Raw genomic sequence first — 55,055 nt, forward strand, 5'->3', positions numbered from 1 at the left:
CGGAGGCCGACGTCGGCCTTGACGATGCCCCAGTGGTCGAGCACGACCACCCCGGTGATCACGGTGTCGGGCGCGCCCTCGGCCCGGGTGGTGCGGGCCTGTCCCATGGATTCGCGGATCACCTTGCCGCCGCCGAAGACGGCCTCGTCGCCGGCCCGTCCGGGGCCGCCGCTGAGGTCCTGCTCGATCTCGACGAAGAGGTCGGTGTCGGCCAGCCGGATCCGGTCACCCGTCGTCGGCCCGAAAAGGTCGGCGTACACCTGGCGGGAGAGCTCAGCCATCGAGCGGCCCTCCGGTCTCCCCGCGCAGTCCCGGTACGGTGCGCGAGCCCGCGAGCGGTACGAGTTCCACCGCGACCGGGATGCCCGGCTCGAAGCGCACGGCGGTGCCGGCGGCGATGTTGAGCCGCAGTCCGCGGGCGGCGCGGCGGTCGAAGTCGAGGCCGGGGTTGGCCTCGGCGAAGTGGTAGTGGGAGCCGACCTGGACGGGCCGGTCGGCGGCGTTGAGCACGGTGAGGCGGGTGACGGGGCGGCCCTCGTTGAGGAGCACCGGGCCGTCCCCGTAGGCGATTTCGCCGGGGATCATGCGGGCACTCCCCTTCAGACGATCGGGTCGTGGACGGTGACGAGTTTGGTGCCGTCCGGGAAGGTGGCCTCGACCTGGACGTCGTGGATCATCTCGGGGATCCCCTCCATGACGTCCTCGCGGCCGAGCACGGTGCGGCCGGAGGCCATGAGCTCGGCCACGGTCCGCCCGTCGCGGGCGCCTTCGAGGATGTGCGAGGTGATCAGGGCGATCGCCTCGGGGTGGTTGAGGCGCACCCCTCGCGCTTTCCGCTTCTCGGCCACGTCGGCCGCCACGTGGATGAGCAGTCTCTCCTGCTCATGCGGTGTCAGTTGCACAGGTATCACCAAGCTTCCGGGACAAGATCAACAGCGCGCCGGGGCGACCCTACTGGCCGTCAACACTTTGTTGACCTGCGCATATCCGAGCCAAGCGTGTCTTGCCCAACACAGGGAAAGGCTTTCCGTCCCGACCACCGCAGCTTTACCGGATCATGGGCGGTGATTGGCGGACGAACGTGGCGCCACGCTAGGCGCCGCGCTTTTCCGTTGCGTTAACCCACGTTTCGGGAAGGCACCCGGTTCATCCCACGGGCCCCCGGATCCTGATTCCGTATACGGCTGCGACTGCGACTGCGGCTGCGGTCGCGGAACTCAGCAGCCCGTGACACTCCTGGCCGGGGCCCCGGCCGTCCAGGGCAGCGCGATCCAGACCGTCTTGCCCCCGTCCTCGGTGGGGGTGACCGAGAGCCGGCCGCCCGCTTCCGCGGTGAGCCAGCGGATGATGACCATGCCCCGGCCGTTGTCCTGCTGGACCGCCGCCGGGAGCCGCTTGGGCCAGCGCGGGTGGCTGTCGGTCACGCCGACGCGCAGCCATTCCTCGCGCTCCAGCCGGACGTCGACGGTGAAGGTGGGCGACTGGCCGAACGTGTGCTGCACGGCGTTGGTGGCGAGCTCCGAGACGATCAGCCGGACGCTGTCCGCGGTCTCGGTGTCGTCGGGCAGTCCCCATTCGCCCAGCACCTCCGCGACGTAGCGGCGGGCGGTGGCGACCGAGGCGGGATCGCTCGGCAGAGTGACGGATGCTTCCTGGTGGTCTGCCATGGCGACGGTCCCTTTCCCACCGGGGTCGAGCCGCCCCGGATCTGCGCTGGACGCCAGAGTGCCACCCATCGTGCCGCCGTTTGCGCCGATCCCCCAAGATATGCATATATCTGTCGCTCAATGCGGTGAACTCTGCTACGGAAGAGCGTATTTGGACGGCAGACTGGTGCGAGCTGTGCCGGTGGAAGGAGGCGGGTATGCAGCATGGTCCCGCGGTGCGTCGGCGCAAGCTCGGCGAGGAACTGCGCGCCCTGCGCGACCGGACCGGTCTCACCAGCGGTGAGGCCGCCCGGATCGTGGGATGGCACCAGTCGAAGATCAGCCGCATCGAGACGGGGCGCAGCGGGGTCAAGCCGGAGGACATCCGCCTGCTCCTCGACGCCTACGGGGAGCTCGTGAGCCCGGAGCAGCGCGCGCTGCTGGAGGCACTGTCGGCCTCGGCGGCCGGCCCGGGCCCCGGGGCCGACACCGGGCGGGGCCGACAGTGGTGGCACGACTACCGGGGGCTGCTGCCGCAGGAGTACCGGGACTTCATCAGCCTGGAGGCGGGCGCCCGGGCGGCGCGCACGGTGGAACTGTCCGTGGTTCCCGGGCTGTTGCAGACACCGGAGTACGCGCGGGCGGTCACGCGGGCCGCGCTGGGCGGGCTGCCGGAGCCGAAGGTGGACGCGCTGGTCGACGTACGGCTGGCACGGCAGGCGGTGCTGCGGGCCGATCCGCCGCTGGAGCTGAGCGCCGTACTGGACGAGGCGGTGCTGCGTCGGCAGATCGGCGGACCCGGGGTGATGGCGGAGCAGCTGAGACACCTGGTGCAGGTGGGGCGGCTGCCTCAAGTTCGGCTACAGGTGCTGCCGTTCAGCGTGGGGGGTCATCTCGGCCTCACCGGACCGTTCGTCATCTTCTCATTTCCGAACATCGCCGATCTGGATGTGGTGGTACTCGACCATTTGACGAGTAGCCTCTATCTGGAGCGGAAGGAAGACCTTGAGGCGTACAGCGCCGCGTTCCGTGCCATTCAGGCGCACGCCCTCCCGCCCCAGGACTCGTCGGATCTCATCAGCTCACTTGCTGACGACGCGTAAGGAGGCACCCCGTGTCCGCAACCCCCTTATCCACCAGCGGACTTCTGATCAGCGCGCGATGGCGGCGGAGCAGCCGCAGTACCGGAATGAACAACTGCGTGGAAGCGGCCGTCCTCGGTGGCGGCCTGCTGGCCGTCCGCGACTCCAAGCGGACGGACGGCCCGGCCGTGCTCTTCACCGGGCCGGCCTGGGACGGTTTCCTCGCCAAGGTCCGGGCGGACCTGCTCCCGTAACGCCGCCTACCGGTCCGTGGCTCCGGCGGGTGCGGTCGCAAGGATCGTCCCCACAGCCCGGTCGATCTCGTCCCCCGTGAGATCGGCCCGTGCGGTCAGCCGCAGCCGGGAGATACCGTCCGGCACGGACGGCGGCCGGAAGCACCCCACGGACAGACCCGCCTCGCGGCAGTCGGCGGCCCAGCGCAGTGCCGCCGAAGCCGACGGGGCCCGTACCGACACCACGGCCGCGTCCGGCCGGGCCGCGGTCAGGCCGGACGCGGTGAGCCGCTCGTACAGCTGGGCGGCCACCTCGCGGGCGCGGGCGGCTCGTTCCGGTTCCCGCTGGAGCAGGCGCAGGCTCGCCAGGGCCGCGCCCGCGGCGGCCGGGGCCAGCCCGGTGTCGAAGATGAAGGTCCGCGCCGTGTTGATCAGGTGCCGGATCACCTTGGCCGGGCCGAGTACGGCCCCGCCCTGGCTGCCCATCGACTTCGAGAGGGTGAGGGTGGCGACCACACCGGGCGCGCCCGCGAGTCCGGCGGCGTGCAGCGCGCCGCGGCCGCCCTCCCCCAGCACGCCCAGGCCGTGCGCGTCGTCCACGACCAGGGCCGCGCCCTCCTCCCGGCAGGCGGCTGCGTACCCGGCCAGCGGTGCGGCGTCCCCGTCCACGGAGAACACCGAGTCGGTGACCAGCAGCGCCCGGCCCTCGTGCGCGGCGAGCGTCTTGCGCGCGGAGTCCGGGTCGGAGTGCGGGATCACGGCGATCTCGGCGCGCGAGAGACGGCAGCCGTCCACGATCGAGGCGTGGTTCCCCGCGTCGGAGGCGACCAGCGTGCCCCGGTCGCTGAGCGCGGTGACCGCGGCGAGGTTGGCCGCGTACCCGGAGGAGAGGACGAGCGCGGCCTCGAATCCGCAGAAGGCGGCGAGCTCCCGCTCGAGCTCCGCATGAAGCTCGGTCGTGCCCGTCACGAGGCGGGAACCGGTGGCTCCGCCTCCCCATCGCCCAGCCGCGTCCCGTGCGCCCCGGACGGTCTCGGGGTGCCGGGTCAGACCGAGGTAGTCGTTGCTCGCGAGGTCCAGCAGCGGCGACGACTCCGGTCGCGGGCGCAGCGTACGGACCAGTCCGGCCTGTTCACGGGCGCTCTCCGCGGCATCGATCCAGGAGAAGACATCCACGGGATCGGGAGTGTGCTGGGGCATCGGCAGGTCCTCGTGTTTTGTCGGCAGTCCACAGACCTGCCCGACCCTAGCTGCCGTGACTCCTGTGTCAGGTGTGGTGATACACACACACCCATCCGGCCATGTTGTGCGATCTCTCCTTGGCCGGGAGTGGTCGTGTGGGACAGGATCGGATTCATGGACCTGCTGAACACCCTGGTGGACAAGGGGCTGCGGCGCGAGCTGCCGACCCGCGAAGAAGCGCTCGCCGTACTGGCGACTTCCGACGACGAACTGCTCGACGTGGTGGCCGCTGCCGGCAAGGTGCGCCGCCAGTGGTTCGGGCGTCGGGTGAAGCTGAACTACCTGGTCAATCTGAAGTCGGGCCTGTGCCCGGAGGACTGCTCCTACTGTTCCCAGCGCCTGGGCTCCAAGGCCGAGATCCTCAAGTACACGTGGCTGAAGCCGGAGGAGGCCTCCCAGGCCGCGGCCGCCGGTGTCGCGGGCGGGGCGAAGCGGGTCTGCCTGGTCGCGAGCGGCCGCGGGCCGACGGACCGGGACGTGGACCGCGTCGGCAAGACGATCGCCGCGATCAAGGAGCAGAACGAGGGCATCGAGGTCTGCGCCTGCCTGGGCCTGCTCTCCGACGGCCAGGCCGAGCGGCTGCGCGACGCGGGCGCGGACGCCTACAACCACAACCTCAACACCTCCGAGGCCACGTACGGGCAGATCACCAAGACCCACACCTACGCGGACCGGGTCGACACGGTGCAAAAGGCGCACGCCGCCGGCCTGTCGGCCTGCTCCGGTCTGATCGCGGGCATGGGCGAGAGCGACGAGGACCTCGTCGACGTCGTCTACTCGCTGCGCGAGCTGGACTCGGATTCGGTGCCGGTCAACTTCCTGATCCCGTTCGAGGGCACCCCGCTCGCCAAGGAGTGGAACCTCACCCCGCAGCGCGCCCTGCGGATCCTCGCGATGGTCCGGTTCGTCTGCCCCGACGTCGAGGTCCGCCTCGCGGGCGGCCGCGAGGTGCACCTGCGCTCGATGCAGCCGCTGGCCCTGCACATCGTCAACTCGATCTTCCTCGGCGACTACCTCACCAGTGAGGGCCAGGCCGGCCAGGTCGACCTCGACATGATCGCGGACGCCGGTTTCGAGGTGGAGGGCGCCGGTACGTCGACCCTGCCCGCGCACCGCTCCGACGTGGCGGCCGCGGCCACCGGCGGAGGCTGCGGTTCGCACTCCAGTGCCGCCTCGGTCTGCGGCTCGGCCGGTTCCGCCGACCCCGCCGGGGACGCCGGCTGCGGCTCGGCCTGCGGCGGTTGCTCCGGTCACGCGCACGCGGCGCCCGTGGCGGCGCAGGCGGATGCCGGTGAGGTCCGCTCGGACCTGGTGGCGGTGCGCCGCCGCGGAGCGGGGACGGACATCGCCCCCAATGCCTGATCAGATCCGGCCTCCGTCGTCCGGCGCGGAACTGCTCGCGCTGGACCGGCAGCACGTCTGGCACCCGTACGGCCCGATGCCCGGCCGACAGGAGCCGCTGGTCATCGCCTCCGCCTCGGGGGTACGGCTGCGGCTCGCCGACCCGTCCCAGGGACAGGGCCACGACGAGCTGGTCGACGGCATGTCCTCCTGGTGGTCGGCGATCCACGGCTACAACCACCCGGTGCTGAACGAGGCCGCGACCGCGCAGCTGGGCCTCATGTCACACGTGATGTTCGGGGGGCTCACCCATGAGCCCGCCGTCCGGCTCGCCGCGAAGCTCGTCGAGATCACCCCGCCGGGACTGGAGCACGTCTTCCTCTGCGACTCGGGCTCGGTGTCCGTCGAGGTCGCGGTCAAGATGTGCCTGCAGTACTGGCGTTCACTCGGGCGGACGGGCAAGACCCGGCTGCTGACCTGGCGCGGCGGCTACCACGGGGACACCTGGCAGCCGATGGCAGTCTGCGACCCCCAGGGCGGCATGCACGAGCTGTGGCAGGGTCACCTGCCGCGGCAGGTCTTCGCGGACGCGCCGCCCGACGGCTTCGACGCCCCGGTGGACCCGGCGTACGCCGACCACCTGCGCTCCCTGATCGCCGCGCACGCCGACGAGCTGGCCGCCGTCATCGTGGAGCCGGTGGTGCAGGGAGCGGGCGGCATGCGCTTCCACAACCCGGGCTACCTGCGGGTGCTGCGCGAGTTGTGCGACGAGTACGGCGTGCTCCTCATCCTCGACGAGATCGCGACGGGCTTCGGCCGCACCGGAGCGCTCTTCGCCGCGGACCACGCGGGGATCACCCCGGACGTGATGTGCCTGGGCAAGTCGCTGACGGGCGGTTACCTCACGCTGGCGGCGACCCTGTGCACGGCCCGGGTCGCCGACGGCATCTCCCAGGGCGAGGTGCCGGTGCTGGCGCACGGGCCGACCTTCATGGGCAACCCCCTGGCGACGGCCGTGGCGCTGGCCTCGGTCGAGCTGCTGCTCGGCCAGGACTGGGCGACCGAGGTCAAGCGGATCGAGGCGGGCCTGCGCGAAGGCCTGGCGGCCGCGGCCGGGCAGCCCGGCGTACGGGACGTACGGGTCCTCGGCGCGATCGGCGTGGTGCAGCTGGACCACGAGGTCGACGTGGAGGCCGCCACCAGGGCGGCGGTGCGCGAGGGCGTGTGGGTGCGGCCCTTCCGGGACCTGATCTACGTGATGCCGCCGTTCGTCACGGGCGACACCGATGTGGCCCGGATCTGCCGCGCTGTGGTCGCGGCGGCGCAGGAAGGCTGAGAAGACCGACATGTCCGTAGTGATCGTGTCCGGCACGGGCACGGAGATCGGCAAGACCGTCGTCACGGCGGCGATCGCGGCCGCCGCGGTGGCGGCCGGCCGCTCGGTGGCGGTGCTCAAGCCCGCCCAGACGGGCGTGGGCCCGGCCGAACCGGGGGACGCCGCGGAGGTGGTCCGGCTGGCCGGCTCCTCCGTCACGGCGGTGGAACTGGCACGCTATCCGGAGCCGTTGGCCCCGGACACGGCAGCGCGTCGCGCGGGCCTGCCCACGGTCTCCCCGGCCGCTGTCGCGGAGGCGGCGAACCGGCTCGCCCTCTCCCACGACCTGGTCCTGGTGGAGGGCGCGGGCGGGCTGCTCGTCCGCTTCGACGAGGAGGGCCACACCCTGGCCGACGCGGCAGGTCTGCTCGGCGCCCCGACCCTGCTCGTCGCCCCGGCGGGACTGGGCACCCTCAACTCCACCACCCTGTCGGCGGAAGCCCTGCGGGCCCGGGGCCTGACCGCGCTGGGCGTGGTGGTCGGCAGCTGGCCGGCCGCCCCGGACCTGGCCTCCCGCTGCAATCTGGCGGACCTCCCGAAGTCCTCGGGCCTCCCCCTGCTGGGCGCGGTCCCGGCAGGCTCGGGCGCCCTCCCCCCACCCCGGTTCCGCACCGCGGCTCCGACCTGGCTCTCCCCCACCCTCGCGGGCACGTGGTCCCCGGAACCCTTCCTGGCCACCTGGGCCCCGTCGGCCTTCGCCCCGACCGCGCCAGCCGGCCCAGCCGGCGATTGAGAGGGGTGTCCCCCGGACGGGGTCCGGGGGACACCCCTCCACACCTGAAGGGTGAGCGCGAGCGAACGGGGCACGCTGGGAGTACGGCTACGTACGCCACCCCCGCGCCGGAGGTCCGCCATGCTGCCGCGCCGCCGCACCGCTCCGCCCCACGACCCCGTCCACCACCCGCTCTTCGCCCGCGTCTACGCCCGCGCCAGCGAAGCCGCCGAGACCCGCGGCATCGCCGCCCTGCGCACCGAACTCCTCCACGGGGTGACCGGCCGCGTCATCGAGATCGGTGCCGGGAACGGCCTGAACTTCGCGCACTACCCGCGCGCCGTCTCCGAGGTCGTCGCCGTCGAACCGGAGCGCACCCTGCGCCGCCGCGCGGCCACGGCCGCCCTGCGCGCCGAGGTCCCCGTGGACATCGTGCCCGGCGCCGCGGAGGCCCTCCCGGTCAAGAGCGAGGCCTTCGACGCAGCCGTCGCCTCATTGGTGCTGTGCACCGTCCGGGACCTGCCCCGCTCCCTCGCCGAGCTGCACCGCGTGCTCCGCCCCGACGCCGAGCTGCGCTTCTTCGAGCACGGCCTCGCCCCCGGCCCCGGCATGGCCGCCGTCCAGCGCGCATTGGACCGTACCGTCTGGCCCTTCCTGTTCGGCGGCTGCCACACGGCCCGCGACCCGCTCGCCGCGGTCGAGGCGGCCGGTTTCCGGATCGTCTCGCAGCGCAGCTTCCGGCTGCCCGAGCGCGGCCCGGCCTTCCCCACCTCCTACTGCGTCATCGGATCGGCCCGCCGAGTGGCGTGACCCGGCGCGCCGGCCGTTCCCGGGTCGCTCGCGCGGAAGCGCTCGACCCCCGCGGGATCGTCGCCGATACTCGTTCCCTCCGCGGCGGTCTTCCAGAACCGCCATCCGGCCCCGCTCCGCCAAAAGAATGATCCGTTCTCTTTGCTCATCCTTTACCATGTGGGCAAAGAGTCCTCCTGATTGAAAGGTGTGAGCGTCCGCCCATGGGCGAGCCTCCCGGTCCACGACAATCCCGCTGCCCCCGCTCGCGACACCGCGCGATGCCCCGCGTCCTGGCCGATCCTGGGACGGAGGTGATCGACCGATGACCGAGGTGCTCCTGCTCGTCGTGGCGCTGCTGCTCTGCATTGTCTGCGGGGTCTTCGTCGCGGCCGAGTTCTCGTTGACCACCGTCGAGCGCAGCGAGCTCGAACGGGCCGTCGACCGTGGCGAACCCGGGGCCGAGAGTGCCCTGGCGGCCGTCCGGACCCTCACGTTCCAGCTTTCCGGCGCCCAGCTCGGCATCACCGCGACCGGCCTGGTCATCGGCATGATCTCGAAGCCGTCGATCGCCGCCCTGCTACAGGGACCGTTCGAAGCCATGGGGCTGTCGGCCGCCGCCGCTTCCTCCACCGCGCTGATCCTCGGCACCGCCGTGTCGACCGTCGTGCTGATGGTCGTCGGCGAGCTGGTGCCCAAGAACTGGGCGATCTCCTCCCCGCTGGCCATCGCCAAGCGCGTGGCGACGACGCAGCGGGTCTTCAGCCGGGCCTTCAGGCCTCTGATCAGCCATCTCAACACCACCGCGAACCACATGGTCCGCCGCTTCGGCATGGAGCCGACAGAGGAGCTGGCCTCCGCGCGCACGCCGCAGGAGCTGGTCGCTCTCGCGCGGCACTCGGCGAAGGCGGGCGCGCTGGAGAAGGACACCGCCGAGCTGTTCGTGCGGACCCTGAACCTCGCCGACCTGACCGCGGAGAACGTCATGACCCCGCGCGTCCAGGTCACCGCGCTCGACGTGCAGACGACCGCCGAGGACGTGGCGAACGCGACGCTGGCCACCGGCCTGTCCCGCTTCCCGATCTACCGGGGCAGCCTCGACTCCGTCGTCGGCACCGTCCACATCAAGGACGTACTGGCCCTGTCCGCCGAGGTCCGGCGCCGGACCCCGGTGTCGCAGCTGCTGCGCGCCCCCCTCCTCGTGCCGGAGTCCCTGACCGTGGACCGGCTCCTGGACCGGCTGTCCGGGAAGCAGACGATGGCCGTGGTCATCGACGAGTACGGCGGTACGGCCGGTGTGGCCACGCTGGAGGACATCGTCGAGGAGGTCGTCGGCGAGGTCCGCGACGAGCACGACCCGCACGAGACCCCCGACCTGGCCCCGGCCGGTACGGACGATGCCGGACTGCGCCTCTACGCGGCCGACGGCGCCGCGCGCACCGACCAGCTCCAGCGGATCGGACTGCGCGTGCCGGAAGGCCCGTACGAGACCCTGGCCGGCCTGATAGCGACCGAACTGGGCCGGATCCCGGCCGTCGGCGACAGCCTTGAGCTGGACGGCTGGCTGCTGGAGGTGGTGGACGCCGGCGGTCGGCGAGCCGCGCGCGTGCTGCTGCACATGCCGGCCGAGCCGGTCGACGACGGCGCGGACACCCACTGGGACAAGCCCAAGGACAAGGGCAGGCCCAAGGGCAGGCACAGGGACAAGCACAAGCGCAGGGACGGGGATGAGGACCGATGACCGCCGTCCAATTGCTGATCGGCCTGGCGACCCTGGTCGTCAACGCCTTCTTCGTCGGCGCGGAGTTCGCTCTGATCTCGGTCCGCCGCAGCCAGATCGAGCCGTACGCCGAGCAGGGCGACCGGCGGGGCCGGGCGGTCCTGTGGGGACTGGAGCACGTATCGGCCCTGATGGCGGCGGCCCAGCTCGGCATCACGCTGTGCACCCTGGTGCTGGGCGTGGTGGCCGAACCGGCGATCGCCCACCTGCTGACCCCCCTGTTCGACCTCATCGGGGTGCCTGCCGCGCTGACGCACGCGATCTCCTTCGTGGTGGCGCTGGCGCTGGCGACGTACCTGCACATGCTCTTCGGTGAGATGGTGCCGAAGAACGTGGCACTGTCCGAGCCGGTGCGCACCGCGCTGCTGCTGGGGCCCCCGCTGGTGACCGTGACGCGGGCGCTCCGTCCGGTGATCTTCGCGATCAACGCCTTCGCCAACGCCCTGCTGCGCCTGCTGCGGGTGGAGGTGAAGGACGAGGTCGCGGCGACCTTCTCGGACGACGAGCTGGCGCGCATGGTCAAGGACTCCAGCGAGGCCGGGCTCCTCGACGACCGGGCGCGCGAGCGGCTGCACGACGCCCTGGAGCTGGGTCGCCGGCCGGTCACCGATGTGGTGCTGCCGGCGGGCCAGGTGGTCTCGGCCCGGGAGGGGATCACTCCGGCCGGGCTGGAGCGCCTCTCGGCCGAAACCGGGTACTCCCGGTTCCCGGTGGTCGACGGCCAGCACCGGATCCTGGGCTACCTGCACGTCAAGGACGCCCTGGACGCCGAGGCGCGGAACGAGCCGTTCCCGGTGTCGGCGCTGCGGCTGATCGCCCAGGTACGGGCGGAGACCCCGCTGGACGACGTGCTGACCGCCATGCGGCGCAGCCGTACGCACCTGGCCGCGGTGCTGGGGCCGGACGGCGCCATGACGGGCCTGGTGACGATGGAGGACGTGCTGCGCGAGCTGTTCGACCGGCCGGCCTCCGCGTAGCCCGTCGTACGGAACCGTGTCGGTCCCCGGCCCTGCGGGGCCGGGGTACCACGCGGTAACATCACTCCCGCCATGGAGATGAATGCGCGCTACACCAGTTTCGTCGCGGTCGGCGACTCCTTCACGGAGGGCATGTCCGACCTGCTCCCGGACGGCTCCTACCGGGGCTGGGCCGACCTGCTGGCCGCCCGCCTCGCGGCGCGCGAGCCGAGCCTTCGCTACGCGAACCTCGCGGTCCGCGGGAAGCTCATCGGGCAGATCGTCGAGGAGCAGGTTCCGGCGGCCGCGGCCATGGGCGCCGACGTGGTGACCCTGGTCGGGGGGCTGAACGACGCGCTGCGCCCCAAGGTGGACATGGGCCGGGTACGGGGTCACCTGGAGGCGGCCGTGGAGCTCCTCGCCCCCTCCTGCAAGCACCTGGTCCTGATGCGGTCTCCGGGGCGCAACGGGCCGGTGATGGATCGTTTCCGGCCCCGGATGGAAGAGCTCTTCGGCATCATCGAGGAACTCTCCGCACGGCACGGAGCCCTGGTGGTGGACCTGTACGGGGCGCCGGTGCTCGCCGACCCCCGCATGTGGGACGTGGACCGCCTGCACCTCACGGCCGAAGGCCACCGCCGGGTGGCGGAGGCCGTCTGGCAGACCCTGGGCCTGCCCGCCGAGCAGGACTGGCACACCGAACTGCCCGCCGCCGTCCCCCCGGGCTGGGCGGTACGCCGGTCCCAGGACCTGAACTTCGCCCGCCGGCACCTGCTCCCCTGGGTCGGCCGCCGCTTGACGGGCCGCTCCTCCGGGGACGGCCGCCCGGCCAAGCGCCCGGAGCTGCTCCCGTACGAGCCGGCCGCGGGCGATCTGCTCTCGTAGCAAGACACAATCGGGACCGGGGTCCCTACCTGCGTAAACGCACAGCCGCAGCCCAAGTAGAATCCCTACACGTGACTGCCAAGCCCCGCATCCCCAATGTCCTGGCCGGCCGCTACGCCTCCGCGGAGCTCGCCGTCCTGTGGTCCCCCGAGTACAAGGTGACGCTGGAGCGGCGGCTGTGGCTCGCCGTGCTGCGCGCCCAGAAGGACCTCGGTATCGAGGTCCCCGACGCGGCCCTCGCCGATTACGAGCGCGTCCTCGAAACGGTCGACCTCGCCTCCATCGCGGAGCGCGAGAAGGTTACCCGGCACGACGTGAAGGCCCGTATCGAGGAGTTCAACGCCCTCGCCGGTCACGAGCACGTCCACAAGGGCATGACTTCGCGCGACCTCACCGAGAACGTCGAGCAGCTGCAGATCCGGCTCTCGCTGGAACTGGCCCGTGACCGCACGGTCGCCGTCCTGGCGCGCCTCGGCAAGCTGGCGGGCGAGCACGCCGAGCTGGTCATGGCCGGCCGCTCCCACAACGTCGCCGCGCAGGCGACCACGCTGGGCAAGCGCTTCGCGACCGCGGCCGACGAACTGCTCGTCGCCTACGACCGCCTCGAGGACCTGCTGGGCCGCTACCCGCTGCGCGGCATCAAGGGCCCGGTCGGCACCGCCCAGGACATGCTCGACCTGCTCGGCGGCGACGCGGCCAAGCTCGCCGAGCTGGAGCAGCGCATCGCCGCCCACCTCGGCTTCGCCCAGGCCTTCACCTCGGTCGGCCAGGTCTACCCGCGCTCGCTCGACTACGACGTGGTCACCGCCCTGGTGCAGCTGGCCGCCGCCCCGTCCTCGATCGCCAAGACGATCCGGCTGATGGCCGGCCACGAGCTGGTCACCGAGGGCTTCAAGCCCGGCCAGGTCGGCTCCTCCGCGATGCCGCACAAGATGAACACCCGCTCCTGCGAGCGCGTGAACGGCCTGATGGTCATCCTGCGCGGCTACGCCTCGATGACCGGCGAGCTGGCCGGCGACCAGTGGAACGAGGGCGACGTCTCCTGCTCCGTGGTCCGCCGCGTGGCCCTTCCGGACGCCTTCTTCGCCTTCGACGGCCTCCTGGAGACCTTCCTGACGGTCATGGACGAATTCGGCGCCTTCCCGGCCGTCGTCGCCCGCGAGCTGGACCGCTACCTTCCGTTCCTCGCGACCACCAAGGTCCTGATGGGCGCGGTACGGGCCGGGGTGGGCCGCGAAGCGGCCCACGAGGTCATCAAGGAGCACGCGGTGGCCTGCGCGCTCGCCATGCGCGAGCAGGGCGCCGAGCGCAATGAGCTGCTGGACAAGCTGGCCGCCGACGAGCGGATGCCGCTGGACCGCTCCCAGCTCGACGCCCTGATGGCCGACAAGCTGTCCTTCACCGGCGCCGCGGGTGACCAGGTCGCGGCGGTGGTCTCGCGTATCGAGGCGATCGCCAAGCAGCACCCGGAGGCCGCCGGGTACGCGCCGGGGTCGATCCTCTGACGCCCGACGAGCTGAGCGCCGCCCGCGACCGCGTCCTCCCGGACGTGGTCGCGGGCGGTCTGCGTGTGCTCTTCTGCGGCATCAACCCAGGTCTCCTCTCCGCCGCCACGGGCCACCACTTCGCCCGCCCCGGCAACCGTTTCTGGCCCGTCCTGCACCTGTCGGGCTTCACTCCGCGGCGCCTGGCCCCCGCGGAGCAGGAAGAGCTGCTGACCTACCGTCTCGGCATCACCAATGTCGTGGCCCGCGCCACGGCCCGCGCCGACGAGCTGAGCGCCGAGGAGTTCCGCGAGGGCGGCCGAATTCTGACGGCCAAGGTGGAACTGCTGCGCCCCCAGTGGCTGGCGGTCGTCGGCGTGACCGCCTACCGCACCGCCTTCGGCGAGCGCAAGGCTCAGATCGGCCCCCAGGACCGGACCATCGGCTCGACCCGCGTCTGGGCCCTCCCCAACCCCAGCGGCCTCAACGCCCACTGGACCGCCGAGTCCATGGCCCAGGAGTACGCCCGCCTCCGCGCGGTGGCCGAGTCTTCCGACGGACCCTAAGCGGCCTCGGCCCGCCTCACGGCGGGTCGATCACCGTGACCCCTGCCATCAGCAGGTAGGGGTCCTCGCTGTCCCACTGCGCCACGTAGGCCACCAGCCACCGCTCCTCGGCCCGCCACAAGTGCACGTGGTCGGTGGTGCTGCTCACCTCGTCCCACGGCTCCGGTATCTCCTCCCCGTCGAACCCCCGGTCCAGCAGCGACCCGACGCTGAAGACCTGCTGCTCCCCCCACCGGTCGGCCAGGGCCTGGGTGAGCGCTCCGTACTCGGCTGCGATCTGGCCGGCCGCCTCGGCCCGGCCCGATCCGTCGTCGTCCCAGAAATCCCGCGTCCGGCTCAGCTGGACGAGGTGGTAACCCGGGCCGCTGCCCTGCCCGCCGGACCGGACCGGCTCGGGCGGGAACTCCTTCGCCCTGAGCCGGTCGATCGTGTCGAGATGCTCTGCCGTGGTCATACCGTCAGTATCCCGACCCCCACTGACAACTGGCCCGGCGTCACGCGTCCCGTCGCCGCATCGCGATCCACCCGGCGACCAGCGTGACCACCGCCCAGAGCGCCATCACGCCCAGACCGGTCCACGGCCCGAGGTCACCGTGCGCCTCCGTCCGCAGCACCATCTGCCCGGCGCGGTCCGGCATGTACTGCCCGATTCCGCTCGCCGCACCGGAGACGACGAAGGAGACCAGCAGGACGAACGGTATGAGGATGCTCAGCACAGCCGTCCCGCTGCGCAGCACCGCCGTCAGGCCGGCGGCGAACAGCGTCATCAGGGTCAGGTAGAGGCCACAGCCGACGACCGCCCGTACGGTGCCCGGGGCGCCCGGTTCGAGGGCGTACGGGCCCATGAACGCCTGGCCGCCCAGGAAGGTCAGGAGACCGGTGATCTGACCCATGACGAGGGCGAGTCCGCCGACGATCGAGATCTTCGACAGATAGAACCGGGTGCGGTCGGGTACGGCGGCGAGGCTCGTGCGCAGGCCTCCGTTGTGGAACTCGGCGGAGAAGGCGCTCGCGCCGAAGGCGATGGCCGCTATCTGCCCGAAGTTGAGTCCGTAGAAGGCGGCGAGCAGCGGATCGTCTCCCATGCTGCCTTCCTCGGCCGTTCCTATCAGCGCGGCCGTGAGCGTCTGTATCCCCGCAGTGGCGACGAGGACGGATATGAACGACCCGAGGGTGCCCCGAAGGGACCGGATCTTGATCCATTCCGAGTGCAGGACGGGGATCGTGGGCAGAGCGGCGCGCATGGCGGTGCCTCCTTGAAAGTGGGGACGGTCAGTGGGTCGCGGCGAACTGGGCATGGCCGGCGGTGAGATCGAGATACGCCTGCTCCAGCGAGGCGCGCTCGTCGGAGAGCTCCAGCACGGGAACGCCCTCCCGGGCGGCCATGGCGCCGACCTGCTCCGCCTGTATGCCCTCGACGGTCCAGCGCCCGCCGTCGGCGCTCACCAGCTCGAAGCCCTCCCGGGCGAGGGCGGCCCGCAGCCGTGCCGGGTCCGAGGTGCGCACCCGTACCCGGGGGGTGCTGCGGGCGGCGATGAACTCCTCCATCGCGGTGTCGGCCAGCAGCTTGCCCCGGCCCAGCACGACGAGGTGGTCGGCCAGAGCAGCGGTCTCGGACATGAGGTGGCTGGAGACCAGGACGGTCCGTCCCTCGGCGGCGAGTGAGCGCATCAGCTCGCGGATCCAGATGATGCCTTCGGGGTCCAGCCCGTTGGTCGGCTCGTCCAGCAGCACGACTCCGGGATCGCCCAGCAGCGCCGCGGCGATCCCGAGCCGCTGGCGCATGCCCAGCGAGAACTTCTTGACCCGGCGCCTGGCCGCCGAGGCTATCCCGGCCTGTTCCAGCACCTCTTCCACCCGGCGCATCGGGATCCGGTTGGTGGCCGCGAGGAAACGCAAGTGGTCCCGGGCGGTGCGCCCGCCGTGGATCGACTGCGGGTCCAGGAGTGCGCCCACCCGGTGCAACGGGTCGGTGAAGCCGGTGTACCGCCGCCCTCCGATGGTGGCCGTCCCGGAGGTCGGCCGGTCCAGCCCCAGCAGCAGACGCATCGTCGTGGACTTGCCGGCGCCGTTGGGTCCCAGGAATCCGGTTACCCGGCCGGGCAGAACATCGAACGTGAGGTGGTCCACGGCACGGATGCCGTCGTATTCCCTGGTCAGTTCCCGGATCTCGATGCTGTTCATGACTCAAGACTCGCCGCCGGGCCCACCCCCTTCCCTCCCCCACGTGGGGGGTTCGTCTCCCCCGCACGGGGGAGACGGTGGCCGTGGTCCGACTGCCAGGATGAGGACATGTACCGATTGCTTCGTGCGCCCCTCCGCGGGATCACGTACACCCGCTGGCTGCATCTGCTGGTCCCGATCCTGATCGTGTCCATCTGGCTCTACATAAAGCCCACATGGCCTTGGATGCCCGCTCTGATCGTCGCGCCGTTCGGGCTCATCCCGTGGGTGCGGCTGGCCGAGGGGTTGCAGGCGCAGTTCCTGCTGACCCCGCACGAGCGCGGCGACCGCGACGGATCCATCAGCGTCATGCCGTCGGCCCGATGGGGGGACCGCTGGCGGACGGTCGCCTGGCTGGAGATACGGCTCCTGCTCGCGGGGGTGGCGATGCTGGCCACCGTGTGGCTCCCGGTCATGACGCTGGAGCTCGTCCTCACCGGGGCGGGGAAGTCCCTTGGCGGGGATGGTGCGATGCTGCCCTTCGTCCCGCCGCGCTGGGCCGCTCTGCTGCTCGTTCCCGTACCGCTGCTCCTGCTGCTGGCCGTGGTGGTCCTGCTCGGCGAAGCCGTCACGGCGGTCGCAACCAGACTGCTGGGGCCTTCGGCGGCGGAACGGCTGACGGCGCTGGAGGCGCGTACCGAGCAGCTGCTGGAACGGACGCGGATCGCGAGGGAGTTGCACGACTCCATCGGGCACGCGCTCACCGTCGCGGTGATCCAGGCGGGGGCGGCCAGGGCGGCGGGGAACCCGGAGTTCACCGACCGCGCTCTCAGCGCGATCGAGGAGACCGGCCGGGCCGCGCTGGAGGATCTCGAACGGGTACTGCTGGTGCTCCGGGAGTCCGCACAGCCACCCTCGCAGCGGCCCACCCTGGCCGACGCGGACCGGTTGTTGAACTCGGCGCGGGCCTCCGGATCCTCGGTCGACGCCGAACTGTCGGGTCCACTGGAGCAGTTGCCCGGCCCCGTCACGCGCGAGGGGTACCGGATCCTGCAGGAGGCTCTGACCAATGTGCTGCGGCACTGCGGCCCGGTGCCGGTCCGGGTGCGGATCGAGGCGGCCGTGGGGCGGCTGGATCTGGAGGTGGTCAATCCGCTGCCTGACGGTCCCGCGCTGATGACGGGCACGGGCAGCGGGCTGCGCGGGATGCGGGAGCGTGCCGCGTTGCTGGGAGGCGAGGCCGAGACCGGTCCGCACGAGGGCAGTTGGAGGGTGCGCGCGCGGCTTCCGCTGGAGCGAATACGCTGACCGGATGCCGGTTACCGTACTGCTCGTCGATGACGAACCCCTGGTGCGCGCGGGTCTGCGCGCCGTCCTGGAGTCCCAGCCCGACATCGAAGTGGTGGGTGAGGCGGCCGACGGGGCCTCGGTCGTCCCGCTCGTGCGGCAACTGCGGCCCGACGTGGTGGCGATGGATGTGCGGATGCCGCTGCTCGACGGGATCGAGGCGACGCGGACGGTCCTGCGGACGGTGGACTCGCCGCCGAAGATCCTCGTGGTGACCACCTTCGAGAACGACGAGTACGTCTACGAGGCGCTGCGGGCCGGTGCGGACGGGTTCCTGCTCAAGCGGGCGCGGCCTTCGGAGATCGTGCACGCGGTGCGGCTGGTGGCGGAGGGCGAGACGCTGCTCTTCCCGGCCGCCGTGCGGGCGCTGGCCGCGCAGTACGGCAATCGGAAGGCCCGGGCGGCGCTGGAGCAGGCTGCCCTGACCGAGCGGGAGGAATCGGTGCTGCGGCTCATGGCCCGGGGGCTGACCAACGTGGAGATCGCGCGCGAGCTGATCATCGGCGTCGAGACGGTGAAGTCACATGTCAGCGCGGTCCTGACGAAGCTGGGGGCGCGGGACCGGACCCAGGCGGTGATCACGGCGTACGAGTCGGGGTTCGTCGCCCCGGCCTGAGGGGAGCGGCTGCTTCCGGCCGATGGGGGGCTGCTTATCGCCGTCCCGGCGGGTGGGCAGTACGATCCGGCTGACAGGCTCGCCAGCTGGGAGGACACACGTTGGGGCAGCTGACCGGCGGGGACCCTTCTCTGCTCCGGCGGATCAATTCAGCCGTGGTGCTCCGGGCACTGCGCGCTGCCGAATCGCCGACCCTCACCGATCTCACACGGGTGACCGGGCTCTCCCGGCCGACCGTCGAAGGGGTCGTCGAGGGGCTCATGGGGACCGGACTCGTCGTCGAGGCCGATGCCGAGGAGGGCGCGCGACGGCAAGGGCGCCCCGCGCGCCGGTTCCGGTTCCGGGCCGAGGCGGGACACCTGCTGGGCATCGAGATCGGCTCGCACCGGATCGCGGTACTGCTGTCCGGGCTGGACGGCCGGGTCATCGGCGCCGGCACCAAGGACGTCTCGGAGGCGGCCTCGGCCGACGAGCGGCTGGAGCGGGTACGGGCGGCGGTCGCGGACCTGCTGCGCCGGGCCGGCGTGCCGCGGGACTCCCTGCGGGCGGTCGGGGTCGGCAGCCCCGGCATCGTGGAGGCGGACGGCACGGTGCGCCTCGGCACGGCGCTGCCCGGCTGGACCGGGCTGCCGCTCGGGGAACGGCTGCGGCGCTCGTTCCGCTGCCCGGTGCAGGTGGAGAACGACGCCAACGCGGCGGCGGTCGCCGAGCACTGGAAGGGGGCCGCGCGGGACACCGACGACATGGTGTTCGTGATGGCGGGGCTCAGTCCGGGCGCGGGCTCGCTGATCGGCGGACGGCTGCACCGGGGCTTCGGCGGCGCGGCGGGCGAGATCGGCGCGCTGCATCTGCTGGGCCGGGAGGCCACCCCCGAGAAACTGCTCTCCACCACCGGCGAACCGCTGCATCCCTTGGACGAGCCGGCCGTGGCCGAGGTCTTCGCGATGGCCCGGCGGGGCGACGAGCGGGCGGTGGCCGCCGTGGAGCGGTTCATCCAGCGGCTGGTGCACGACGTGGCGGCCCTGGTCCTGGCGATGGATCCGGAGCTGGTCGTCGTCGGCGGCTGGGCGGCCGGCCTGGACGGGATCCTGGAACCCTTGCGCCAGGAGCTGGAGCGCTACTGCCTGCGCCCGCCGAGGGTGGCCCTGTCCCTCCTCGGTGAGGCCGCGGTGGCCACCGGCGCGCTGAGGCTCGCGCTGGACCACGTGGAGGAAGAGCTCTTCGCGGTGGAGAAGACAGTCACGACCCGTCGCCGCTGAGGCCACGACATGCCCGTGCGGCGCCTCGGAAGGCGCCGCACGGGATGGGTGCGGAACGGCAGGGAGTGGTGCGGGAACCGAGCCTGGTCGTTCGGGAGCCGAGCGGCACAGGCCGGAGGCCGAGCGCCACAGGCAGCAAGCCGCGCCACAGGCCGGAGGCCGAGCGGCACGGCCCCGAAGCCGAGCGGTGCGGGTCAGGAAGCGACGCGCGGCTCGTCGGTGATCTCGACGTCGCCCGAGTCGCCGAAGGTCAGGCGGCACGTGTCGGCTCGGTAGGTGGCCACGGAGACGGCGGCGGTGCCCGCGGTGGTGAAGTACCGGGTGGTGACCAGGAGAACCGGGGCTCCGGGCAGGCGGTCCAGCTCCTTGGCGTCGTCGGCGCGGGCGGAGCCGAGCTCCACGGAGCGGTCCTGGCCGTCCAGGACCAGCCGCTGCAGCTCACGCAGGACGGCCCGGGCGCGCGCGGGTCCGGCCGGCGCCTCGATGGCAGGAAGTCCGGGCACGGAGTCGGCCGGGACGTAGAGCATTTCGGCGGCGACGACCTGGCCCTGGGTGACCCGGGTCCGGCGCACCGTGTGTACGGGCTGGTCGGCGGCGAAATCCCCGCCCGTGCCGAGGAGCCCCCGGACCGCCGTCGGCGGCAGACCCTCGACCGCGTCCACCGGCTCCCAGCCGTCGACGCTCTCGCCGGGCCAGCCGTGCTGCGCGCTGCCGACGGCGACACCGACGCGCGGCGGGGCGACGGTCGTACCGACGCCGCGACGCCGCTGCAGCCGGCCTTCGAGCTCGAGCTGCTCCAGCGCCTGGCGCAGGGTCGCGCGGGCAACTCCGAAGCGGGCGGCGAGTTCACGCTCGTTGGGAAGCACCTCGCCGACGGCGAAGTCCTGGTCGAGCGCCTCGCTGAGGACGGTCTTGAGGTGCCAGTACTTCGGCTCCGGCACCGTTTCGAGCTGCGTGGTCCCCACCCTGAGTCCTCCTGCCATCGCCGCACTCGCCGTGTGTTCCGGCGGCAGTTCCGCGCCTTTGTTTATTAAAGGTTCCTGCACTATCCCTGCGACGATAGGACGGTGCACCCCCTTGGTCAAGACCAATGCTCGCCCCGATGCCGGGCAGACCGGGCATATGTATCAAGCCGTTCACGGGATGTTCTCGCGCGGCCCAAAGGCTTGTAGTCAAGGGCTACCAGGCGGTAATCATGGCGGCGGGAACTACTGACAGCCTGTCTCACACGCGTCCACCCGACGAGGAGCAGCATGACCGCCACGGTCTCCTTCACGATCGATTCGCCGCTGGGCCCGCGCACCGCCACCGTCTCCTACGAGCGCAAGGGCGCGGGCGAACCGCTCCTCCTGCTGCACGGCATCGGCCACCACCTCCAGGCCTGGCACCCGGTGACCGACATCCTGGCCGCCGAACACGATGTGATCGCCGTCGACCTGCCCGGTTTCGGCGCCTCGGAGCCGCTGCCCGCGGGGGTCCCGTACGACCTGGCCACCGTCACTCCGGCGCTCGGGGCGCTCTGCGCCGCACTCGGCGTCGAGCGCCCGCACGTGGCGGGCAACTCGCTCGGCGGCCTGCTCGCGCTCGACATGGGCCGCAGCGGCCTGGTCCGCTCGGTCACCGCGCTGTCCCCGGCCGGGTTCTGGACCGAGGGCGAACGCCGCTACGCCTTCGCCACCCTCCTCGCGATGCGCGCCGGCGCCAGGGCGCTGCCCCGCCCCGCGCTGGAGCGGCTCTCGCGCAGCGCCGCCGGCCGGGCCGCGCTCACCGGCACCATCTACGCCCGCCCGGCCCGGCGTTCGCCCGAGGCCGTGGTCGCCGAGACGCTCGCCCTGCGCGATGCCACCGGCTTCGAGGAGACCCTGGCCGCGGGCGGCTCCGTACGCTTCACCGACGACGTGCCCGGCCTGCCGGTCACCATCGCCTGGGGCACCCGCGACCGGCTGCTCCTGCGCCGCCAGGGCGTACGTGCCAAGCACACCCTCCCCGGCGCCCGGCTGGTCCGCCTCCCGGGCTGCGGTCACGTCCCGATGAGCGACGATCCGGCGCTGGTCTCCCGGGTGATCCTGGACACGGCCGCGAGCGCGGCGAGCCGCCTGGCCGCCTGATCGCCTGATCGCCTGACCCGAGGGCGTCAACCCCGCTGCCCGTTCCAGCTGCTGACGGCTGTTCATCCGCGGTTCGCGTGACCGACGCGGCCGGGCCGGGGTGCGGCGGCACTCTGGTACGGCCCGTCCTCGCCGGCCTCTGGAGAAGCACCGATGGCATCGACACCGCACACCCGACGGACCCTCATCGGCGGTTCCCTCGCCCTGTCCTCCGCGCTGCTCGCCGCTCCGGCGCTCGCCGCCCCCGCCTTCGCCCGCTCCGGCCGGCCGAACGCACTCTGGGGCGTCCAGTGCGGCGAGATCACCGCCCACTCGGCCACCGTCTGGACCCGCGCCGACCGCCCGGCGCGGATGTACGTCGAGACCTCCCCGAGCGAGGCGTTCCGCTACGCCGTACGCCGCCACCGCGGCCCGCTGCTCGGCCCGTCCGGCGACTTCACCGGCACCACCGTCCTGCGCGACCTGCCGCCCGGGCAGCAGATCCACTACCGGGTCGTCCTGGCCGACCCCGACGACCCGCGCCGCACGGGCGAACCGGTCCACGGCACCTTCCGCACCACGCCCGCCTCCCGCCGCCATGACGTGCGCTTCCTGTGGTCGGGCGACCTGGCGGGCCAGGGCTGGGGCATCAACCCCGACCTCGGCGGCTACCGCGTGTTCGATGAAATGCGGCTGTGCGACCCCGACTTCTTCCTCTTCAGCGGGGACACGATCTACGCCGACGGGCCCATCCAGCCCTCCGTCACCCTGCGCGACGGCACCGTCTGGCGCAACGTCACCACCGAGGAGAAGTCGAAGGTCGCTGAGACCCTCGCCGAATTCCGCGGGAACTTCCGCTACAACCTGCTCGATCGCAACCTGCGCGACTTCAACGCCCAGGTCCCGGTCCTCGCCCAGTGGGACGACCACGAGGTGCGCAACAACTGGTACCCGGGCCAGCTGATCGAGGACCCCCGCTACACCGTCAAGGAAGCCGACACCCTCGCCGCCCGTGCCCGCCAGGCCTTCGGCGAGTACTTCCCCGTCACCGACCTGCGCGGGGGCCGCGCCGAGGGCCGGATGTACCGCGTGATGCGCTACGGCCCGCTGCTGGACGTCTTCGTCCTCGACATGCGCACGTACCGCAACGCCAACTCCCCTGATACCCAGACCGAGGACCCCATCGGCATCCTCGGCCCCGAGCAGCTGGCGTGGGTCAAGCGCGAGCTCTCGCGCTCGCGCGCCACCTGGAAGGTCATCGCCGCCGACATGCCGCTGGGCATCGTCGTCCCCGACGGGGCCGCGAACTTCGAGGCCGTGGCCCAGGGTGACCCCGGTGCCCCGCTGGGCCGCGAGCTCCAGATCGCCGAACTGCTCCGTCACATCAAGCACCAGCGCATCACCGGTACCGTCTGGCTCACCGCCGACGTGCACTACACCGCGGCGAACCACTACGCGCCCGAGCGTGCGGCCTTCACCGACTTCGCACCCTTCTGGGAGTTCGTCTCCGGCCCGGTCGGCGCGGGCGGCTTCCCGTCCGGGCGGCTCGACGCCACCTTCGGCCCGCAGCCGGCATACGTCCAGTCGGCGCCCCTCGCCAACATGTCGCCGTCCGAGAACCCTCCGTACTACGGTGAGGTCGACATCGACGGCGGCAGCGGCGGGCTCACCGTCCGGCTGCGGCGCCAGGGAGGCGGCGTACTCTTCACCCGGACGCTCCAGCCCGGCCGCGTGGGCCAATAGACGGCAGGACGTCGGCGGCCGGCAGAAGCGGCGCCCCACCCGGCCTCCCTGCCTCTCGGTCTTCCGGTCTTCCGACCTCCCGGGCACGGGAAATAGCCGGGAAAACTGGGTGAAATCGGCCAGATGGATACTTAACCAATCGGTCACAGATCGTTCGTGATCACGCAACACCCCTGAGCCACAGTGGTGTGCATGACTGAACGTAACCTTGCCTCTGCCCAGCGTCCCCACCGCCACCACTGGCGCCGCGACGTCGTCGAGCTCGCCGCACTCTTCTGCGCCGTCGCGGTCGCCGACGGCATCGCCAATCTCGTCGTGCACGGCCCGAGGGGCCCGGTCCTGCTGGTCGCCTCGGCCGTCGCACTCCTGGTCACCGCGGCTTTCCACACCTGGTGGGCGCGCCGCCACAGCCATGCGCCCCCGCCGGTGAGCACAGCGCCGACGGATCCGACGCCGTCCGCCGCCACCGCCGGTCCCGGCGCGAGCGCCGCCACCACCGTCCTGTGGCGGATGCGCACCACAGTCCGTGACGAGCCCGGCTCCCTGGCCGCGCTCTGCACCGCCCTCGCCCGCAACGCCGTCGACATCCTGACCCTCCAGACGCACCCGCTCCCCGAGGGCGGCACCGTCGACGAGTTCCTGCTGCGCGCCCCGCACCAGCTGCCCTCCGCCGAGCTCACCCGCGCCATCGCCCAGGCCGGCGGCCGCAGCACGTGGATCGAGCGCGCTGACGCGCACGACCTGGTCGATACCCCGACCCGGGTCCTGGGCCTCGCCACCCGCACCGCCCTGGACACCGCCGAACTCCCGCTCTCGCTGCGCCAGCTGCTGGGCCGCTGCACGATCCACTCGATCCCGGCGACCACGCTCTCCGGCCGTCCCAACGCCGGCGCCGACGCCCCGGTCGAGGGGGTGCTTGAGGCCACGGTCATGCGGCTGCGCGACCCCTCTGGCGGCGCGATCACCGTGGAGCGGCCCTACCTGCCCTTCACCCCGACCGAGTTCGCCCGCGCCCGCGCCCTGGTCGAGCTCGACGCCCGGCTCGGCCCCCGTGTGCCGCGCAGCCAGGACGTGCTGACCCTGCCCGAGGGCAACGAGATCACCGTGCGCCGCGCCGACGGATCCGACCAGGCGGCGGCCCGCGCGATGCACGACCGCTGCTCCGAGCGCACTCTCGGTCTGCGCTACCACGGCCCCGTCGCCGACGCCGACCGCTACCTCGGCCACCTGCTGAGCCCGCGCTTCGGCCGCACCCTCGCCGCCACCACCGCCTCCGGCAGGCTCGTCGCCCTCGGCCACCTGCTGTGGGACGGGGACGAGACCGAGGTCGCGCTGCTGATCGAGGACGACTGGCAGCGCCGCGGCATCGGCTCCGAGCTGCTGCGACGGCTCGTCGCGATGGCCGTCGAGGCCGGCTGCGACAGCGTCTACGCCGTCACGCAGGCCTCCAACACCGCGATGGTCGCCGCCATGCGCGGCCTCGGCCTGCCCCTCGACTACCAGATCGAGGAGGGCACGCTGGTGATCACCGCCCGGCTGGACGCCACCCCGGGCAGCTCCCGGCTCCCGTACGACCTCCCCCGCGCGCAGCAGGCCCCGCGCCACCAGCGCTGACCGGGCCCCCGGCCGCACCCGGTCCCCCTCGCCCGCACCGGGGCGGACCGGGTCGTCGGAGGTCACGGCTCCGCATATACGTCAGCAGGCTGGCGCCAAACGGTGATGACATGGCCCCTCTCGCGTACGAAGATGGCGGCATGTCAGAGATCTTCCACAACGGCAGCGACCGGCTGCCCCGCCAGGTGGCCGACGCGTACGTCGACGACCTCATCACCCTCGACCCGATCACCGGTACGTACCTGGGTGTCGCCGCGAGTTCCGGCAAGCTCCCGGACTTCTCCCCGGCCGGCCGCGCGGCCGTCGCCGATCTCGCCCGCACCACCCTCGCCCGCCTCGACGCCGCGGAGCGGCTGCCCGGCGCCGACAGCGACCCCGAGCGCCGCTGCGCCCGCCTGCTGCGCGAACGCCTCACCGCCGAACTCGCGGTCCACGAGGCCGACGAGGACCTGTGCGCGGTCAGCAACATCCACAGCCCCGCGCACTCCATCCGCGAGGTCTTCACCCTCACCCCCGCCGACACCGACGAGGACTGGGCGGCGATCGCCGAGCGGCTGCGCGCCGTCCCGGCCGCCCTCGACGGTTACCGCGAGAGCCTGAGCCTCGGTCTGGACCGCGGCCTGTACGGCGGTCCGCGCGCCACCACCACCATGATCGGCCAGCTCGCCACCTGGGCCGGCCAGGACGCCGACGAACCCGCCTTCTTCACGGACTTCGCCTCCGGCGGCCCGGACGCCCTGCGCGCCGAGCTGGACGAGGCGGCCGCGGCCGCGACCGGCGCCGTCGCCGAACTGCACGACTGGATGAGCACGGTGTACGCCCCGGCCGTCGCGGGCCGGCCGGACACCGTGGGCCGCGAGCGCTACGCCCGCTGGTCGCGGTACTTCAACGGCAGTGACCTGGACCTGGACGAGGCGTACGCCTACGGCTGGTCGGAGTACCACCGCCTGCTGGCCGAGATGAAGGCCGAGGCAGCCAAGATCCTGCCGGGCGCCGGGCCCTGGGAGGCGCTGAGGCACCTCGACGAGCACGGCACCCACATCGAGGGCGTGGACGAGGTCCAGGCCTGGCTGCAGGGCATCATGGACGAGGCCATCGAGAACCTCGACGGCACCCACTTCGAACTCGCCGAGCGGGTCCGCAAGGTGGAGTCCCGCATCGCCCCTCCGGGCGGCGCCGCGGCCCCGTACTACACCTCCCCTTCGGAGGACTTCTCCCGCCCGGGCCGCACCTGGCTGCCCACCATGGGCCAGACCCGTTTCCCCGTGTACGACCTGGTCTCCACCTGGTACCACGAGGGCGTTCCGGGCCACCACCTCCAGCTCGCTCAGTGGACGCACGTCGCGGACCAGCTCTCCCGCTACCAGGCCAGCGTCGGCCTCGTCAGCGCCAACGCCGAGGGCTGGGCGCTGTACGCGGAGCGGCTGATGGACGAGCTCGGCTACCTCAAGGACGCCGAGCAGCGCCTGGGCTACCTGGACTGCCAGATGATGCGCGCCGCGCGGGTCATCGTGGACATCGGCATGCACCTGGGTCTGGAGATCCCGGCGGACTCGCCGTTCCACCCGGGCGAGACGTGGACGCCCGATCTCGCGCAGGAGTTCTTCGGCCTGCACAGCGGCCGGCCCGCGGACTTCGTGGTGAGCGAGCTGACCCGCTACCTGTCGATGCCGGGACAGGCGATCGGGTACAAGCTGGGCGAGCGCGCCTGGCTGCTGGGCCGGGAGAACGCCCGGGCCGCGCACGGCGACTCCTTCGACCTGAAGGCCTGGCACATGGCGGCGCTGTCGCAGGGTTCGCTGGGGCTGGACGACCTGGTGGACGAGCTGTCGAGGCTCTGATCCAGGACACGGAACGGGCCGCCCGCCGCCTGCCGCCGAGCGGCGGTCAGCGGGGAGCGGCCCGTTCCGTGCTTCCGTCCGTCCACGGTCAGCAGCCGCAGTCGTCCGAGTCGGTGGGGGCGGTCAGCGGGTCGGCCTCGGCGCGCTGCTGGCTGCCCTGCCAGGTCTCGACCTCGAAACCCTCGCGGATCCAGTACTCGATGCCGCCGAGCATCTCCTTGACCTGGAAGCCGAGTTCGGCCAGGGCCAGCGCGGAGCGGGCCCCGCCGTTGCAGCCGGGACCCCAGCAGTACGTCACCACGGGGATGTTCTTGTCGAGGAGCCGCTCGGCCTGCTCGGGGATGAGGGCGGTGGGCAGGTGGACGGCGCCGGGTACGTGGGCCTGGTCCCAGGAGGGCGTGGAGCGGGAGTCGATCAGCTGGAAGCCGAGTTCGGCGCCCTGCTCGCGGTGGGCCTTGAAGGCGGCGGCGACGTCCGACACGTCCGCGTGGAAGGCCAGGCTGGCCGCGAAGTAGGCGGCGGCCGCGGCCGGAGCGGCCGGCGGTACCCGCAGCACGGGGTTGGCGGAGGCGGGGGCGGGGGCGGTCACGGTCGCGGTGCTCCGGGTCGTCGTCATGGCCAAAAATCTACGATCTGTTGATCATCTCCGGAAGTGGTTTTCCCCGGCCTTTCCCTTGCCCGACCGGGGAATCCCCTGTTAAACCTGCCAGATGACCGACTATTCCCCTGACGCCACCGACTGGCGGATCCTCGAAGCCCTCCAGCGGGACGGCCGGGCCAGTTTCACCGAGCTCGCCCGCTCCGTGTCGATGTCCGCGAGCGCCGTCACCGAGCGCGTCCGACGCCTGGAGGAGACCGGCATCATCACCGGCTACACGGCGGTCGTGGACCCGGAGAAGCTCGGGAAGTCGATCCTCGCGCTGGTCCGGCTGCGCTATCCGCACGGCAACTACAAGCCGTTCCACGACTTCCTCGACGCGACTTCCGAGATCCTCGAAGCCCATCACGTCACCGGTGACGACTGCTTCGTGCTGAAGGTCGCCGCCCGCTCGATGGCGCACCTGGAGGAGATCACTGGCCGGATCGCGGGCCTCGGCCCGGTGACCACGAGCATCGTGTACTCGTCCCCGCTCCCCCGGCGGCCGCTCAGCCCGTGATCTCGGTCCGTGGCCTCAGTCCGTGACCTCAGTCCGTGAGCGCCGCCGTGCGGTGGCGCACCACCGACCCCCCGCGCTTCTTGACGATCTCCAACTGGGCCTGCACCCGGGTCCGCAGGTCGGCGACGTGGCTGACGATGCCGACGCTGCGGTCCCGCTCGCGCAGCGAGTCCAGTACGTCGAGCACCTCGTCCAGCGCCTGGTCGTCGAGGCTGCCGAAGCCCTCGTCGATGAAGAGGGTGTCCAGCCGCATGCCGCCCGCCTCGTCGGTGACCACGTCGGCCAGGCCCAGCGCCAGCGCGAGCGAGGCGAAGAAGGTCTCGCCGCCCGACAGGGTCGCGGTGTCGCGCTCGCTGCCGGTCCAGGCGTCGACGACGTGCAGCCCGAGACCGGAACGGCCTCGTCCGCTCACCCGCGCGTCGGAGTGGACCAGGGTGTAGCGGCCGCCGGACATGCGCAGCAGCCGTACCGTCGCGGCGGCGGCGACCTGTTCCAGGCGGGCGGCCAGCACGTACGCCTCCAGCCGCATCTTGCGCTCGTTGTCGGCGGAGGTGCCCGCCGTGAGTCCGGCCAGCCGTGCCACCCGGTCGTAGGCATCGCGCAGCGGGCCCAGGGCGCGCAGTTCCTGCTCGGCCTGCCGGGAGAGCCGGTCGAGCTCGGCGCACCGGACGCGGGCCGCGTCGACGGCGGATCCGGCGGTACGAAGCTTCGCCGCGGCCTGGGCCGCATACGCCTCGGCCTCCTCCGGCGCGGCCGGGGGCAGGGCTGCCGCCGCGGCCGTGTCCGCCTCGCCGAGGCGGTCCGCCAGCATGGCCTCCTCCGCCTGCCAGGCGTCCGTCCGGCGCTGGAGCGCGGTGCGTTCGTACTCCGGGAGCACCGCGTCGGCAGCGGCCCCGATGGTGTCGAAGCCGGCTTTGAAGGCAGCGTCGGCGAGCTGGTCGTCGGCCTCCTTCAGCCGGGCGGCGGTGGTCTCGGCCCGGCGCAGCGAGGCGGCGGCGGCCGAGACCATGCGGACCCGGTCCTCCAGGGTCCGGGCGCGGGCCGCGACGGTGGGCGCGTCGCCCCGTACGGCTGCGAGCTCCGCCTCCAGCGAGGCCTGTTCCCGGTCCAGGGCCTCGCGGCGCGAGACCCTGGCCGCGGCGCGCTCGGCGGCGGCGAGCCGGTCCGCACTGCGCGCCGCGTGCTCCCGCTCGGCGCGGGCGAGCTGCTCACGGGCCGCGTGCAGTCCGGCGGCCGCGGCGTGGGCGGCGGCGTGCCGGGAGCTCAGGTCCGAGGTCAGGGCGAGGAGTTCGCCGGTGGTGGCGTCCCCCGCGGCGGCCGCGGCCTCCGCGCGGGCCTCCTCCACGGCGGCGAGCCGGCGTTCGACGGCGGCCCGGGCCTCCTCGGCCCGCTCGAAGAGGCCGTGGGCGGCGTCCTCGGCGGCGCGGTCCACATGGCCGGGCGCCGGGCGGGCCGGGGCGGGGTGCTCCGCCGATCCGCACACGGTGCAGGCCTCCCCCGCCACCAGCGCCTCGGCGAGTTCGGCGGCGATCCCGCGCAGCCGGGCCTCCTTGAGCTCCAGCCAGCGCTCCCGGGCGGCCGTCGACTCCTCGCGTACGGACAGCAGTTCGCCCGCGGCGCGCTCCACGGCGGCAGCCAGCTCGTCGCGCCGGCGGGCGGCGTTCAGATGCATCCGGGCGGGTTCCAGCTTGCCGGCGAGCTGCTCGGCAAGGGTCGCGGCCTGCTGGGCGGCGTCCGCGCGCTCGTGCAGGGCGGCCCGGGTGGCCTCCCAGCGCGCCAGCCACTCGGCGGACTCCTGGTGCTGGTCCTCGGCGGCCCGGGCCTCGCGCTCGAGGTCGGCCCGCTCGCGGCCGATCTCGGCGCTGCGCTGCTCGGCCCGGCGGGCGGCGCCCAGTGCGCCGAGGTCCTCGCGCAGCCGCTGCTCGACGGCGGCCAGCTGATCGGTGCCCGCCTCCCGCAGCTGCGGCGGGAGGTCGGCCCGGGCGGCGCTCTCGGCGTGCGCGGCGGCCAGGTGCGCGGCGTTCGCCGCGCCGCGCAGTTCCAGGGCGGGAGCGACCAGAGCGCCCCGCCGGGCCCGGTCCAGGAGCGCGCGCACCCGCTCCCGGTCGGGCTCCGCCCCGGCGAGCAGGGCCGCCCGGCGGGCGGTCTCCGCGTGCCGGCGCTGGAGCCGGTCGAGTTCCCGCGCCTCCTCGGCGGCGCGGCGGGCGGCCGCGTGCCGGCCCTCGACGGCGGCCAGCGCGTACTCGGCGACGCCCAGCCGCTCCCGCGCCGAGCAGCGGGCGACGGCGGCCCAGGCGCGGATCGCCCCGGAGAGCCCCGGGTCCCCGGGCTGGTGCCGGGGCAGCGGCCAGGCCCGCAGGTCGGCGCTGTCACCGGCGGCCTGGGCGAGCCGCTGCGCGGTGTGGAGCACCCTCTCGTCCCCGGCGCGCACCTTGGCCTCGGCGGCCCGGCGGCGTTCGCCGAGCAGGGCCTCGACGGCGGCGAAACGGCGGGTGTCGAAGAGCCGGCCGAGCAGCCGGCCGCGGGCCGCCTCGTCGGCGCGCAGGAACTTCGCGAACTCCCCCTGCGGCAACAGCACCACCTGGCAGAACTGCTCGCGGCTCATGCCGAGCAGCTGCTCGATCTCCTCGCCGATCTCCTGGTGGGAGCGGCTGAGCGATTGCCAGCCCTCGCCGGTGTACTCGCGCAGCCAGCTCTGTGCCTTGTCCTTGGTGGTGCCGGTGCCGCGCTTCTTGGGCCGGTCCTGTTCGGGACGCCGGGTGATCTCCAGGCGGCGGCCGCCCGCGGTGAGTTCGAGGGTGACCTCGGTCGGGGTCCCGGCGTCCGCGTGATCGCTGCGCAGGCTGGTGCCGGGGGCCTGGCGGGGGCCGGGCACGGACCCGTAGAGGGCGTAGCAGACGGCGTCGAGGACGGAGGTCTTGCCCGCGCCGGTGGGTCCGTGGAGCAGGAAGATCCCGGCGCCGGACAGCGCGTCGAAGTCGATCTCCTGAGGCTCGGCGAAGGGGCCGAAGGCGGTGACGCCGAGCCGGTGCAGCCTCATCGGTGGGTCTCCTGACGGCTGTCGTCGGCCCGTACGTCGTCGAAGGCGCTCCGCAGGACGGCGCGCTCGGCCTCGTCCGCGTGGCCGCCGCCGCGCACGTGGGACACGAAGTCCTCGGCGATCTCCTGGTCGCTGCGGCCCTTGAGCCGCTGGGCGTAGGAGGCGCCGGTCTCCTCCTCGCGGCCCTCGGGGTCGAAGGCGAGGCTGAGGGTGTGCGGGAAGCGGGCGGCGAGCTTGGCCATGGGGTCCTCGGGGCGGACCGGGTCGGTGAGCGTGGCCTCGACCCAGGCGTCCTCGTACGCGGCGTACGCCGGGTCCGCGACCAGGTCGTCGAGGGTGCCGCGCAGCCGGGCGAGGGGCCGCGGCACGGGGGTGCCGACGCGCTCGGCGCCGGTGATCTCCCCTTCGGCGCCCAGCTCGATCAGCCACATGCTCTTGTGGTGGTCGGCCTCGGAGAAGGAGTAGGCGAGCGGGGAACCGGAGTACCGGACCCGTTCGTTGATCGTCTGACAGCCGTGGAGGTGGCCGAGTGCGGCGTAGTCCACCCCGTCGAAGACGGAGGCGGGAACGGCCTCGACCCCGCCGACGGTGATGTCGCGTTCGCTGTCGCTGGCCTGCCCGCCGGTGACGAAGGCGTGGGCGAGGACGATGGAGCGGGTGCCGGGCGCGCGGGCGGCGAGGTCGGCCCGGATCCGGTCCATGGCCGCGCCGAGCACCGCCTCGTGGCTCACCTTCTCGGCGCTGAACTCGTCCTTGACCAGGGCCGGTTCCAGGTAGGGCAGCCCGTACAGCGCCACCTCGCCGTGTACGTCGGCCAGGACCACCGGGTCGGCGCAGCCGGCCGGGTCGGTCCTGAGGTGGATCCCAGCCCGGTCGATCAGGCCGGCCCCGACCCCGAGCCGGCGAGCGGAGTCGTGGTTGCCGGAGATCATCACGGTGGGCACGCCGAGCTCGGCGAGCCGGTGCAGGGCCTGGTCGTACAGCTCGACGGCAGGCAGCGGGGGCACGGCCCGGTCGTAGATGTCCCCGGCGACGAGGACGGCGTCGACCTCGCGCTCGCGGACGGTCTCGACGAGGTGGTCGACGAAGACGGACTGGGCTCCGAGCAGGTTCACGCGGTGGAAGGACCGGCCGAGGTGCCAGTCGGAGGTGTGCAGGAACTTCACTCGACCGCTCCGACCCGCACGCTTGATCTCCTCCGTGGCTCCGCACCGACCCTCCAGGCTAACCCGTCTCCCACGGGGAGTACTGCCGTCCCGTGGTTCCCGGCCGGCCCGCCGGGCCCCGTGCGTCACAGGATCCTGGCGCCCGTGCGAAACCTCCGTGCCCGTCCGGCTCAGGCTTCGCCGTAGGCCTCGCCGCCGAGCTCGAAGCCCGCGGTCCCCGCGCTGATGTCGGCGAGCCAGGCGCGGAAGGCCGGGGCGTCCGCCTCGGGGAGCCCGATCTCGATCGAGACGGCCTCCCCGTAGCGCACGTCCAGTACCAGGCGGCCGGTGGAACGCAGGTCGTTCTGCATCTTGCCGGCGCGCTGGTGGTCGACGGTGACGGTGGCCAGCCGGTACCGGCGCCGGGTGACGGTGCCGAGCTCGTCGAGGGCCTCGCCGACGACTCCCCCGTAGGCCCGGATCAGCCCGCCGGCGCCGAGTTTCACCCCGCCGTAGTAGCGGGTGACGACGGCGACGGCGTACCGGATGTCCCGGCGCATGAGCATCTGCAGCATGGGCACCCCGGCGGTGCCGCCGGGCTCGCCGTCGTCGCTGGCCTTCTGGACGGAGGCGTCGGCTCCGATGACGTACGCGAAGCAGTTGTGCGTGGCGGTCGGGTGTTCCTTGCGGATCCGTGCGACGAACTCCTGCGCCTCCTGCTCGGTCGCGGCGGGCGCGAGCGAGCAGAGGAAGCGCGAGCGGTTGATCTCGGATTCGTGCACACCCTCGCGGGACACCGTCACGTACTGGTCTGCCTTCACCGCTCCACCCTAAGGGGAATCGGACAGGTGTCCTCGTCGTTGATCCGTCAGCGGCACGACGCCGAAGAGCGGTTCCAGAGCAGCAGGAGGCGGCACACGTGTACGGCGATCAGGCGACCATCCGCAAGATCCTCACCGAACTGGGCGACACCTGGGCCGTGGTGGGCCTCTCGAACAACCAGGACCGGGCGGCCTACGGGGTGGCCCGGGTCCTCCAGCGGTTCGGCAAGCGCGTGATCCCCGTACATCCCAAGGCGGAGACGGTGCACGGCGAGGCCGGGTACCCCTCGCTGGAGGCGATCCCCTTCAAGGTGGACGTGGTGGACGTCTTCGTGAACAGCGCGCTGGCGGGGCCGGTCGCGGACCAGGCGGCGGCCGTCGGCGCCGAGGCCGTCTGGTTCCAGCTCGGCGTGGTCGACGAGGCCGCCTTCGACCGCACCCGCGAGGCCGGGCTGGCCATGGTGATGGACCGCTGCCCGGCGATCGAGATCCCCGCGCTCCAGCCCCTGCCGTCGAAGTAGCGCCTGGCCCGCGACGGCCGGTTTGACCTCGGTGGGGGTGCTGGGGTTCTTTTGTCCGCACCCCCGCCCTTCACCGCACCGTACTGCGAGGCCTGCCCATGACCGCCCTCTTCGCCCTGGCCACAGCCGTGCTGTGGGGCCTCGCCGACTTCGGGGGCGGTTTGGTGACCCGCCGGATACCTGCGCTGACGGTGGTCGTCGTCTCGCAGGTCGTCGCCGTCGTCGTGCTCGGCGCGGTCGTGCTCGGCACCGGCGCGTGGCGGGAGGCCGGGCCGCAGCTGTGGTTCGCCGTCGGCGCCGGCCTGGTCGGGCCGGTCGCCATGCTCAGCTTCTACAAGGCACTGGCCCTCGGCCCGATGAGCGTGGTCTCACCGCTCGGCTCCCTCGGGGTCGTCGTGCCGGTCGCCGCCGGACTGATCCTCGGCGAGCGGCCCGGCCTCGGCCAGTTCGCGGGCATCGCGGTGGCCGTCGTCGGCATCGTCCTCCCGGGCGGCCCGGAGCTGCGCGGTGCGCCCGTCCAGCGCCAGGCCGTCGTTCTCACCCTGGTAGCCGCCTTCGGCTTCGGCGCGGTGATGGCCCTGATCGCACAGGCCTCCACCACCCTGACCGGGCTGTTCCTGGCGCTGTTCGTGCAGCGGGTCACCAATGTCGCGGTGGGCGGCGGCGCCCTGTGGGTCCGGACCCGGCGCGGCACCCCGGCGCTCCCGGCGGGCACCGGCCCGCGGATCCTGTGGGGGCTGCTGCCCGCACTGGCCTTCGTCGGCCTCGCCGACGTCGCGGCGAACGGCACCTACTCCGCGGCCGCCCAGAGCGGTCCGGTCACCACGGCCGCCGTACTGTCCTCGCTGTACCCGTTGATCACCGCGCTCGCGGCCTTCGCCGTACTGAAGGAGCGCCTGCGCCCCATCCAGGCGGCGGGCGCCGGCCTGGCCCTGGCGGGCACGGTCCTGCTGGCGGCGGGCTGAGAGCCCGGAAGGTTCAGGACTGCTCCGCCTCGGCCAGCTCCGCCTCAGCCAGCTCCGCCAGCCCGCGCAGCTGCTCCGGGGTCATCCCGTCGGGGATCGGTACGGGCGCCGGAGTGCGCAGCGGCGGCTGCCAGCCGGTCTCCGGCTCCCAGCGCCGCACGACGCGCGCGGGCGCCCCGGCCACCACGGCGTGGTCGGGCACCTCGCCCCGTACGACGGCCCCCGCGGCCACCACGACGTTGCGGCCCAGCCGTGCGCCCGGCAGGACGACCGCACCCGTACCGAGCCAGCAGCCGGGACCGATCTCGACCGGCGCGCTGCGCGGCCACTGTTTGCCGACGGGCTGGTGCGGGTCGTCGTAGCTGTGGTTCGTGGACGTGATGTACACGCCGGGGCCGCAGAAGGTGTCGTCCCCGATGGTGATCCGGGCGTCGGCGATGACGTGGCTGTCGCGGCCGATGACCACCCCGTTGCCGAGGACCAGCATCGGCTCCGTACCGAGGTCGAGGTCCGGCATCATCCCGGCGGTGAGGGTGACCTGCTCGCCGATGATGCAGTAGTCGCCGAGCCGGATCCAGGGTTCGCCGAAGACCGTGCCCTGCGGGAAGGCGAGCCGGGTGCCGTGGCCGATCGCGCCGAACCGCAGCCGTCCCGGAGTCTGCGCGGTGACCGCACCGGCCCGCTGCATCCAGCGCCAGCCCGCGTGGACCGCGCGGCTCGCCAGCCGGCGGCGCAGGACCGTCAGAGATGAGAACGTGTTCTGGTTCTTCGGCACCCGGCCACGGTAGTGCGCCGGGCTCCGGTCGGCCCGGCCGCGATCCTGTGATCTTCACCCCATCTCCGGGCGGGCCCGGCCCGTGCCCTACGGTGCCGGTAGCGCGGCATCCGGAAACAGAGGGAATGATCATGACGCAGCAGTCGACGCAGGGGCAGGCACTCATCGCGGGCGTGGGCGGCAAGCAGCCGTCCGTGGACCCGACGGCCTTCACCGCACCCACCTCCGTCGTGGTCGGCGACGTCACCCTGGCCGCCGGCGCGAGCATCTGGTACTCGGCGGTGCTGCGCGCCGACTGCGGTCCGATCACGCTCGGTGCCGACAGCAACGTGCAGGACAACTGCACGGTCCACGTGGACCCCGGCTTCCCGGTCTCGATCGGCGAGCGCGTCTCCATCGGCCACAACGCCGTCGTGCACGGCTGCACCGTCGAGGACGACTGCCTGATCGGCATGGGCGCGACCGTCCTGAACGGCGCGGTGATCGGAGCCGGCTCGCTGGTGGCCGCCCAGGCACTGGTCCCGCAGGGCATGGTCGTCCCGCCCGGCTCCCTGGTCGCGGGCATCCCGGCCAAGGTGCGGCGCGAGCTGACCAAGGAGGAGCGCGAGGGCATCACGGTCAACGCCGCCATGTACGTGGAACTGGCCGAGCAGCACCGCGCCTCGGTGACCCCGGACCTCTAGGCCGGGTCAGGCCGGGTCCGGGGCGGGCGGGCTATTCGGCGACGGCCACCGGGGCGGCCGGCTCCACCGGGGCGGCCGCCGCGGCGGCCGCGGCCGCCTTCTTCATACGGCTGCGCACCACCACTGTCACCGCGATCCCGAACAGCACGGCGAGGCCCAGAGCCAGCCACGAGAACCGCTTCAGCCACGGCTCGGCGACGATCCCGACCGAGTAGATGACGGCCGTGGTGCCGCCCGCCCAGAGGATCCCGCCGAGGATGTTCGCGATCAGGAACCGCCAGTACGGCATGCGCAGCACGCCCGCGAGCGGCCCCGCGAAGATCCGCAGCAGCGCCACGAACCGCCCGAAGAAGACGGCCCACATGCCCCAGCGCTCGAAGGAGCGTTCCGCCACGGCCACGTGCTCCGGCCCGAAGTGCTTGGGGAAGCGCCTGCCCAGCTTCTCCAGCAGCGGTTTGCCGCCCCTGCGCCCGATCGCGTAGCCGATCGAGTCGCCCACGATCGCCCCGGTGGTCGCGCAGATACCCAGCACGACGGGGTCGATCTCACCGTGCTGCGAGGCCAGCAGCGCAGAGCTGACCAGGATGATCTCGCCCGGCAGTGGGATGCCGAGGCTTTCCAGCCCGATGACCAGACCCACCAGGAGATAGATGCTGACCGCCGGAATCGTCTCCAGCCATTCCTGGATGTGCACCGGTACGTCCTCCCGTGTCGTCCCCGGCGCGCCCCCTGTGACACGCCGAACGGGCAGCCTATCGGCTCCTCACTTCCGCCTTTGACCTCAGTGGGAGTTCCCGCGAGGAACGGCCCGCGAACACTTCCCGGCGGCCGGGACCCAGCACCCAGCCGTGCTGCTCCGGGTCCCAGGACGACAGCGCCCGGGCATCGATGTCGACGGTGACCCGCTGGGCCTCGCCCGGCGCGAGGGTGAGCCGCCGGTAGCCGGCCAGCGCGCGCACCGGCTGGTCGAGCGTGATCTCCGCGGACGGGCCGACGTACACCTGGGCCACCTCGGTGCCCTTGCGGCGGCCCGTGTTGCGGACGGTGAACTCCACGCGCAGACCCCCGCGCTCCGGCCGCACGGTCAGCTGCTCGTACTGCCAGGTCGTGTACGAGAGCCCGTGCCCGAACGGGAACAGCGGAGCCACGTGCTGCGCGTCGTACCAGCGGTGGCCGACGTGGACGCCCTCGGTGTACTCCTGGCGGCCGCCGACGCCCGGGTAGCGCAGCGGGTCCCCGGCCACCGGTGTCGCCTGCTCGTCCGCCGGGAAGGTCTGGGTGAGCCGACCGCCCGGGTCCACGTCCCCGAAGAGGATGTCGGCGGTGGCGCCCGCGCCCTCCTGCCCCGGGTAGTACATCTGCAGGACCGCCCCGGTACGGGAGAGCCAGGGCATGGCCGTTCCGCCGGAGGTATTGAGCACGACGGTGGTGCGGGGGTTGGCGGCGGTGACCGCCTCGATCAGCGCGTCCTGTCCGCCCGGGAGCGCCAGGGTGGTCCGGTCGCTGCCCTCGGTGGCGTCCTCGTAGGCGAACAGGACCACGCTGCGGGCCGCCTTCGCGGTGTTCACCGCCTCGGCGAGGTCCGCGGCCCGGCCCGCCTTCGTGATGTGCCGCAGCCGGAAGCGCCGGCCCTTGTCCCCGCCCCGAGCGGTCACGGAGAGCCGGTGGGTGCCCGCCTTGAGGGAGAGCGTGCGGCGGCGGACGGTCATCCCGTCGGGTGCCGAGCCGAGCAGTCCGCCCGCGTAGTGCTCGGCCGCGCCCTGCCGTACGGGGAACAGCTCCTCCCCGTCCAGGCGCACGCCCGGCCGCTCGCCGGTGTAGTGGACGACCACGGTCCACTCGTCGTCCGCCGCGAGCCGGAACTCCCCCTCGTGGCTCCAGTCGCGCCCTGCGTCCACGGCCCGGTCGTCCAGGTCGGCGGGGGGCGTCAGCAGGGTCGGCGGCAGGGGGCTCCCGTACAGGTCCTCGCCGAGGGCGTAGCGCACGGTGGAGCCGTTCCCGGCGCGGCGGCGGATGGCCGTGAGCGGCGCGGCGGCCCCGTCGGGGACGACGTGGGCGCTGCCGCCGCCACTGACGAAGGGCACCTGGCCGGTGGGGCCGATGACCGCGATCGAGCGGGCGGCGGCGCCCGTCAGCGGCAGGGTGCCGTGCTCGTTGCGCAGCAGCACCGCCCCGGCGGTGGCCACCTTGCGGGCGAGCCGCGCCCCGGCGGCCGCATCCCGCGAGGGGCGCGCGGCGGGCCGGGCCGCGAGCAGCCCGAAGCGGTCCATGGTGGTCAGGATCCGGCGCACGGCGAGGTCGACGGCGCTCTCGGGGACGGAGCCGCCGCGCACCGCCTCGCGCAGCGGGCCGCCGAAGTGGGTGCCGCCGGGCATCTCCATGTCGAGTCCGGCGCCGACGGCGGCAACGGTGCTGTGGGCGGCGTCCCCGTCGGACATCACCCAGCCGTCGAACCCCCAGCTCCCGCGCAGCACTTCGTCGAGCAGCGGCTTGCTCTCGCAGGCGTAGACGCCGTTGACCTTGTTGCGGGCGCCCATCACGGCGCCGGCGCCGGCGGCCACGGCGGCCTCGAAGCCCCGCAGCTCGGTCTCGTGCAGGGTCTGCTCGGCGACGACCGCGTCGACGGTGTCGCGGCCGTGCTCCTGGTTGCCCAGGGCGAAGTGCTTGACGGCGGCGATGAGCCCCTCGTCCTGGATCCCGCGGACCATCTCGCCGACGAGGTCGGCGGTGAGGCGCGGTTCCTCGGCGAAGGCCTCGAAGTTCCGGCCCGCGTACGGGGTGCGGATGAGGTTGGCCCTGGGTGACAGGAGGACGTCCTGGCCGAGCGCGCGGCCCTCACGGCCGATGACGCGGCCGTACTCGCGAGCCAGCGCGGGGTCGAAGGCGGAGGCGAGCAGGACCGGCGCGGGCAGCGCGGTGGCGGGCCGTGTGACCCGTACGCCGACGGGCCCGTCGGCGAGGCGCAGCGCGGGGATGCCGAGGCGCGGGACGCCCGGCAGGTAGCCGGACTGGCCGAGGGAGGCCGGGTCGCGGCCGCCGTGCAGCAGGGCGGTCTTCTCGTCGAGGGTGAGCCGTTCGATCAGGCTGTCGACCCGGGCGGCGTTCGCGGGCTCGGCGGGGGCCCCGGGGGCGGGGGCGGACGCCGCGCGGAGTCCCGCGCCCGGCGGCACGGTCGCGGCGCAGCCGCCCGCTCCGAGGGCCGCGCCCACCGCTCCGAGCAGCCGGATCGCGGAACGTCGGGACACGGCCTCGCTCATGGCGCTCCCTGCAGGCTGGGGGCACCCCCGGACGGAGTCTGGGGGAGGTCGGCGGGAGCGGTCCGCGCCGACCGCTCCCCCGCACACTGTGCGCCGCTGCCTCCCGGGGCAGCCTCAGACGCGCCATCTCGGCGCCGAGGTTCAGCCCTGCGGCGGCCGGGACACGCTGTCGACGTCCCGCCGGGGCTCGCCTTCGAGCTGCACCCGGGCCTCGGTGCGGTGCCCGCGCGCGATGTAGTCCCGTACGACGGCCTCCACCGCGTCCTGCGGCGATCCGACCCCGGCGAGCACCATCACTTCCACCACGAGCTCGGCGTCGAGGCTGATGTTGACCTTGGCCACGGGTACCCCCTCCATCGTCGTGCGAGGGACTCTAGCCGTCGCACGGCCACGGTTTCCGGGGTTCTGGCCCCGTCCGTCGCCGGTTGCTGCCGCCCCGGGTCCGGATCCGGCGGACAGGGCCGCCGGCACCGTGGCCGACCGGCACGGCGAAGGCCCCCGCCCTCCGGGGGCGGGGGCCTTGTCGCCCGACTCCTAGGCGTTGGGACGCAGGGTCCAGACGACCGTCATCTCGCCCGTCACGGCCTCGTCCTCGCGCTGGATGGCGATGGTGACCGGGAACTCGGGGCGGCCGCCCGCGTCGAGTTCGGCCACGACCTCCGCCGCCGGGCGCCCGAGGGTGGCGGTGGCGGTCACGACGCCCTTGGCGAGCTTCTTGTAGCCGATCTCGGCCTTCACCGCGAGGGGCACGGCGCGCGAGAGCTGGTCGCCGAAGGCCGCCAGGACGATCGCGCCGCTCGCGGACTCGGCGAGGGTGAACATGGCGCCGGCGTGCGGGCCGCCGACGTGGTTGTGGAAGTCGGGCTGGTCCGGGAGGCGGACGACCGCGCGCTCCGGAGTGGTCTCCAGGAACTGGAGGTTCAGGGTCCGGGCCATCGGCACCGTCGCGGCGAGCAGTTCGCCCACGTTCATCTGATCTGCGCTCATGGAACGCGATGTTACCCGCGAGTAGGTGTCCTTGGCCAGAGCCGTTCCGGGGGCGGCCGTCGCTCCGGGCCTCCGCTCCTACTATCGTTACCGGCCATGTGGCCAGGACAGCAGCAGCCGCCCGGGGGCGAGCAGAACCCCCAGGACGCGCAACAGAATCCGTACCAGCAGCAGCCGGGGCAACCGAACCCGTACCAGCAGCAGCCGGGTTACGGGTACCCGCAGCCGGGCTACCAGACGCCCCCGCCCACCCAGCCGTGGGGCCAGCCCCAACAGCCCCTGCAGCCCCTGCAGCCCCAACAGCCCCAGCGGCCTGGCGGCGGGAGCCCCTACCAGACCAAGACCGTGGCCATCGTCGCGGCCGCCGCGGTCGTCGTGGCGGCCGCCGCGACCGGCGCCTTCGTCCTGACCCGGGACGACAAGAAGACGGACGAGGCCAACGACAAGCCGCCGGCCGCCTCCTCGGCTCCGGCGTCCTCCGCGCCCGCCCCGGCCGGCAGCAGCGCGAACCCGCGCGCCGGCGGCGACATCAAGCCCGTGATCCCGGGCTGGAAGGTCGTCGTCAACCCCAAGCACGGCACCGCCTTCGACGTCCCACCGGAGTGGAACGTGCTGGGCGCCGGCATGGCCATCGGCTTCGAGGACGAGGTGAAGAACGACGGCTCCTCGGTCGTGATGATGTCCGGGCCCGCCTACCTCAAGCAGGACTGGTGCAAGGTCGACTCCGACAAGAACGGCAGCGAGGAGACGAAGTCGCTGGCCGGCACCGGCACCAAGGGCGGCCAGGGCGCCAAGGACACCGCCGGGGCCGTGACGATCGAGGCCGGAAACTGGGCGTTCGCCGGATACGGGCAGAAGGGGCCGCAGGGCACCACCAAGATCTCCGAGCCGAAGGAGTACACCACCTCCTCGGGCCTGAAGGGCCACATGGCGACCGCGACCGTGAGCGGCCTGCCGAAGGAGAACAAGTGCTCCTCCGACGGCAAGTCGATCGCCTTCAGCTTCAAGAACGCCAAGGGTGACTTCGCCAGCTGGATCCTCTACAGCGCCGCGGGCGTCCCGGACGAGGTCAGCAAGGAGACGCAGGAGAAGATCCTCAGCACGGTCCGCCTGTCCGCGGGCTGATCTCCTTTCCCCTCCGCCCCGGGCCGACAATCCGTTTGGATTCTCGGCCCGGGGCGGGGATAGTCCGGGGGTGAGCTCTCCCCCCGCCGATTCCTCCCGTACGCCCGCCCGCCGCCGCACGCCCGCTTGGGCCGGCCGCAACTACACCCTGCTGACGGGCGCGGCGGTCGTCACCAACCTCGGCAGCCACGGAGCGCTCATCGCTGCCGCGTTCGCGGTTCTGGAGGCCGGCGGATCGGGCGCCGACGTCGGTCTGGTCGCGGCCGCCCGAACGCTGCCGCTCGTCCTCTTCCTGCTCATCGGCGGCGCACTCGCCGACCGGCTGCCGCGCCACCACGTGATGGTCGCGGCCAATGCCCTCAACTGCCTCTCCCAAGCGGCCTTCGCCGTGCTCGTCCTCGCCGGTGACCCCCAGCTGTGGCAGATGATGCTGCTGACCGCTCTGTGCGGCACCGGTACGGCCTTCTTCAACCCGGCGGCCGAGGGCATGCTGCTGTCCACCGTCTCCGGTGAGCACGCCAACCGCGCCTTCGCGCTCTTCCGCATGGCGATGAACGGCGCGGGCATCGGCGGAGCGGCCCTCGGCGGAGCGATGATCGCCGCGTTCGGACCCGGCTGGGTACTGGCCGTGGACGCCGCGGCCTTCGCGATCGCGGGCGCCCTGCGGGCCTTCCTCGACGTCGGCCACATCGCCGAACGGGCTCCCGGCGGCGGCCTCCTGGCCGACCTGCGCGAGGGCTGGGTGGAGGTCAGGACCCGGCCCTGGCTGTGGAGCATCGTGCTCCAGTTCTCCGTCGTGGTCGCCGTCGTCGGGGCCGCGGAGGCGGTCTACGGTCCGCTGGTCGCCCGCGACCGGCTGGGCGGCCCGGCGCCCTGGGGGCTGGCCCTGGCCTGCTTCGGCGCGGGCACCATCGCGGGCGCCGTCCTGATGATGGTGTGGAAGCCGCGCCGGCTGCTGCTGGTCGGCACCCTGTGCGTGTTCCCGCTCGCGCTGCCGTCGGCGGGGCTGGCCGTACCGCTGCCGGTGTGGGCCCTGTGCGCGGTGATGTTCGTGAGCGGCACGGCCATCGAGGTGTTCGGTGTGAACTGGATGACCACGATGCACCAGGAGATCCCCGAGGAGAAGTTCTCCCGGGTCTCCGCCTACGACTGGTTCGGCTCGGTGTCGATGCTCCCCCTGGCCACCGCCCTCGCGGGCCCGGCCGAAACGGCCTTCGGCCGCACCCAGGCCCTGTGGGGCTGCGCGGCCCTGGTCGTCCTGGCCACGGCCCTGGTCCTGCTGATCCCGGACGTCCGCCACCTGACCCGCAGGCCCCCGGCCGCACCGGTCGCTGCCGCCACCGCCCCGGCCGCCACCGCCCCGGCCGCCTCCGGGCCGGCCGCCTCCGGGCCGGCCGCCTCCGACCCCGCGGAGCGGAGCGACAGCCGACCGCTCACCCCAGGCTGAATGCGCCCTCCGGCGGAGCCGGGGACGGCGCGGCGTCCGCGTCGGTCACCGGCACGGCCCCCCGCATGAACCGTGCCAGCGAGTCCCCGGACTCCACCCTCGCGGGAAACGCGTCGGAGGCGCACCGCCGGGCCAGCGCGGCCACCTCCAGCGGAGCGTCGGAGGCGAGCAGCACCGCGTTCCCGAACCGCCGCCCCCGCAGCACCGCCGGCTCGGCGATCAGCGCGAGTTCGCCGAACACCGACGCGAAGTTCGCGAGCTGCGCCCGCAGGAAGCCGAACGGCGCCCCGTCGGCGAGGTTCGCCGCGTACAGCCCGCCGGGCCTCAGCACCCGCGCCGCCTCCCGCGCGTACTCCACGGACGTCAGCTGCGCCGGCACCCGCGAACCGCCGAAGACGTCTGCCACCACCATGTCCGCACTCCCCGCGGGCGCGGCCTCCAGCCAGGCCCGGGCGTCGGCGGCGTGCACCGTGACTCCGGCCCCCGCGGGCAGCGGCAGGTGTTCGGCGACCAGGTCCACCAGCCCCGCGTCGAACTCGACGACCGTCTGCCGGGAGCCCGCCCGGGTCGCCGCGGCGTAGCGCGGCAGGGTCAGGGCGCCCCCGCCCAGGTGCAGGAGGTCCAGCGCGAGCCCCGGCTCCGCCGCGCAGTCCAGGACGTGCCCGAAGCGGCGTACGTACTCGAACTCCAGGTGCCGCGGATCGTCCAGGTCCACATACGACTGCGGCGCCCCGTCGACGGTCAGCAGCCAGGCCCGCTCCCGGTCCACGTCCGGCATCAGCTTGGCGGTGCCCTGGCCCACGTCCCGGATCACCGGGATCTGTTCGTCGTTCACCCGTCCATTGTCGGTCCGGTCCCGGCTCAGCCCGACCAGACGGCCGCCGCGTGGGCGGCGTGCTCCTCGGCCTGCACCAGGCCCGCCCGCGCGGCCGGATCCCGCCGCGCCGGGTCGAGTACGTTGCGCCCGAAGGCTTTGCGGGCCGCCGCCGACGGGGTGATCAACAGCACTCGGGCGCCCGCCTCGCGCAGCCGCGCGGCCTGTGCGGACGGCGAGGGGACGAGCCCGGAGCCGAGCGCGATCGGGGCGATGACCACCACGCGCCGGTAGCCGGCGGCCAGGTCGGCGTTGGTGGCGGAACGGACGCCTCCGTCGATGAAGCGGCGCCCGCCGACGGTCACCGGCGGCCACACCCCGGGCACGGCGCAGCTCGCCGAGACCGCGTCGACCAGCCCGGCCCCGCTCTCCCGGTCGAAGTCGGCGGGCTCACCGCTCAGCGCGTCCACCGCGGTGACGACGAGCCGCCGGTCGGCGGGCCACTCGTGCGAGACCAGCCGGGACGCGAGCACCTCGCGCCGCTCGGCCTCCGCCCCGGTGTCGGCGGCCAGTGCCATGGCTCCGACCCGCTGCCGGTAGGCCGTCGCGTCGCGGCGCGAGCGCGCCATCGCGACGGCGTACCGTGCGATCAGCCCGGCCCCCAGCTTCGCCGCGATCTCCCCGGCGGCGTCGCCGAGCTGGCGCTCGTACAGCTCCTGCGCGGTGAGCAGCCCGGAGGTGAGCTGGGCGCCGACCACCGAACCCGCCGAGGTACCGACGACGAGGTCGGCGTTGGCGAGGTCCACTCCCGCGCGGGCGAGCCCGTACAGGATTCCGCACTCCCAGCCGATGCCGGTCAGTCCGCCACCGCCGAGCACCAGTGCCGTGTCGCCGCCCATGTACGCCCACCCCTCCTCGCATGCCTGTGGTGACGGCAGTCTGACGCACCCGGCCCGCCGTCACCACAGACGGGGCCCGGATCAGCCCGCCCGAGTCACCCCAGGACGGCCGTCACCGTGCCCGCGCCGACGGTCCTGCCGCCTTCGCGGATCGCGAAGCCGAGCCCCGACTCCAGCGGGACGTCCCGCCCGAGCTCGACGGTCATGGTGACCGTCTCCCCCGGCCGGGCCACGCCGGCCTCCCCCAGGTCCACGTCCCCCACCACGTCGGCGGTGCGGATGTAGAACTGCGGCCGGTATCCGGTGGCGACGGGCGTCGTACGACCGCCCTCGCCGGTGGAGAGCACGTACACCTGCGCCGTGAAGCGCCGCTTCGGCGTCACGCTGCCGGGAGCGGCCACCACGTCGCCGCGGCGCACCTGGTGCCGTTGGACCCCGCGCAGCAGCAGCGCGACGTTGTCCCCCGCCTCGGCGGACTCCATCGGCTTGCCGAAGGTCTCCAGCCCGGTGACCACGACCGGGTCGGACGCTCCGTCCGCGCCGAGCATGCTCACGCGGTCGCCGAGCCGGATGCTGCCCCGCTCGACGGCGCCGGTCACGACGGTCCCGCGTCCGGTGATGGTCAGCACGTTCTCCACCGGCAGCAGGAACGGCGCGTCGGTGTAGCGCACCGGGGTCGGCACGTAGGTGTCGACCGCGTCCAGCAGCGCCTGGATCGCCCCGGTCCACCGCGGGTCGCCCTCCAGCGCCCCGAGCCCGGAGACCCGTACGACCGGCGCGCCGTCACCGCCGTAGCCGTGCGCGGTGAGCAGCTCGCGGACCTCCAGCTCGACCAGGTCGGTCAGCTCGGGGTCCCCCGCGTCCGCCTTGTTGAGCGCCACCACGATGTGGTCGACGCCGACCTGCCGGGCGAGGAGCACGTGCTCGGCGGTCTGCGGCATGACCCCGTCGAGCGCGGAGACGACGAGGATCGCCCCGTCGAGCTGCGCGGCGCCGGTGACCATGTTCTTGACGTAGTCGGCGTGGCCGGGCATGTCCACGTGGGCGTAGTGGCGGGTGTCGGTCTCGTACTCGACGTGCGTGAGGTTGATGGTGATCCCGCGCCGGGCCTCCTCGGGGGCCCGGTCGATGCGGTCGAAGGGCATGAAGGAGGCGCCGCCGCGCTCGGCGAGGACCTTGGTGATGGCGGCGGTGAGGGTGGTCTTGCCGTGGTCGACGTGACCCATGGTGCCGATGTTGAGGTGCGGCTTGGTCCGCACGAAGGCCGTCTTGGCCATGATCTCTTCCCGTGGCTCGAAGCTGGAACGGGACCCCTGAGTCGAGCCGACCCTCCCCCTGCGGGGTCCGCCGGACGATCCGGGAAGGGTCAGCTTCGTGCGCCGTCGAATGCGGCGAAGGGGAATGCCTCTGCGGGAACAGCGACAGCGGATGCGGCAGCCTTCGGCGCGTCCGCGACTGCGGACGATGCGACGGGGAAGGCGTACCGGGACATGCCCCTGATCCTGCCGGACCGCCCCGGGCCCGTCGAATGAATTTCCGCGCGCTCAGAGGTTCTTGAGCGCCTCGCGTACGGACAGCGGGGACAGGGAGCCGCGTTCGGCCTCGACGAAGGCGCGCACGGCGGCGGGGTCGGTCTTCGCGTACTCCCGCAGGCACCAGCCGATGGCCTTGCGGACGAAGAAGTCCGGGTGGTCCGCCTGGCGGCGGCAGTAGCCGAAGAGCCGGCCCGTGTCGGTGGCGGACTTGAAGCGCAGCTGGTGGAGCAGGGCGGTGCGGACCAGCCAGAGGTCCTCGTCGCCGGACCACTCGTCCGTCACCGCCGCCAGCGCGGGGTCGGCGGCCACCAGCGGGCCCACCGTGTGCGCGGCCAGCAGGTCGACCGTGTCCCACCACGGGACGGTGGTGATCAGGTGCCGGGCCACCGGCAGCAGGCCGGAGGAGCACCGGGAGACGTGCCTGCGCAGGTAGTCCACCGCGAAGTAGTGGTACTCGCGCTCCGGCAGCCGCCAGCAGCACAGCGCGAGCGCCGCGCAGTCCGCCTCCGACGGCCGCGGTGTGTCCTTGGTCACTGCCTTGGACAGCTCGCGGCGCAGCGGGGTGGGAATGCCGAGGAAGGGGGCGACGTCCTTCATGTACGTGCTCATGGCCCGGGCCCGCACGGGGTCGGCCGCCGCCGCGTACGCCTCGGTCAGCCGCTCCAGGAGGGTGTCGGCGAAGGCGCTGCGCGGCACGTTCGGAGGTCGCCGGTCGTTCGACAGCATGAGGCCCAGATTACGGCGAGGCGCCGCACCGGTCGGCTAGTCTCCCGGGATGTCCCTCCTCCTCGCGCCGTGGACCCGGCTGTCACTGCTCGTCGTGCTGCTCGTGGCGGCCGGCGTGTGCGTGCTGCTGTACGAGCCCCAGCGCATCCTGTCGGAGGGGTGGCCCCCGGGGTTCCCGGTAGGCGCGGCGGTCCTGCTGTTCGCCGCCGGGTACGGCGTGTGCGCGGCGGCCTTCGTCCCGCGCCCCCTGCTCAACCTGGCCGCGGGAGCGGTGTTCGGCACCCAGTTCGGCCTCCTCGCGGCGGTCGGCGGCACGGTGCTCGGCGCCGCGATCGCCTTCGGGCTGGGGCGGATCATGGGCCAGGAGGCCCTGCGTCCGTACGTGCGCGGCCGCTGGCTCCAGGCGGCCGACGGGCAGCTCAGTCGGCACGGCTTCCGTTCGATGCTCGCCGTGCGGCTCTTCCCCGGGATGCCCTTCGTCGTGGCCAACTACTGTGCGGCGGTGTCCCGCTGCGGCTGGCTGCCCTTCCTCGGCGCCACGGCGCTCGGGGTCGTCCCGAACACCGCGGCGTACGTGATCGCGGGGGCCAGCGCCTCCTCCCCCGGCTCGCCCGCGTTCCTCGCCTCGTTCGGCTTCATCGTGGTCTCGGTGGTGGCCGCCGGAGTGGTCGCCTGGCGCAAGCGGCACCGCCTGGCACCCGCCCGGATCCCCGCGTCGACGTACGAACTGGCGCCTCAGCACCCCCCTGTGGTCACCGGTGCTTCGCACGGGCCCTAGCATCGGACCCGAACTGCCCGACGATCACAAGGACGAGCGCACCCCGACATGAGCTGGTTCGAATCCCTAATCCTCGGTCTCGTCCAGGGGCTTACGGAGTTCCTCCCGATCTCCTCCAGCGCCCACCTGCGGCTGACCGCGGCGTTCGCCGGCTGGCACGACCCGGGAGCGGCCTTCACCGCCATCACGCAGATCGGCACCGAGGCCGCCGTACTGATCTACTTCCGCAAGGACATCGCGCGGATCGTCTCCACCTGGTTCCGCTCGCTGTACACGTCTTCGCTGCGCTCCGAGCAGGACGCGAAGATGGGCTGGCTGGTGATCGTCGGCTCGATCCCGATCGGCGTCCTCGGCCTCGCGTTCAAGGACCAGATCGAGGGCCCGTTCCGCGATCTGCGGCTGACCGCCACCACCCTCATCGTGATGGGCGTCGTGCTGGGCGTGGCCGACCGGCTGGCCGCCCGCGACGAGGAAGGCGGGCGCCACCGCGCGGTCCGCGAGCGCAAGACGCTGAAGGAGCTGGGCGTCAAGGACGGCCTGATCTTCGGTGTCTGCCAGGCGATGGCCCTGATCCCCGGCGTGTCCCGGTCCGGCGCGACGATCTCCGGCGGTCTGCTGCTGGGCTTCACGCGCGAGGCGGCTGCCCGCTACTCCTTCCTCCTCGCCATTCCGGCCGTGCTGGCCTCGGGCGTGTTCGAGATCAAGGACGTGGTCGAGAGCCCCGGCCACATCTCCTGGGGGCCGACCATCTTCGCGACGGTCATCGCCTTCTTCGTCGGCTACGTGGTCATCGCGTGGTTCATGAAGTTCATTTCCACCAAGAGCTTCATGCCCTTCGTGATCTACCGGATCGTGCTGGGCGTCGCCCTGTTCATCCTGATCGGGACGGACGTGCTGAGCCCGCACGCGGGTGAGTCCGGCTCCTAGCAAGGCGCCCACTTCACCGCTTCGCGTGAACCGGAGGCCGCTCGGGAACGTTCCCGGGCGGCCTTTGCGTCGTTGTCCCGGAGAGACCTGAAGGCAGAAGCAGGGGGTGTCCCATGGGTCGCGTGGTTCTGGAGCGTTTTCCGGCCGGAAGTCCGAGGGGGAGCTGGCCCGCCGAGGAGTACGCCGCGCAGCGGATGCGCGAGGGCGTGCCGGCCGAGGTGGTGATGGATCTGGACAGCGACGCGTTCCTCGTCGTGGTCCGGCAGCGGGAGGCGTAATCCGGTCACTGGGGGTCCGGGAGAAGATCCCGTCGGCGCACGGCCCTTGGCCTCCTGACCCAACAGCCCCACACTGACCCGATGACGCAGCGTGTGGACCTCGCCACGGTAATGGACCGGCTGGCGATCGACGAGGTGGTCACGGGGTACGCGGTGGCCGTCGACGACGGCGACTGGGCGGCGTACCGCGCCCTGTTCACCGCCTCCGGGCGGGCCGACTACAGCTCCGCGGGCGGGATCGAGGGTCCGGCCGGGGAGGTCGCCGACTGGCTCGCGGAGACGATGAAGCTGTTCCCGGTGCGTCAGCACCTGATCGTGAACCGGCTGATCCGGCTGGAGGACCTGGGCGGTTCACCCGGCGACAGCGCCGAGGTGCGGGCCGACTTCCTCAATCCGATGCGTCTTGAAGGAACGGACGGCGAAGCGGCGGACGGCGAAGCGGCGGACGGCACGGTGACGGCGCCCAACTTCGTCGCCGCCGGGCGCTACTCCTTCGCGCTGGCCCGCACCCGCGACGGCTGGCGGCTCACCCGCGTCACCGTGCACGAGAAGTGGCGGCACATCTCCGCCTGACTGCCACACTGGAAGCGGAGGCGCGCCATGGTCCCGATCCGTGCCCGTTGGTCCCCGCGGTGGCGTGCGTCGGCCGCCGTCGCCGCCGGGGCACTGCCCGCCCTCGCCTTCCCCGCGCCCGCGCTCTGGTGGTTCGCCTACGTCGCCCTCGTGCCCTGGATGCTGCTGCTGCGGTCGGCTCCCACGGGGCGGCGGGCCGTGCTGGAGGGCTGGCTCGGCGGTGCGGCCTTCATCGTCGCCGTCCATCACTGGCTGCTGCCCAGCCTGCACGTGTTCCTGGTGCCGGTGGCCGCCCTGCTGGGCCTGCTCTGGATCCCCTGGGCCCTGCTGGTGCGGGAGTTGCTCGGCGGGGTCCCGTCGGCGGGACGTACGGGCGCCGCGCTGGTCCTCGTACCGGCCGGGTGGTTGCTGTCGGAGCTGGTGCGGTCCTGGCAGGGGCTGGGCGGGCCGTGGGGGCTGCTGGGGGCGAGCCAGTGGCAGGTACCGCCCGCGCTGCGGCTGGCCTCGGCGGGCGGGGTGTGGCTGGTGAGCCTGCTCGTGGTGGCGGTGAACTGTGCGGTGGTGCTGCTCGTCGCGGTGCCCGGGGCGCGGGTCCCGGCGGTGGCCGGGGTGGCGGGGTGCGCGGTGCTGACGGGAGTGGCGTGGCTGTGGGCGCCGCGCCCCGAGGTGTCGGGCGGGCTGCGCGTGGCCGTCGTGCAGCCGGGCGTGGTGGCGGACGGCCCGGACAGCGCGGAACGGCGGTTCGCCGCCGGGGAACGGCTCACCCGGGACCTGTCCGGGCGGCCGATCGACCTGGTGGTGTGGGGCGAGAGCAGCGTCGGCGGGGACCTGGCGGCCCGCCCGGACCTGGCCGGACGGCTGGCTTCGCTGTCCGCGCAGGTCGGGGCTCCGCTGCTGGTCAACGTGGACGCACGGGGGGCCGACAGCCCCGGGATCCGCAAGAGCGCGGTACTCATAGGCCCCGGAGGCCCCACCGGCGACCGGTACGACAAGATGCGGCTGGTCCCGTTCGGCGAGTACATACCGGCCCGGGCCCTGCTCGGCTGGGCCACCTCGGTCGGCAAGGCGGCCGGCGAGGACCGGGTGGCGGGTGACACACCGGTGGTGATGAACCTGCCCGGGCGGCCGGACGGCCGGCCCGGCGTCCGCGTCGGCCCGCTGGTCTGCTTCGAGTCGGCCTTCCCCGACATGAGCCGGCACCTGGCGCGCGAGGGGGCCGGCCTCCTCGTCGCCCAGTCGGCGACCTCCAGCTTCCAGGGCAGCTGGGCCCCGGCCCAGCACGCCTCACTGGCCGCGCTGCGGGCGGCCGAGACCGGCCGCCCGGTGGTGCACGCCACCCTCACCGGCGTCAGCGTGGTGCACGGCCCCTCCGGGGAGCGGATCGGCCCCGCCCTGCCCACCTCCGCGAGCACGGCGCAGGTGTACGAGGTCCCGCTCGCCCGGGGCGCCACCCTCTACGTCCGCTTCGGGGACTGGGCGGTGGCCGCGGCCCTCGCCTCGCTGGCGGCCTTCTGCGCGGTGGAGGGCGCCCGAGCGCTCAGGAGGCCTGTGCCAGAGCCGAGCTCACCACGCGCTCGCACAGCTCGTGGGTGAGCAGCGCGTCCCGCGCGCTGAGCGTCCTGCCCGTCTCGACGGCCACCAGGAAGGCGTCCACGACCTGCTCGATGCCGCGCTGGCGGGCGACCGGCACCCAGTCCCCGCGGCGCCGCACGGTCGGCTGGCCCTTGTGGTCGATGACCTCCGCGAGGTTGACGACCTGCCGCTTGGTGTCCTGGCCGGACACCTCCAGGATCTCCTCGGTGGAACCGGACAGCCGGTTCATGATGCCGAGCGCGATGAAGCCGTGGCCGGACAACTGGAGCACCACCTGGTGCATCAGTCCCTCCCGCACCACGGCCCGTACGTCGATGTGGTCGGCCTCGCCGGGCAGCAGGAAGCGCAGGGTGTCGACGACGTGGATGAAGTCGTCCAGCACGAGCGTGCGCGGGTCTTCGGGCAGCCCGACGCGGTTCTTCTGCATGACGATCAGTTCGCGCGGGTGGTCGGCGCACTGGGCGTAGCCGGGCGCGTAGCGGCGGTTGAAGCCGACGGCGAGCGAGACCCCGCGCTCCTCCGCCAGTTGCACGAGCCTTGCCGAGTCCGCGAGCTCGTACGCGAGCGGCTTGTCCACGTACGTCGGCACGCCGGCCTCCAGCAGCCGCCCGACGATCTCGGGATGGGCGGCGGTCGAAGCGTGCACGAACGCCGCGTCGAGTCCTTCGGCGAGCAGGGCGTCGAGATCGGTGTGCAGGCGCCCGGCCGGGATGTGGTGGGCCGCGCCGACCCGTTCCAGCGTGGCGGGGGTGCGGGTCTGCAGGTGCAGCTCGACGCCCGGGCGGGTGGTGAGGACGGGCAGGTACGCCTTCTGCGCGATGTCGCCGAGTCCGATGCAGCCGACCTTCACCGAGAGCCTCCTGTTTCGTTCCGTGTGGGACTCCGGCAGCTTAGGTCCTGCGGCCGAGCTGGACTTAATCCCTGGTGGCGGGGGCGGTGTTCGCCGAGGATGTCCCCCATGACCACCAGTTCCGGATCACATCGCAATGAGCCCTCCACCACCGCCGACGAGCGCGGCATGCTCGACGGCTGGCTCGACTACCACCGCGCCACCCTCGCCTGGAAGTGCGAGGGGCTCCAGGACGAGCAGCTGCGCCGCAGCCCGCTCCCGCCCTCGGAACTGAGCCTGCTGGGTCTCGTACGGCACATGGCCGAGGTGGAGCGGTACTGGTTCCGGGAGATCATGCTCGGCGAGGAGCTTCCCGAGCTGTACTGCACCAGCGAGGACCCGGACGGGGACTTCCACTTCACCGAGAAGGACACCTGGGCCGAGGGGGAGCAGGTGTGGCAGACCGAGGTCGAGCTGGCGCGCCAGGCCGCCGCGGGCCGGTCGCTGGACCTGCTGTCGGACGCCGAGAGCCACCACCGGGGCGAGGTGTTCAGCCTGCGCTGGGTCTACACCCACATGATCGAGGAGTACGCGCGCCACAACGGCCACGCGGATCTGCTGCGCGAGCAGATAGACGGAGCCACCGGCGACTAGCGGGTGTTCCGTCACCCGTGCGGGGTGAATATGGGCTGCGGGTTTTCGCAACGTGGTCCTCGCGGAGCAGAGTTGCGCGAGTGCACCCAACCCGAACCACGACGAAACTGCTGCTCGGAGTCGCCTGTGCTGTCTCGGCCGTCTCCGGCTGCGTGAACGTGAGCCCCGCCCCCGGGCAGCCGGGGGCGGCGGCTCCCTCCGCGGGGCTGCCGCCGCACCACGAACCGCGCGGCGGGCCGGAAACCGCCCCGGTGATCGTCCAGGCACCTGCCCTGGAGGCGTTGGAGGCGGCCGCGGAGCAACCGGCGCGGCCCGCGGGCCCCGCCCCCGCCGGGCGGTCCGCCGGGCGCACCGCCCAGGGTGCCTCCGACGGGCCGCTGGAGGCCGCGCCGCCGGTGCCGGACATCCCGGAGCCGCGCAGGCCCGCCGAGCCCGTAGCGGGCCGTCAGGAAGGCGGCCGCCCGCACGGCCCGCGGCCCGGCGCCGCGGTGGAGCGTGAGCTGGTGCGGGAACTGCCGGTGCGGGCCGCCGACGTGTGCGCGCTGGGCCGCCGGCACGGGCGGTGGCGCCCGGACAGCCCCGAGGCCCGCATCTGCGCGGGCCTCCACGGGGACTGATCCGCTCCCGGGCCGGCCGGATCAGGGAGACTGTTCCGGGAACGGCCGGGGACCCCCGCCCGGTTCCGCCGCGAGCCGCCGCTCCAGCCGGGCGATGGCGGCCCGTACGCCGTTGCCGTACCCGTCGTCGGGCAGCGCGCCCGTGGCGGCGCGGGCCCGCGCCAGGTGGACCCGGGCCGCCTCCGGCCGCTGGAGCTTCACGTAGTCGGCGGCCAGGCTGAGGTGCAGGGACGGGTAGAACACACGCATCGCCTGATGGGGCTCCCGGTGTGCCGGCGGCCCGTCCCGGAGCTCCTCGGCCGCGCCGAGGGCCCTGAGGTCCCAGGCCAGTTCGTCGGCGGGCTCGTCCTGGGCGTCGGCCATGTAGTGGGCGAGCGTGCACCGGTGCAGGGCGTCGCCCTCCTCGCCGATCTCGGACCAGATCGCGCCGAGCCGGTTGCGGGCCTCCTCGCGGTCCCCGGCGTGCAGCAGGATGACCGCCTGGCCGATCCTGGTCATGACGGCGTCCTCCGACGCCTCCTGCTGCTGCTCCGTCACCGCGGCCTCCGGCTCGCTCTGCGCCAGACCTGCTCCGGTCTGATCGTCAAGAAGCTAACCGGAGGCACCGGCATTGGCGCCGAGGCGCGGTGGGCCGTCAGCCGAGGTCCGGGATCCGCCAGTCGATCGGCTCATGGCCCTGGGCGGCGATGGCCTCGTTGATCTGCGTGAAGGGCCGGGAGCCGAAGAACTTCTTGGCCGACAGCGGGGAGGGGTGGGCGCCCTTGACGATCACGTGCCGCTCCTCGTCGATCAGCGGGATCTTCTTCTGGGCGTAGGCGCCCCACAGCACGAAGACGGCCGGGTCAGGGCGCTCGGACACGGAGCGGATCACCGCGTCGGTGAACTTCTCCCAGCCCTTGCCCTTGTGCGAGTTGGGCTCGGCCTCACGCACGGTGAGTACCGCATTGAGCAGCAGGACGCCCTGGCGGGCCCACGGCATCAGGTACCCGTTGTCCGGGACGGGCAGGCCCAGCTCCTCCTTCATCTCCTTGTAGATGTTGCGGAGCGAGGGCGGGGTCTTGACCCCGGGCTGGACGGAGAAGCACAGGCCGTGGCCCTGCCCGGCGCCGTGGTACGGGTCCTGGCCGAGGACCAGCACCTTCACCTGGTCGAAGGGGGTGGCCTCCAGGGCCGCGAAGACCTGCTCGCGGGGCGGGTAGACCGGCCCGTTCGCCCGCTCCTTCTCGACGAACTCCGTGAGTTCCTTGAAGTAGGGCTGGTCCAGCTCCCCGCCGAGGACGGGGAGCCAGGACTCGGGCAGCATCTGGGTCACGGCGACAACCTCCGGTACAAGTTCGGTTCAACTGCCCAGAACCTACCGGGGGCCACTGACAACGCCTCAGCCGCCCGCTTCGTGAAGCGGCTACCAGCTGGTCTTGCGGTAGAACTCCCACATCTGCATGACGGTCTGCGGGTCCAGCGCCCGCTCGGCGCCCGCGATGTCGTCGCGCGAGGCGACGTACAGCTTGCCCTGCCACAGGGGCAGCAGCCGGACGTCCTCGGCGAAGATCTGCTGCGCCCGCTCGAACTCGTGGACACCGGCCGAGCGGTCGCCCTCCCGACGGGTCTTCGGCAGCAGGTCGGTCAGGATCTCGGCGGGCTCGTACGGGGTACCGACCGCGTTCTCCTTGCCGACGAACGGCGCGATGAAGTTGTCCGGGTCCGGGAAGTCGGGGAACCAGCCGCGGCCGAAGACCGGGTACTCCTGGCCCTTGTAGCCCTCCTGGAAGGCCTTCCAGGGCTGGCTGCGCAGCGTGATCTTGAAGAGCAGGCTCTCGTCCAGCTGGCGCTTGAGCTCGGTGAACTCGTCGGCGGTGGAGGAGCCGTACCGGTCCGTGGTGTACCAGAGGGTCAGCTCGACCGGCTGGTTGATACCGGCGTCCCTGAGGATCTTCTTGGCCTTGGCGACGTCCGAGTGGCCGTACTTGTCGTAGAACGGCGTCTTGTGGCCGACGACCCCCTTGGGAACCATCGAGTACAGCGGCTCGGCGGTGCCCTGGTAGACCTTGGAGACGAGCACCCCGCGGTCGACGATCTGGGCGATGGCCTGGCGGACCGGGAGCTTGGCGACCACCGGGTCCTTCGGGTTGAAGACCAGGTAGCGGATCT

At 72.9% G+C, this 55,055-nt stretch carries 57 protein-coding genes (2 of these 57 cut by a window edge); 31 read left to right on the forward strand and 26 right to left on the reverse strand.

Annotation, left to right across the window (positions count from 1 at the left end):
- The 4 genes from OG737_RS02610 to OG737_RS02625 form a co-directional block, all read right to left on the reverse strand.
- On the reverse strand, positions 1–281 hold the 5' portion of the coding sequence (locus tag OG737_RS02610; protein ID WP_405921142.1) for an urease subunit alpha. Its footprint begins 1,441 nt before the window's first position; the window shows 281 of its 1,722 coding nt (coding positions 1–281); the start codon lies at positions 279–281; the stop codon falls past the left edge of the window.
- Positions 274–585, reverse strand: coding sequence for an urease subunit beta (locus OG737_RS02615; protein ID WP_328924503.1), 312 nt, complete (start codon positions 583–585; stop codon positions 274–276). Before OG737_RS02615 ends, OG737_RS02610 begins: the two co-directional genes overlap by 8 nt.
- Before the next feature lie 14 nt (positions 586–599).
- On the reverse strand, positions 600–902 hold the full coding sequence (locus tag OG737_RS02620) for an urease subunit gamma (protein ID WP_100580260.1): 303 nt from the start codon (positions 900–902) through the stop codon (positions 600–602).
- A 315-nt stretch (positions 903–1,217) separates the two neighbouring features.
- Positions 1,218–1,667 (reverse strand): ATP-binding protein, encoded by a 450-nt coding sequence (locus OG737_RS02625; protein WP_328924504.1) that lies wholly within the window; start codon positions 1,665–1,667, stop codon positions 1,218–1,220.
- 197 nt (positions 1,668–1,864) lie between these two features.
- Here OG737_RS02625 and OG737_RS02630 point away from each other — a divergent pair, with 197 nt between their 5' ends.
- Both OG737_RS02630 and OG737_RS02635 read left to right on the forward strand, forming a co-directional pair.
- The gene (locus tag OG737_RS02630; protein ID WP_328924505.1) at positions 1,865–2,749 is read left to right on the forward strand and encodes a helix-turn-helix transcriptional regulator; all 885 of its coding nucleotides are present in this window, start codon (positions 1,865–1,867) and stop codon (positions 2,747–2,749) included.
- A gap of 11 nt (positions 2,750–2,760) precedes the next feature.
- Positions 2,761–2,982 (forward strand): DUF397 domain-containing protein, encoded by a 222-nt coding sequence (locus tag OG737_RS02635; protein ID WP_405921143.1) that lies wholly within the window; start codon positions 2,761–2,763, stop codon positions 2,980–2,982.
- 6 nt (positions 2,983–2,988) lie between these two features.
- On the opposite strand, the gene OG737_RS02640 is transcribed toward OG737_RS02635, so the two are convergent.
- A complete protein-coding gene (locus tag OG737_RS02640) occupies positions 2,989–4,161 on the reverse strand; it encodes an 8-amino-7-oxononanoate synthase (protein ID WP_328924507.1) in 1,173 nt (390 codons plus the stop codon).
- A gap of 156 nt (positions 4,162–4,317) precedes the next feature.
- On the opposite strand from OG737_RS02640, the gene bioB reads away from it, so the two are divergent.
- The 9 genes from bioB (at position 4,318) to mug (ending at position 14,091) form a co-directional block, all read left to right on the forward strand.
- Positions 4,318–5,565: a biotin synthase BioB gene (gene bioB / locus OG737_RS02645; protein WP_328924508.1), complete on the forward strand. Its 1,248-nt coding sequence runs from the start codon at positions 4,318–4,320 to the stop codon at positions 5,563–5,565.
- Positions 5,558–6,880 carry an adenosylmethionine--8-amino-7-oxononanoate transaminase gene (locus tag OG737_RS02650; protein WP_328924509.1) on the forward strand — a complete coding sequence of 441 codons (1,323 nt, stop codon included), beginning with the start codon at positions 5,558–5,560 and terminating at the stop codon, positions 6,878–6,880. Before bioB ends, OG737_RS02650 begins: the two co-directional genes overlap by 8 nt.
- A 10-nt stretch (positions 6,881–6,890) precedes the next feature.
- Entirely contained in the window at positions 6,891–7,652 is a 762-nt protein-coding gene (bioD, locus tag OG737_RS02655; RefSeq protein ID WP_405921144.1) for a dethiobiotin synthase, read from the forward strand.
- A 120-nt stretch (positions 7,653–7,772) separates the two neighbouring features.
- Positions 7,773–8,441, forward strand: coding sequence for a class I SAM-dependent methyltransferase (locus OG737_RS02660; protein WP_328924511.1), 669 nt, complete (start codon positions 7,773–7,775; stop codon positions 8,439–8,441).
- A 304-nt stretch (positions 8,442–8,745) separates the two neighbouring features.
- Positions 8,746–10,161, forward strand: coding sequence for a hemolysin family protein (locus tag OG737_RS02665; protein WP_405921145.1), 1,416 nt, complete (start codon positions 8,746–8,748; stop codon positions 10,159–10,161).
- Complete coding sequence (locus OG737_RS02670; RefSeq protein ID WP_328924513.1) at positions 10,158–11,177, forward strand: hemolysin family protein; 1,020 nt, start codon at positions 10,158–10,160, stop codon at positions 11,175–11,177. Before OG737_RS02665 ends, OG737_RS02670 begins: the two co-directional genes overlap by 4 nt.
- Positions 11,178–11,249: 72 nt before the next feature.
- Positions 11,250–12,041, forward strand: coding sequence for an SGNH/GDSL hydrolase family protein (locus OG737_RS02675; RefSeq protein WP_405921146.1), 792 nt, complete (start codon positions 11,250–11,252; stop codon positions 12,039–12,041).
- A gap of 71 nt (positions 12,042–12,112) precedes the next feature.
- Positions 12,113–13,546, forward strand: coding sequence for an adenylosuccinate lyase (purB, locus tag OG737_RS02680; protein WP_405921147.1), 1,434 nt, complete (start codon positions 12,113–12,115; stop codon positions 13,544–13,546).
- Positions 13,543–14,091, forward strand: coding sequence for a G/U mismatch-specific DNA glycosylase (gene mug / locus OG737_RS02685; RefSeq protein ID WP_328930189.1), 549 nt, complete (start codon positions 13,543–13,545; stop codon positions 14,089–14,091). Before purB ends, mug begins: the two co-directional genes overlap by 4 nt.
- Positions 14,092–14,107: 16 nt before the next feature.
- On the opposite strand, the gene OG737_RS02690 is transcribed toward mug, so the two are convergent.
- The 3 genes from OG737_RS02690 to OG737_RS02700 are packed head-to-tail and all read right to left on the reverse strand — an operon-like array spanning position 14,108 to position 16,275.
- Positions 14,108–14,545: a hypothetical protein gene (locus OG737_RS02690; RefSeq protein WP_328924516.1), complete on the reverse strand. Its 438-nt coding sequence runs from the start codon at positions 14,543–14,545 to the stop codon at positions 14,108–14,110.
- A gap of 40 nt (positions 14,546–14,585) precedes the next feature.
- Positions 14,586–15,335 carry an ABC transporter permease gene (locus OG737_RS02695; protein ID WP_328924517.1) on the reverse strand — a complete coding sequence of 250 codons (750 nt, stop codon included), beginning with the start codon at positions 15,333–15,335 and terminating at the stop codon, positions 14,586–14,588.
- Positions 15,336–15,363: 28 nt separating this feature from the next.
- Complete coding sequence (locus tag OG737_RS02700) at positions 15,364–16,275, reverse strand: ABC transporter ATP-binding protein (protein WP_405921148.1); 912 nt, start codon at positions 16,273–16,275, stop codon at positions 15,364–15,366.
- 108 nt (positions 16,276–16,383) lie between these two features.
- Here OG737_RS02700 and OG737_RS02705 point away from each other — a divergent pair, with 108 nt between their 5' ends.
- The 3 genes from OG737_RS02705 (at position 16,384) to OG737_RS02715 (ending at position 19,476) form a co-directional block, all read left to right on the forward strand.
- A complete protein-coding gene (locus OG737_RS02705) occupies positions 16,384–17,562 on the forward strand; it encodes a histidine kinase (RefSeq protein ID WP_328924519.1) in 1,179 nt (392 codons plus the stop codon).
- A gap of 4 nt (positions 17,563–17,566) precedes the next feature.
- Entirely contained in the window at positions 17,567–18,217 is a 651-nt protein-coding gene (locus OG737_RS02710) for a response regulator transcription factor (protein ID WP_328924520.1), read from the forward strand.
- Positions 18,218–18,318: 101 nt separating this feature from the next.
- Positions 18,319–19,476, forward strand: coding sequence for an ROK family transcriptional regulator (locus OG737_RS02715; RefSeq protein WP_405921149.1), 1,158 nt, complete (start codon positions 18,319–18,321; stop codon positions 19,474–19,476).
- A gap of 194 nt (positions 19,477–19,670) precedes the next feature.
- Here OG737_RS02715 and OG737_RS02720 read toward each other — a convergent pair whose 3' ends face one another.
- Positions 19,671–20,441, reverse strand: coding sequence for a GntR family transcriptional regulator (locus tag OG737_RS02720; RefSeq protein WP_328924522.1), 771 nt, complete (start codon positions 20,439–20,441; stop codon positions 19,671–19,673).
- A 288-nt stretch (positions 20,442–20,729) separates the two neighbouring features.
- Between OG737_RS02720 and OG737_RS02725 the strand changes: the two genes are divergently transcribed.
- The 4 genes from OG737_RS02725 to OG737_RS02740 all read left to right on the forward strand — a co-directional run bounded on the left by OG737_RS02725 (position 20,730) and on the right by OG737_RS02740 (position 26,761).
- Positions 20,730–21,584: an alpha/beta fold hydrolase gene (locus OG737_RS02725; RefSeq protein ID WP_328924523.1), complete on the forward strand. Its 855-nt coding sequence runs from the start codon at positions 20,730–20,732 to the stop codon at positions 21,582–21,584.
- 153 nt (positions 21,585–21,737) lie between these two features.
- Positions 21,738–23,306: an alkaline phosphatase D family protein gene (locus OG737_RS02730; RefSeq protein WP_405921150.1), complete on the forward strand. Its 1,569-nt coding sequence runs from the start codon at positions 21,738–21,740 to the stop codon at positions 23,304–23,306.
- A 192-nt stretch (positions 23,307–23,498) separates the two neighbouring features.
- Positions 23,499–24,920 carry a GNAT family N-acetyltransferase gene (locus OG737_RS02735; RefSeq protein ID WP_328924525.1) on the forward strand — a complete coding sequence of 474 codons (1,422 nt, stop codon included), beginning with the start codon at positions 23,499–23,501 and terminating at the stop codon, positions 24,918–24,920.
- A 140-nt stretch (positions 24,921–25,060) separates the two neighbouring features.
- The gene (locus OG737_RS02740; protein ID WP_328924526.1) at positions 25,061–26,761 is read left to right on the forward strand and encodes a DUF885 domain-containing protein; all 1,701 of its coding nucleotides are present in this window, start codon (positions 25,061–25,063) and stop codon (positions 26,759–26,761) included.
- Between the two features lie 88 nt (positions 26,762–26,849).
- Here OG737_RS02740 and OG737_RS02745 read toward each other — a convergent pair whose 3' ends face one another.
- On the reverse strand, positions 26,850–27,377 hold the full coding sequence (locus OG737_RS02745) for a rhodanese-like domain-containing protein (protein WP_405921151.1): 528 nt from the start codon (positions 27,375–27,377) through the stop codon (positions 26,850–26,852).
- Positions 27,378–27,471: 94 nt separating this feature from the next.
- On the opposite strand from OG737_RS02745, the gene OG737_RS02750 reads away from it, so the two are divergent.
- Positions 27,472–27,918: an Lrp/AsnC family transcriptional regulator gene (locus OG737_RS02750; protein WP_328924528.1), complete on the forward strand. Its 447-nt coding sequence runs from the start codon at positions 27,472–27,474 to the stop codon at positions 27,916–27,918.
- Between the two features lie 28 nt (positions 27,919–27,946).
- Here OG737_RS02750 and OG737_RS02755 read toward each other — a convergent pair whose 3' ends face one another.
- From OG737_RS02755 to OG737_RS02765, 3 genes are all read right to left on the reverse strand, one after another.
- On the reverse strand, positions 27,947–30,958 hold the full coding sequence (locus tag OG737_RS02755) for an SMC family ATPase (protein ID WP_328924529.1): 3,012 nt from the start codon (positions 30,956–30,958) through the stop codon (positions 27,947–27,949).
- On the reverse strand, positions 30,955–32,124 hold the full coding sequence (locus tag OG737_RS02760) for an exonuclease SbcCD subunit D (protein ID WP_328924530.1): 1,170 nt from the start codon (positions 32,122–32,124) through the stop codon (positions 30,955–30,957). The genes OG737_RS02755 and OG737_RS02760 overlap by 4 nt, the downstream gene beginning before the upstream one ends.
- Before the next feature lie 170 nt (positions 32,125–32,294).
- Entirely contained in the window at positions 32,295–32,924 is a 630-nt protein-coding gene (locus OG737_RS02765) for a YigZ family protein (RefSeq protein ID WP_328924531.1), read from the reverse strand.
- Between the two features lie 98 nt (positions 32,925–33,022).
- Between OG737_RS02765 and OG737_RS02770 the strand changes: the two genes are divergently transcribed.
- Both OG737_RS02770 and OG737_RS02775 read left to right on the forward strand, forming a co-directional pair.
- Complete coding sequence (locus OG737_RS02770; RefSeq protein WP_328924532.1) at positions 33,023–33,445, forward strand: CoA-binding protein; 423 nt, start codon at positions 33,023–33,025, stop codon at positions 33,443–33,445.
- Positions 33,446–33,543: 98 nt separating this feature from the next.
- Positions 33,544–34,410: an EamA family transporter gene (locus tag OG737_RS02775; protein ID WP_328924533.1), complete on the forward strand. Its 867-nt coding sequence runs from the start codon at positions 33,544–33,546 to the stop codon at positions 34,408–34,410.
- 13 nt (positions 34,411–34,423) lie between these two features.
- Here OG737_RS02775 and OG737_RS02780 read toward each other — a convergent pair whose 3' ends face one another.
- Complete coding sequence (locus OG737_RS02780) at positions 34,424–35,185, reverse strand: acyltransferase (protein ID WP_328924534.1); 762 nt, start codon at positions 35,183–35,185, stop codon at positions 34,424–34,426.
- A 131-nt stretch (positions 35,186–35,316) separates the two neighbouring features.
- Between OG737_RS02780 and OG737_RS02785 the strand changes: the two genes are divergently transcribed.
- Complete coding sequence (locus tag OG737_RS02785; protein ID WP_328924535.1) at positions 35,317–35,868, forward strand: gamma carbonic anhydrase family protein; 552 nt, start codon at positions 35,317–35,319, stop codon at positions 35,866–35,868.
- Between the two features lie 31 nt (positions 35,869–35,899).
- Here the strand turns inward: OG737_RS02785 and OG737_RS02790 are convergent, their stop codons facing one another.
- The 4 genes from OG737_RS02790 to OG737_RS02805 form a co-directional block, all read right to left on the reverse strand.
- Positions 35,900–36,562, reverse strand: a complete 663-nt coding sequence (locus OG737_RS02790; protein WP_328924536.1) for a DedA family protein — start codon at positions 36,560–36,562, stop codon at positions 35,900–35,902.
- A 58-nt stretch (positions 36,563–36,620) separates the two neighbouring features.
- Entirely contained in the window at positions 36,621–39,125 is a 2,505-nt protein-coding gene (locus OG737_RS02795) for a glycoside hydrolase family 3 C-terminal domain-containing protein (protein WP_328924537.1), read from the reverse strand.
- Positions 39,126–39,266: 141 nt separating this feature from the next.
- On the reverse strand, positions 39,267–39,467 hold the full coding sequence (locus tag OG737_RS02800; protein WP_328930190.1) for a type II toxin-antitoxin system VapB family antitoxin: 201 nt from the start codon (positions 39,465–39,467) through the stop codon (positions 39,267–39,269).
- A gap of 192 nt (positions 39,468–39,659) precedes the next feature.
- Positions 39,660–40,112: a DUF4442 domain-containing protein gene (locus OG737_RS02805; protein WP_078904414.1), complete on the reverse strand. Its 453-nt coding sequence runs from the start codon at positions 40,110–40,112 to the stop codon at positions 39,660–39,662.
- Between the two features lie 96 nt (positions 40,113–40,208).
- On the opposite strand from OG737_RS02805, the gene OG737_RS02810 reads away from it, so the two are divergent.
- Positions 40,209–41,237: a hypothetical protein gene (locus OG737_RS02810; RefSeq protein ID WP_328924538.1), complete on the forward strand. Its 1,029-nt coding sequence runs from the start codon at positions 40,209–40,211 to the stop codon at positions 41,235–41,237.
- Positions 41,238–41,307: 70 nt separating this feature from the next.
- Complete coding sequence (locus OG737_RS02815; protein WP_328924539.1) at positions 41,308–42,684, forward strand: MFS transporter; 1,377 nt, start codon at positions 41,308–41,310, stop codon at positions 42,682–42,684.
- Here the strand turns inward: OG737_RS02815 and OG737_RS02820 are convergent.
- From OG737_RS02820 to OG737_RS02835, 4 genes are all read right to left on the reverse strand, one after another.
- Entirely contained in the window at positions 42,671–43,462 is a 792-nt protein-coding gene (locus OG737_RS02820) for a fused MFS/spermidine synthase (protein ID WP_328930191.1), read from the reverse strand. The genes OG737_RS02815 and OG737_RS02820 overlap by 14 nt on opposite strands.
- 83 nt (positions 43,463–43,545) lie before the next feature.
- Positions 43,546–44,397, reverse strand: a complete 852-nt coding sequence (locus tag OG737_RS02825) for a patatin-like phospholipase family protein (RefSeq protein WP_328924540.1) — start codon at positions 44,395–44,397, stop codon at positions 43,546–43,548.
- A gap of 95 nt (positions 44,398–44,492) precedes the next feature.
- Positions 44,493–45,674, reverse strand: coding sequence for an elongation factor Tu (gene tuf, locus OG737_RS02830; RefSeq protein ID WP_328924541.1), 1,182 nt, complete (start codon positions 45,672–45,674; stop codon positions 44,493–44,495).
- A gap of 267 nt (positions 45,675–45,941) precedes the next feature.
- Complete coding sequence (locus OG737_RS02835; protein ID WP_328924542.1) at positions 45,942–46,658, reverse strand: DNA alkylation repair protein; 717 nt, start codon at positions 46,656–46,658, stop codon at positions 45,942–45,944.
- Positions 46,659–46,707: 49 nt separating this feature from the next.
- Between OG737_RS02835 and OG737_RS02840 the strand changes: the two genes are divergently transcribed.
- From OG737_RS02840 to lnt, 5 genes are all read left to right on the forward strand, one after another.
- Positions 46,708–47,436: a VTT domain-containing protein gene (locus OG737_RS02840; RefSeq protein WP_328924543.1), complete on the forward strand. Its 729-nt coding sequence runs from the start codon at positions 46,708–46,710 to the stop codon at positions 47,434–47,436.
- Positions 47,437–47,484: 48 nt separating this feature from the next.
- Positions 47,485–48,363 (forward strand): undecaprenyl-diphosphate phosphatase, encoded by an 879-nt coding sequence (locus tag OG737_RS02845; RefSeq protein WP_328924544.1) that lies wholly within the window; start codon positions 47,485–47,487, stop codon positions 48,361–48,363.
- 113 nt (positions 48,364–48,476) lie between these two features.
- Complete coding sequence (locus tag OG737_RS02850) at positions 48,477–48,641, forward strand: hypothetical protein (protein WP_328924545.1); 165 nt, start codon at positions 48,477–48,479, stop codon at positions 48,639–48,641.
- A gap of 81 nt (positions 48,642–48,722) precedes the next feature.
- Positions 48,723–49,214: a nuclear transport factor 2 family protein gene (locus OG737_RS02855; RefSeq protein WP_328924546.1), complete on the forward strand. Its 492-nt coding sequence runs from the start codon at positions 48,723–48,725 to the stop codon at positions 49,212–49,214.
- A gap of 27 nt (positions 49,215–49,241) precedes the next feature.
- Positions 49,242–50,807 (forward strand): apolipoprotein N-acyltransferase, encoded by a 1,566-nt coding sequence (lnt, locus tag OG737_RS02860; RefSeq protein WP_328924547.1) that lies wholly within the window; start codon positions 49,242–49,244, stop codon positions 50,805–50,807.
- Here lnt and OG737_RS02865 read toward each other — a convergent pair.
- Positions 50,752–51,657, reverse strand: a complete 906-nt coding sequence (locus OG737_RS02865) for a Gfo/Idh/MocA family oxidoreductase (RefSeq protein ID WP_328924548.1) — start codon at positions 51,655–51,657, stop codon at positions 50,752–50,754. The two genes, lnt and OG737_RS02865, sit on opposite strands and share 56 nt — an antisense overlap.
- Positions 51,658–51,765: 108 nt before the next feature.
- Here OG737_RS02865 and OG737_RS02870 point away from each other — a divergent pair, with 108 nt between their 5' ends.
- Both OG737_RS02870 and OG737_RS02875 read left to right on the forward strand, forming a co-directional pair.
- Positions 51,766–52,290, forward strand: coding sequence for a DinB family protein (locus tag OG737_RS02870; protein WP_328924549.1), 525 nt, complete (start codon positions 51,766–51,768; stop codon positions 52,288–52,290).
- Between the two features lie 80 nt (positions 52,291–52,370).
- Positions 52,371–52,907 carry a hypothetical protein gene (locus OG737_RS02875; protein ID WP_328924550.1) on the forward strand — a complete coding sequence of 179 codons (537 nt, stop codon included), beginning with the start codon at positions 52,371–52,373 and terminating at the stop codon, positions 52,905–52,907.
- Positions 52,908–52,928: 21 nt separating this feature from the next.
- Here OG737_RS02875 and OG737_RS02880 read toward each other — a convergent pair whose 3' ends face one another.
- The 3 genes from OG737_RS02880 to OG737_RS02890 form a co-directional block, all read right to left on the reverse strand.
- Positions 52,929–53,405: a hypothetical protein gene (locus OG737_RS02880; RefSeq protein ID WP_328930192.1), complete on the reverse strand. Its 477-nt coding sequence runs from the start codon at positions 53,403–53,405 to the stop codon at positions 52,929–52,931.
- 136 nt (positions 53,406–53,541) lie between these two features.
- Entirely contained in the window at positions 53,542–54,210 is a 669-nt protein-coding gene (locus tag OG737_RS02885; RefSeq protein ID WP_328930193.1) for a uracil-DNA glycosylase, read from the reverse strand.
- Between the two features lie 99 nt (positions 54,211–54,309).
- Positions 54,310–55,055 carry the 3' portion of an ABC transporter substrate-binding protein gene (locus OG737_RS02890; RefSeq protein WP_328924551.1) on the reverse strand. 838 nt of this gene lie beyond the right edge of the window, so only the last 746 of its 1,584 coding nucleotides appear in the window; the start codon falls outside the window, past its right edge; its stop codon occupies positions 54,310–54,312.

Origin of the sequence: Streptomyces sp. NBC_00122, assembly GCF_045160845.1 — a bacterium.
Classification (GTDB): Bacteria; Actinomycetota; Actinomycetes; order Streptomycetales; family Streptomycetaceae; genus Streptomyces.

Coding starts and splice junctions, on each gene's coding strand:
- OG737_RS02820 (WP_328930191.1), bottom strand. CDS start 43,462: ATGCCGGACGTGGACCGGGAGCGGGCCTGGCTGCTGACCGTCGACGGG.
- OG737_RS02630 (WP_328924505.1), top strand. CDS start 1,865: ATGCAGCATGGTCCCGCGGTGCGTCGGCGCAAGCTCGGCGAGGAACTG.
- OG737_RS02615 (WP_328924503.1), bottom strand. CDS start 585: ATGATCCCCGGCGAAATCGCCTACGGGGACGGCCCGGTGCTCCTCAAC.
- OG737_RS02640 (WP_328924507.1), bottom strand. CDS start 4,161: ATGCCCCAGCACACTCCCGATCCCGTGGATGTCTTCTCCTGGATCGAT.
- OG737_RS02855 (WP_328924546.1), top strand. CDS start 48,723: ATGACGCAGCGTGTGGACCTCGCCACGGTAATGGACCGGCTGGCGATC.
- OG737_RS02705 (WP_328924519.1), top strand. CDS start 16,384: ATGTACCGATTGCTTCGTGCGCCCCTCCGCGGGATCACGTACACCCGC.
- OG737_RS02730 (WP_405921150.1), top strand. CDS start 21,738: ATGGCATCGACACCGCACACCCGACGGACCCTCATCGGCGGTTCCCTC.
- OG737_RS02665 (WP_405921145.1), top strand. CDS start 8,746: ATGACCGAGGTGCTCCTGCTCGTCGTGGCGCTGCTGCTCTGCATTGTC.
- OG737_RS02795 (WP_328924537.1), bottom strand. CDS start 39,125: ATGAGCGAGGCCGTGTCCCGACGTTCCGCGATCCGGCTGCTCGGAGCG.
- OG737_RS02850 (WP_328924545.1), top strand. CDS start 48,477: ATGGGTCGCGTGGTTCTGGAGCGTTTTCCGGCCGGAAGTCCGAGGGGG.
- OG737_RS02695 (WP_328924517.1), bottom strand. CDS start 15,335: ATGCGCGCCGCTCTGCCCACGATCCCCGTCCTGCACTCGGAATGGATC.
- lnt (WP_328924547.1), top strand. CDS start 49,242: ATGGTCCCGATCCGTGCCCGTTGGTCCCCGCGGTGGCGTGCGTCGGCC.
- OG737_RS02835 (WP_328924542.1), bottom strand. CDS start 46,658: ATGCTGTCGAACGACCGGCGACCTCCGAACGTGCCGCGCAGCGCCTTC.
- bioD (WP_405921144.1), top strand. CDS start 6,891: ATGTCCGTAGTGATCGTGTCCGGCACGGGCACGGAGATCGGCAAGACC.
- OG737_RS02750 (WP_328924528.1), top strand. CDS start 27,472: ATGACCGACTATTCCCCTGACGCCACCGACTGGCGGATCCTCGAAGCC.
- OG737_RS02700 (WP_405921148.1), bottom strand. CDS start 16,275: ATGAACAGCATCGAGATCCGGGAACTGACCAGGGAATACGACGGCATC.
- OG737_RS02785 (WP_328924535.1), top strand. CDS start 35,317: ATGACGCAGCAGTCGACGCAGGGGCAGGCACTCATCGCGGGCGTGGGC.
- OG737_RS02775 (WP_328924533.1), top strand. CDS start 33,544: ATGACCGCCCTCTTCGCCCTGGCCACAGCCGTGCTGTGGGGCCTCGCC.
- bioB (WP_328924508.1), top strand. CDS start 4,318: ATGGACCTGCTGAACACCCTGGTGGACAAGGGGCTGCGGCGCGAGCTG.
- OG737_RS02625 (WP_328924504.1), bottom strand. CDS start 1,667: ATGGCAGACCACCAGGAAGCATCCGTCACTCTGCCGAGCGATCCCGCC.
- OG737_RS02660 (WP_328924511.1), top strand. CDS start 7,773: ATGCTGCCGCGCCGCCGCACCGCTCCGCCCCACGACCCCGTCCACCAC.
- OG737_RS02870 (WP_328924549.1), top strand. CDS start 51,766: ATGACCACCAGTTCCGGATCACATCGCAATGAGCCCTCCACCACCGCC.
- OG737_RS02690 (WP_328924516.1), bottom strand. CDS start 14,545: ATGACCACGGCAGAGCATCTCGACACGATCGACCGGCTCAGGGCGAAG.
- OG737_RS02825 (WP_328924540.1), bottom strand. CDS start 44,397: ATGGGCGGCGACACGGCACTGGTGCTCGGCGGTGGCGGACTGACCGGC.
- OG737_RS02675 (WP_405921146.1), top strand. CDS start 11,250: ATGGAGATGAATGCGCGCTACACCAGTTTCGTCGCGGTCGGCGACTCC.
- OG737_RS02840 (WP_328924543.1), top strand. CDS start 46,708: ATGTCCCTCCTCCTCGCGCCGTGGACCCGGCTGTCACTGCTCGTCGTG.
- OG737_RS02725 (WP_328924523.1), top strand. CDS start 20,730: ATGACCGCCACGGTCTCCTTCACGATCGATTCGCCGCTGGGCCCGCGC.
- OG737_RS02670 (WP_328924513.1), top strand. CDS start 10,158: ATGACCGCCGTCCAATTGCTGATCGGCCTGGCGACCCTGGTCGTCAAC.
- OG737_RS02740 (WP_328924526.1), top strand. CDS start 25,061: ATGTCAGAGATCTTCCACAACGGCAGCGACCGGCTGCCCCGCCAGGTG.
- OG737_RS02745 (WP_405921151.1), bottom strand. CDS start 27,377: ATGACGACGACCCGGAGCACCGCGACCGTGACCGCCCCCGCCCCCGCC.
- OG737_RS02650 (WP_328924509.1), top strand. CDS start 5,558: ATGCCTGATCAGATCCGGCCTCCGTCGTCCGGCGCGGAACTGCTCGCG.
- OG737_RS02885 (WP_328930193.1), bottom strand. CDS start 54,210: ATGCTGCCCGAGTCCTGGCTCCCCGTCCTCGGCGGGGAGCTGGACCAG.
- OG737_RS02735 (WP_328924525.1), top strand. CDS start 23,499: ATGACTGAACGTAACCTTGCCTCTGCCCAGCGTCCCCACCGCCACCAC.
- OG737_RS02810 (WP_328924538.1), top strand. CDS start 40,209: ATGTGGCCAGGACAGCAGCAGCCGCCCGGGGGCGAGCAGAACCCCCAG.
- OG737_RS02755 (WP_328924529.1), bottom strand. CDS start 30,958: ATGAGGCTGCACCGGCTCGGCGTCACCGCCTTCGGCCCCTTCGCCGAG.
- OG737_RS02845 (WP_328924544.1), top strand. CDS start 47,485: ATGAGCTGGTTCGAATCCCTAATCCTCGGTCTCGTCCAGGGGCTTACG.
- OG737_RS02880 (WP_328930192.1), bottom strand. CDS start 53,405: ATGACCAGGATCGGCCAGGCGGTCATCCTGCTGCACGCCGGGGACCGC.
- OG737_RS02805 (WP_078904414.1), bottom strand. CDS start 40,112: ATGAGCGCAGATCAGATGAACGTGGGCGAACTGCTCGCCGCGACGGTG.
- tuf (WP_328924541.1), bottom strand. CDS start 45,674: ATGGCCAAGACGGCCTTCGTGCGGACCAAGCCGCACCTCAACATCGGC.
- OG737_RS02710 (WP_328924520.1), top strand. CDS start 17,567: ATGCCGGTTACCGTACTGCTCGTCGATGACGAACCCCTGGTGCGCGCG.